49 protein-coding genes, 1 tRNA gene and 3 pseudogenes (2 of these 53 only partly in view) are annotated in these 57,671 nt (G+C 64.2%); 24 read left to right on the top strand and 29 right to left on the bottom strand.

Going from position 1 to position 57,671, the window contains the following annotated elements:
• The 3 genes in view from IPK20_06770 to IPK20_06760 are tightly spaced (at most 29 nt apart) and all read right to left on the bottom strand, a layout consistent with a single transcriptional unit that may run on beyond the window.
• On the bottom strand, positions 1–1,973 hold the 5' portion of the coding sequence (locus tag IPK20_06770; GenBank protein ID MBK8016444.1) for a tetratricopeptide repeat protein. Its footprint begins 739 nt before the window's first position; only the first 1,973 of its 2,712 coding nucleotides appear in the window; its start codon is at positions 1,971–1,973; its stop codon lies off the left edge, out of view.
• A 29-nt stretch (positions 1,974–2,002) separates the two neighbouring features.
• Positions 2,003–4,258, bottom strand: a complete 2,256-nt coding sequence (locus IPK20_06765; GenBank protein ID MBK8016443.1) for a tetratricopeptide repeat protein — start codon at positions 4,256–4,258, stop codon at positions 2,003–2,005.
• Positions 4,252–6,030 (bottom strand): tetratricopeptide repeat protein, encoded by a 1,779-nt coding sequence (locus IPK20_06760; GenBank protein MBK8016442.1) that lies wholly within the window; start codon positions 6,028–6,030, stop codon positions 4,252–4,254. Before IPK20_06760 ends, IPK20_06765 begins: the two co-directional genes overlap by 7 nt.
• A gap of 238 nt (positions 6,031–6,268) precedes the next feature.
• On the opposite strand from IPK20_06760, the gene IPK20_06755 reads away from it, so the two are divergent.
• Complete coding sequence (locus tag IPK20_06755; GenBank protein MBK8016441.1) at positions 6,269–6,580, top strand: hypothetical protein; 312 nt, start codon at positions 6,269–6,271, stop codon at positions 6,578–6,580.
• Between the two features lie 95 nt (positions 6,581–6,675).
• On the opposite strand, the gene IPK20_06750 is transcribed toward IPK20_06755, so the two are convergent.
• The 7 genes from IPK20_06750 to moaC all read right to left on the bottom strand — a co-directional run bounded on the left by IPK20_06750 (position 6,676) and on the right by moaC (position 12,918).
• Entirely contained in the window at positions 6,676–8,196 is a 1,521-nt protein-coding gene (locus tag IPK20_06750) for a tetratricopeptide repeat protein (protein ID MBK8016440.1), read from the bottom strand.
• Positions 8,190–10,121: a tetratricopeptide repeat protein gene (locus IPK20_06745; protein MBK8016439.1), complete on the bottom strand. Its 1,932-nt coding sequence runs from the start codon at positions 10,119–10,121 to the stop codon at positions 8,190–8,192. The genes IPK20_06750 and IPK20_06745 overlap by 7 nt, the downstream gene beginning before the upstream one ends.
• Positions 10,122–10,359: 238 nt before the next feature.
• A complete protein-coding gene (soxA, locus tag IPK20_06740) occupies positions 10,360–11,202 on the bottom strand; it encodes a sulfur oxidation c-type cytochrome SoxA (GenBank protein MBK8016438.1) in 843 nt (280 codons plus the stop codon).
• A complete protein-coding gene (gene soxZ / locus IPK20_06735) occupies positions 11,199–11,513 on the bottom strand; it encodes a thiosulfate oxidation carrier complex protein SoxZ (GenBank protein ID MBK8016437.1) in 315 nt (104 codons plus the stop codon). Before soxZ ends, soxA begins: the two co-directional genes overlap by 4 nt.
• 4 nt (positions 11,514–11,517) lie before the next feature.
• Entirely contained in the window at positions 11,518–12,015 is a 498-nt protein-coding gene (gene soxY / locus IPK20_06730; GenBank protein ID MBK8016436.1) for a thiosulfate oxidation carrier protein SoxY, read from the bottom strand.
• Positions 12,005–12,358, bottom strand: a complete 354-nt coding sequence (soxX, locus tag IPK20_06725; protein ID MBK8016435.1) for a sulfur oxidation c-type cytochrome SoxX — start codon at positions 12,356–12,358, stop codon at positions 12,005–12,007. The genes soxY and soxX overlap by 11 nt, the downstream gene beginning before the upstream one ends.
• 53 nt (positions 12,359–12,411) lie before the next feature.
• Positions 12,412–12,918 carry a cyclic pyranopterin monophosphate synthase MoaC gene (gene moaC / locus IPK20_06720; protein MBK8016434.1) on the bottom strand — a complete coding sequence of 169 codons (507 nt, stop codon included), beginning with the start codon at positions 12,916–12,918 and terminating at the stop codon, positions 12,412–12,414.
• A 56-nt stretch (positions 12,919–12,974) separates the two neighbouring features.
• On the opposite strand from moaC, the gene IPK20_06715 reads away from it, so the two are divergent.
• From IPK20_06715 to coq7, 4 genes are all read left to right on the top strand, one after another.
• The gene (locus IPK20_06715; protein ID MBK8016433.1) at positions 12,975–14,393 is read left to right on the top strand and encodes a M48 family metallopeptidase; all 1,419 of its coding nucleotides are present in this window, start codon (positions 12,975–12,977) and stop codon (positions 14,391–14,393) included.
• A 202-nt stretch (positions 14,394–14,595) separates the two neighbouring features.
• The gene (locus tag IPK20_06710) at positions 14,596–15,891 is read left to right on the top strand and encodes a protein kinase (GenBank protein ID MBK8016432.1); all 1,296 of its coding nucleotides are present in this window, start codon (positions 14,596–14,598) and stop codon (positions 15,889–15,891) included.
• 39 nt (positions 15,892–15,930) lie between these two features.
• Entirely contained in the window at positions 15,931–16,173 is a 243-nt protein-coding gene (locus tag IPK20_06705) for a sulfurtransferase TusA family protein (GenBank protein ID MBK8016431.1), read from the top strand.
• Entirely contained in the window at positions 16,170–16,829 is a 660-nt protein-coding gene (coq7, locus tag IPK20_06700; protein MBK8016430.1) for a 2-polyprenyl-3-methyl-6-methoxy-1,4-benzoquinone monooxygenase, read from the top strand. Before IPK20_06705 ends, coq7 begins: the two co-directional genes overlap by 4 nt.
• Positions 16,830–16,875: 46 nt before the next feature.
• Here the strand turns inward: coq7 and IPK20_06695 are convergent, their stop codons facing one another.
• On the bottom strand, positions 16,876–17,316 hold the full coding sequence (locus IPK20_06695) for an OsmC family protein (GenBank protein ID MBK8016429.1): 441 nt from the start codon (positions 17,314–17,316) through the stop codon (positions 16,876–16,878).
• A 338-nt stretch (positions 17,317–17,654) separates the two neighbouring features.
• Between IPK20_06695 and petA the strand changes: the two genes are divergently transcribed.
• The 8 genes from petA to IPK20_06655 all read left to right on the top strand — a co-directional run bounded on the left by petA (position 17,655) and on the right by IPK20_06655 (position 23,331).
• Positions 17,655–18,254 (top strand): ubiquinol-cytochrome c reductase iron-sulfur subunit, encoded by a 600-nt coding sequence (petA, locus tag IPK20_06690; GenBank protein ID MBK8016428.1) that lies wholly within the window; start codon positions 17,655–17,657, stop codon positions 18,252–18,254.
• A 5-nt stretch (positions 18,255–18,259) separates the two neighbouring features.
• Positions 18,260–19,525, top strand: coding sequence for a cytochrome bc complex cytochrome b subunit (locus tag IPK20_06685; protein MBK8016427.1), 1,266 nt, complete (start codon positions 18,260–18,262; stop codon positions 19,523–19,525).
• A gap of 3 nt (positions 19,526–19,528) precedes the next feature.
• Complete coding sequence (locus tag IPK20_06680) at positions 19,529–20,272, top strand: cytochrome c1 (GenBank protein MBK8016426.1); 744 nt, start codon at positions 19,529–19,531, stop codon at positions 20,270–20,272.
• 25 nt (positions 20,273–20,297) lie between these two features.
• Entirely contained in the window at positions 20,298–20,897 is a 600-nt protein-coding gene (locus tag IPK20_06675; protein ID MBK8016425.1) for a glutathione S-transferase N-terminal domain-containing protein, read from the top strand.
• Entirely contained in the window at positions 20,894–21,307 is a 414-nt protein-coding gene (locus IPK20_06670; protein MBK8016424.1) for a ClpXP protease specificity-enhancing factor, read from the top strand. Before IPK20_06675 ends, IPK20_06670 begins: the two co-directional genes overlap by 4 nt.
• Positions 21,308–21,358: 51 nt before the next feature.
• A tRNA-Thr gene (locus IPK20_06665) sits at positions 21,359–21,434 on the top strand.
• A gap of 195 nt (positions 21,435–21,629) precedes the next feature.
• Positions 21,630–22,058 (top strand): hypothetical protein, encoded by a 429-nt coding sequence (locus tag IPK20_06660; protein ID MBK8016423.1) that lies wholly within the window; start codon positions 21,630–21,632, stop codon positions 22,056–22,058.
• Positions 22,059–22,572: 514 nt separating this feature from the next.
• Positions 22,573–23,331: an HIRAN domain-containing protein gene (locus IPK20_06655; GenBank protein MBK8016422.1), complete on the top strand. Its 759-nt coding sequence runs from the start codon at positions 22,573–22,575 to the stop codon at positions 23,329–23,331.
• On the opposite strand, the gene IPK20_06650 is transcribed toward IPK20_06655, so the two are convergent.
• The 7 genes and pseudogenes from IPK20_06650 to IPK20_06620 form a co-directional block, all read right to left on the bottom strand.
• On the bottom strand, positions 23,328–24,041 hold the full coding sequence (locus IPK20_06650) for a hypothetical protein (protein ID MBK8016421.1): 714 nt from the start codon (positions 24,039–24,041) through the stop codon (positions 23,328–23,330). The two genes, IPK20_06655 and IPK20_06650, sit on opposite strands and share 4 nt — an antisense overlap.
• Positions 24,042–25,658: 1,617 nt before the next feature.
• Positions 25,659–26,545: pseudogene (locus tag IPK20_06645) on the bottom strand (toprim domain-containing protein).
• Between the two features lie 339 nt (positions 26,546–26,884).
• Positions 26,885–27,123 (bottom strand): annotated as a pseudogene (locus tag IPK20_06640) (AlpA family phage regulatory protein).
• Positions 27,124–27,323: 200 nt separating this feature from the next.
• A complete protein-coding gene (locus IPK20_06635; protein MBK8016420.1) occupies positions 27,324–28,220 on the bottom strand; it encodes a hypothetical protein in 897 nt (298 codons plus the stop codon).
• A 61-nt stretch (positions 28,221–28,281) separates the two neighbouring features.
• On the bottom strand, positions 28,282–28,890 hold the full coding sequence (locus tag IPK20_06630; protein MBK8016419.1) for a site-specific integrase: 609 nt from the start codon (positions 28,888–28,890) through the stop codon (positions 28,282–28,284).
• Between the two features lie 78 nt (positions 28,891–28,968).
• Entirely contained in the window at positions 28,969–29,595 is a 627-nt protein-coding gene (locus tag IPK20_06625; GenBank protein ID MBK8016418.1) for a DUF4102 domain-containing protein, read from the bottom strand.
• A gap of 382 nt (positions 29,596–29,977) precedes the next feature.
• Entirely contained in the window at positions 29,978–30,625 is a 648-nt protein-coding gene (locus IPK20_06620) for a diguanylate cyclase (protein ID MBK8016417.1), read from the bottom strand.
• 272 nt (positions 30,626–30,897) lie between these two features.
• Between IPK20_06620 and IPK20_06615 the strand changes: the two are divergent.
• The 6 genes and pseudogenes from IPK20_06615 (at position 30,898) to IPK20_06590 (ending at position 40,203) form a co-directional block, all read left to right on the top strand.
• Positions 30,898–32,303 (top strand): annotated as a pseudogene (locus IPK20_06615) (MBL fold metallo-hydrolase).
• Positions 32,304–32,436: 133 nt separating this feature from the next.
• Complete coding sequence (gene dacB / locus IPK20_06610) at positions 32,437–33,840, top strand: D-alanyl-D-alanine carboxypeptidase/D-alanyl-D-alanine-endopeptidase (GenBank protein MBK8016416.1); 1,404 nt, start codon at positions 32,437–32,439, stop codon at positions 33,838–33,840.
• A 144-nt stretch (positions 33,841–33,984) separates the two neighbouring features.
• Positions 33,985–35,346, top strand: a complete 1,362-nt coding sequence (gene glmU / locus IPK20_06605; GenBank protein MBK8016415.1) for a bifunctional UDP-N-acetylglucosamine diphosphorylase/glucosamine-1-phosphate N-acetyltransferase GlmU — start codon at positions 33,985–33,987, stop codon at positions 35,344–35,346.
• A gap of 64 nt (positions 35,347–35,410) precedes the next feature.
• Positions 35,411–37,225, top strand: coding sequence for a glutamine--fructose-6-phosphate transaminase (isomerizing) (gene glmS / locus IPK20_06600; GenBank protein MBK8016414.1), 1,815 nt, complete (start codon positions 35,411–35,413; stop codon positions 37,223–37,225).
• Positions 37,226–37,871: 646 nt separating this feature from the next.
• The gene (locus IPK20_06595) at positions 37,872–39,692 is read left to right on the top strand and encodes a PQQ-dependent dehydrogenase, methanol/ethanol family (GenBank protein MBK8016413.1); all 1,821 of its coding nucleotides are present in this window, start codon (positions 37,872–37,874) and stop codon (positions 39,690–39,692) included.
• Positions 39,693–39,816: 124 nt separating this feature from the next.
• Positions 39,817–40,203, top strand: coding sequence for a cytochrome c (locus IPK20_06590; GenBank protein MBK8016412.1), 387 nt, complete (start codon positions 39,817–39,819; stop codon positions 40,201–40,203).
• An 81-nt stretch (positions 40,204–40,284) separates the two neighbouring features.
• Here IPK20_06590 and IPK20_06585 read toward each other — a convergent pair whose 3' ends face one another.
• The 3 genes from IPK20_06585 to IPK20_06575 all read right to left on the bottom strand — a co-directional run bounded on the left by IPK20_06585 (position 40,285) and on the right by IPK20_06575 (position 41,850).
• Positions 40,285–40,752 carry a hypothetical protein gene (locus IPK20_06585; protein ID MBK8016411.1) on the bottom strand — a complete coding sequence of 156 codons (468 nt, stop codon included), beginning with the start codon at positions 40,750–40,752 and terminating at the stop codon, positions 40,285–40,287.
• Positions 40,753–40,762: 10 nt separating this feature from the next.
• Entirely contained in the window at positions 40,763–41,248 is a 486-nt protein-coding gene (locus IPK20_06580) for a nuclear transport factor 2 family protein (GenBank protein ID MBK8016410.1), read from the bottom strand.
• Positions 41,249–41,634: 386 nt separating this feature from the next.
• Positions 41,635–41,850: a CsbD family protein gene (locus tag IPK20_06575; GenBank protein MBK8016409.1), complete on the bottom strand. Its 216-nt coding sequence runs from the start codon at positions 41,848–41,850 to the stop codon at positions 41,635–41,637.
• Between the two features lie 225 nt (positions 41,851–42,075).
• On the opposite strand from IPK20_06575, the gene IPK20_06570 reads away from it, so the two are divergent.
• Complete coding sequence (locus IPK20_06570) at positions 42,076–42,468, top strand: ChaB family protein (GenBank protein MBK8016408.1); 393 nt, start codon at positions 42,076–42,078, stop codon at positions 42,466–42,468.
• Between the two features lie 47 nt (positions 42,469–42,515).
• Here IPK20_06570 and IPK20_06565 read toward each other — a convergent pair whose 3' ends face one another.
• Positions 42,516–44,372: a hypothetical protein gene (locus tag IPK20_06565; protein ID MBK8016407.1), complete on the bottom strand. Its 1,857-nt coding sequence runs from the start codon at positions 44,370–44,372 to the stop codon at positions 42,516–42,518.
• 7 nt (positions 44,373–44,379) lie between these two features.
• Positions 44,380–45,021 carry a hypothetical protein gene (locus IPK20_06560; protein MBK8016406.1) on the bottom strand — a complete coding sequence of 214 codons (642 nt, stop codon included), beginning with the start codon at positions 45,019–45,021 and terminating at the stop codon, positions 44,380–44,382.
• Positions 45,022–45,261: 240 nt separating this feature from the next.
• Between IPK20_06560 and IPK20_06555 the strand changes: the two genes are divergently transcribed.
• Positions 45,262–46,323, top strand: coding sequence for a serine hydrolase (locus IPK20_06555; GenBank protein ID MBK8016405.1), 1,062 nt, complete (start codon positions 45,262–45,264; stop codon positions 46,321–46,323).
• On the opposite strand, the gene IPK20_06550 is transcribed toward IPK20_06555, so the two are convergent.
• A complete protein-coding gene (locus tag IPK20_06550; protein MBK8016404.1) occupies positions 46,324–47,259 on the bottom strand; it encodes a cytochrome C-binding protein in 936 nt (311 codons plus the stop codon).
• Positions 47,260–47,357: 98 nt separating this feature from the next.
• Complete coding sequence (locus IPK20_06545; protein MBK8016403.1) at positions 47,358–48,149, bottom strand: hydroxyacylglutathione hydrolase; 792 nt, start codon at positions 48,147–48,149, stop codon at positions 47,358–47,360.
• A 151-nt stretch (positions 48,150–48,300) separates the two neighbouring features.
• Between IPK20_06545 and IPK20_06540 the strand changes: the two genes are divergently transcribed.
• The gene (locus IPK20_06540; protein ID MBK8016402.1) at positions 48,301–49,866 is read left to right on the top strand and encodes a YdiU family protein; all 1,566 of its coding nucleotides are present in this window, start codon (positions 48,301–48,303) and stop codon (positions 49,864–49,866) included.
• A gap of 9 nt (positions 49,867–49,875) precedes the next feature.
• Here the strand turns inward: IPK20_06540 and IPK20_06535 are convergent, their stop codons facing one another.
• Positions 49,876–50,619, bottom strand: coding sequence for a PEP-CTERM sorting domain-containing protein (locus IPK20_06535; GenBank protein ID MBK8016401.1), 744 nt, complete (start codon positions 50,617–50,619; stop codon positions 49,876–49,878).
• 153 nt (positions 50,620–50,772) lie between these two features.
• Here IPK20_06535 and IPK20_06530 point away from each other — a divergent pair, with 153 nt between their 5' ends.
• Both IPK20_06530 and IPK20_06525 read left to right on the top strand, forming a co-directional pair.
• Positions 50,773–52,314, top strand: coding sequence for an amidohydrolase family protein (locus IPK20_06530; protein MBK8016400.1), 1,542 nt, complete (start codon positions 50,773–50,775; stop codon positions 52,312–52,314).
• Positions 52,315–52,422: 108 nt separating this feature from the next.
• Positions 52,423–54,234 (top strand): dihydroxy-acid dehydratase family protein, encoded by a 1,812-nt coding sequence (locus IPK20_06525; protein MBK8016399.1) that lies wholly within the window; start codon positions 52,423–52,425, stop codon positions 54,232–54,234.
• A gap of 78 nt (positions 54,235–54,312) precedes the next feature.
• Here the strand turns inward: IPK20_06525 and IPK20_06520 are convergent, their stop codons facing one another.
• From IPK20_06520 to IPK20_06510, 3 genes are all read right to left on the bottom strand, one after another.
• The gene (locus IPK20_06520) at positions 54,313–55,947 is read right to left on the bottom strand and encodes an alpha-D-glucose phosphate-specific phosphoglucomutase (protein MBK8016398.1); all 1,635 of its coding nucleotides are present in this window, start codon (positions 55,945–55,947) and stop codon (positions 54,313–54,315) included.
• A gap of 82 nt (positions 55,948–56,029) precedes the next feature.
• Positions 56,030–57,268, bottom strand: a complete 1,239-nt coding sequence (locus IPK20_06515; protein ID MBK8016397.1) for a branched-chain amino acid ABC transporter substrate-binding protein — start codon at positions 57,266–57,268, stop codon at positions 56,030–56,032.
• Between the two features lie 102 nt (positions 57,269–57,370).
• Positions 57,371–57,671, bottom strand: partial view of a PEP-CTERM sorting domain-containing protein gene (locus tag IPK20_06510; GenBank protein ID MBK8016396.1) — the 3' portion only. The gene runs 293 nt beyond the window's last position; only the last 301 of its 594 coding nucleotides appear in the window; the start codon falls outside the window, past its right edge — the gene reads right to left on this strand; it ends in the stop codon at positions 57,371–57,373.

Here is a 57,671-nt window from a genome sequence, read left to right as displayed (position 1 = left end):
GCCTCGAGCCCCGTCGTGTTGGGGTAGCCGAGCCAAGTGACCTGGATCGGGGCGACCCGCCGGGATAGCACCCCCAGCCGGTTGCGGGAGGTGTGGCCGGCAAGATCCACGACCACATCCAGTTCGTCCTCCAGAAGACGCTTCTCCGCCTGGTCTTCGTCGAGCGGCGCCAGGTCGCGCCATAGATCGGCCTTGGAACGAATGCGGCGGGTGACGTCGTCCACGCGGTTCTCGTTGTAGTAGCAGAGAATCTCGAACCGGTCGCGATCGTGGGCGTCGAGTACGGCTTCGAAGAAGAACGAAACCACATGGAACCGGAAATCCGGAGACACGTAGCCGATTCGCAACCGCCGCGACCCGTCCACCGGGCGGCGGGGAAGACCGGCTGCGTTCCGGCGCGGCGGAAAGTGCCGGCCGAATCGGCGATGCTCCTCGAACAGATCGCGCGCAGTGGCAGCGGCGCTGTAGTTGGACGTCATCAGCATGTTGCTCCATGCCTGCACGTGATCAGGCTTCAAGGCGATGGCCTGCCGCGTGATCTCGATGGACTCTTCCAGCAGCCCCTGCTGCTGCAACGCCACGCCGAGATTCATGAGTGCGCCGTGATAACCCGGAACCAGCTCCAGCGCCTTGCGGCTGGCGGCTTCCGACTCGGTCAGCTTGCCTCGATACAGATAGAGCGCACCGAGCGCGAGATACGTCTCCGCGGAGTCCGGGTCCAGTTCCAGCGCCTTCTGGAACGCACTCTCCGCGGCCTCGTCGTGACCCAGGTTCATCTTCGCGACGCCCAGATTCATGTGCGCGACGGCAAGATCCGGCGCCACTTTCACCGCCTGCTCCAATGCCCCGGCTCCGGCGTCGACGCGGCCGGTCGCATGCAGCAACTCGGCGTAGTTCACCCACGCCGGTCCGTGCTGAGGATCCAGATCAATGGCGCGGCGAAACTCTGCTTCGGCCTCACCCAGCGCACCCTCGGCCTTCAACACATTCGCGAGCGCGAAGTGGATCTCCGGATCGTTCGAATCACGCGCAAGCGCCTCATGCAGGGATCGCTCGGCACCCGCGAGGTCGCCCGAGTTCTCGAGAGTGAGAGCGCATTGCAGGTGGGCAGCCGGACTGTCCGGCGCCAGTTCCACGGCATGTCGGTGAACCTCCAGCGCCTCTTCGGTCCGCCCCTGCGCGCGAAGTGCGCTCCCGAGGTTGATCCATCCCTCCGCCATCGCGGGAACAGCGGCAACAGCGTCACGCAGCACCCGCTCGGCCTCCAGGGGCTGCTTGCGTTCGGCGAGCAACGCGCCAAGATTGATCAGTGCCTCGCCGTGGCCTGGAGACCGTTCCAGCACTTTGCGGTACCACGATTCCGCGGCATCGAGATCCTTCGCTGCCTGTGCGATGCTTCCCAGGCCCAGCGCAGCCGGCAGGAACCCGGGTTCCAGATCGAGTGCACGGCGGAAAGCTTGCTCGGCCTCCGTTGTCCGCTTGTCCGCGAGCAATGAATTGCCGAGGTTGAACCACGCCGGTACGTGCGCGGGGTCCGCCTCGGTCGCACGAAGATACGCCTGCATGGCGCTCTGCCGTTCTCCCATGGCCTCCAGTGTCCGGCCCAGTTCGTTCGCCCACGAAGCCTCTTGCGGCACCAGTTCCAGCGCACGTCTGAATGCGTCTGTCGCGGCGGGGAGGTCACCCTTCGCCCGAAGGGTTTCGCCGCGGGAAAAGTGGAAGGGCCCATTGCCGGGTTCGCGCCGGATCGCACTGTCGAAGTGGCTGAGAGCGAGGTCGAGACGGCCTTCCGCGGCGTCGATCAATCCAGACAGATAGTGGGCGTCGGCATGACCGGAATCCTCTGCAAGTACGGAGCGGTAGATTTCCCGGGCCTGTACGAGATCCCCGGCGGTCTGCGACTCGAACCCCTGCCGCACCCGCGCGCCGAGTTCTGCGGAGCGGGCACCCTTGTTCTTGAACCACTGGAGCATGATGGATAGGCGTTGTGAATGTGCTGCGATCAGGTGCGCCCGGAGGCGTTCCGCGCCGTGGACGCTGCCGAGACCGACTCCTGGAAGAATCGCTCGAACTCCTGCACGACCTGCCGGTCCTCGAACAACACGTGCGATCGCGATGAAATCTCGGACCGGGCCGCCTTGGCGAAGTCTTCGCGACGACCCAGTTCCATCGCGATCCGCACGTAGTCTTCGGGCGATGCCGCCACGCATCCCGGCCACCCCATGCGGCGATACATGCCGGCGGTGTGCCGGCCCCGCTGGAACTCGCCCGGCAGGGTCACGACCGGAACGCCGGCGGCAAACGCGTCCAGCGAGTTGTTCATGCCGTTGAAGCAGATGGGATCGAGAATCGCATCCGAAACGTGCATGAGATTGAGGAACCGCTCGTGCGGCTGGAGAGGCAACCGCCGTACGCGGGCCATTCCGGCACCCGCGGCCCGCTCCAGACGCGACAGGTAGCGGTCGAGCCAGGACGGTTGCGTTCCCTCCAGCAGCAGGATCTCGCAGGCAGGATCGGCATCGAGAAGCGCCGCCAGGATCGCGTCGAAGTCGGGATGCAGCCGGAACACGCTGTGGGGGCAGAAGTACAAGGCCCGTTCTTCCGGCAGACCCAGTTCCGATCGGCTGCGGAACTCGCCGGCGGACTTTGGCCGGTGGTAGTACGCGAGCGTCCCGACATCGCGCGCCTGCCAGAGCCCCTCGCTGTAGTGATCCGCACAATCCTCCGGCTCGAAATTCTCTGCCGACACCCACCAATCCATGTTGGGTATCCCCGTCGTGTCAGGATGCCCGAACGACACGCACTGCACTGCCGCAAGCCGTGCGAATGCGAGGAAATAGGTGAAGGCGTCCATGCCTATTTCCTGGAAGAAGAGCACATCCAGATCCAGGGCGGCGATCGCAGCACGGGCTCCGGCAAGATCGTGCGGCAGGTCCACGTTGCGATCGGCGGCCGCGCGGATCGCACGTCCCATTGCGTCGTCCCGCGGGGGCGGAACGTGGATGGCGATGACTTCGAACCGGTTGCGATCGAGCTGCTCGATCAGACCGCGAGAAGTCTTGCCGATGGAATGGGAGTACAGGAACCGTGAGACGAATCCGACCTTGATACGATCCGCGGCCGCTCCGCGCGGATGCAGCGACGGGGACGTCCACTCGAGATCCGGGCATGCAGAAAGATAGAGGCCGGACAGCGACTCGAGCAGCGGCCTGTCGTTCTTCCCGTGATAGGCGAGATGGAAACTGCATGACGCGATCTCGCGCTCCGGACGATCGATCCGGATGCCCGCCTGTCTCAGCGTCTCGATCTCGCGGGCGAAACGCTCACGCGCTTCAAGGATCTGCCCACCGGAGTCCGGCACCACGGGCAGAACAGTCGCGGCACGAACGCGCAATGCATCCGAAGGAGTCCGCCGGAGCGCATCCTGGTAGGCGGACAGCGCCTCTTCGTAGCGGCCCAGTTCCTGCAAGGACTGCGCGATGTTGCGGGGCGCGAAAGCATGCTCGGGAGCCAGCTGCAACGCCCGCGCGAAATGAGACAACGCGTCCTCGGGCCGTCCGGCTCCCTGGAGCGCGGAACCGAGGTTGTTCTCCGCATCCACGTCGTCCGGCGCCGCCGCCAGCGCCTTGCGGAAGCAATCTATGGCGCCGCCGAATTCACCCTCCTCGTGCAGGCTGACGCCAAGGTTGTTCCAGGTTCGGCCGTCCTCCGGACGGATCGTCAGTGCGCGGGCGTACGCATCCCGGGCGCTCGCATGTTGCCCGCTCGTGCGATAGGCATTGGCGAGATTGAACTGGAGATCCCAGCGCGAAGGCTCGCGGGCGGCACTGCGCTGGAGCAGCGGGACGGCCTCCTGCGCGCGACCTGCCTCCATGAGCGCCGTGCCGTAATCGTTCAATACGTCCACGTCGTCCGGACGCGCCGTTGCCGCTCTTCCGTAGGACGCCAGCGCCAGGTCGATTCGCCCCATCGCTCTGTGACTCGTCGCGGCGGCAAACGGAGCGTCACCGTTGTCAGGATCCGCCGCAGACGCCTCATCGAAGCGGACCAGCGCTTCTTCGTGCCGGCCGGCCGCCTGCAACGACAGTCCCTGAAGGAACAACGCGTCGAAATGCGCCGGAACTGACGCGAGGACTTGCCCATAACTCGCAATCGCATCGTCCAGGCGGCCTTGGGAGTGGAACTCGAGACCTTGCTGAATCCACCCCGCGATCTGCTGCTTGCCCGGCGCGCGCAGGCCTGTCAGCCACCTCAGCATGACGAAGGCTGCGCCGGGGACGGCGCGTCAACCAACTGCCGATACGCCGATTCCAGTGCCCGGGTGAATCCGTCTGCATCGGTGAGCGCGCTGGTGCGCATGGTGTCGCGAAGGCTCGCGCGCTCCCTGGCAAGCATGGCGAAGTCGCTGGCGAGCGTGACCGCGATATCCACGTACTGCTCGGTCGTCGAGGCAATCCAGCGGGAACGAGACACCTGCTGCAGAAGGCTCGCGCCCACGCGCGCTGCATGAACGGGTCCCGCGAGTGTCACCACCGGCACGCCCATCCAGAGCGCTTCACACGTCGTGGTCGTGCCGCAGTAGGGATAGGAGTCCAGGGCAACATCGACGTCGCCATAGCGCGCCAGATGCTGATCGAAGCCCGCCTGTTGTTCTTCGAGGATCAATCGGGCCGGATCGCCGCCAAGCCGCTTGAACCGTTCACGTACCTGCGCGGCCAGCACATCCTCCCCCAGGCCCTTGGACTTCAGAAGCAGGCGGGAAGCCGGCAACCGTCCGAGAATCGTTCCCCAAAGCGACAGCACCGTGTCCGAAACCTTGGAAAAATTGTTGAAGCAGCCGAACGTGATGTGTCCCACCGTGGTGGCGGGCAGCGGGCTCACCTCCGGCGCCTCGGGCCGGGGCTGGTAGACCAGGAAGCCTCGAGGCAAACGGACGAGGCGCTCGGAATGGAAGATGTCCGTCGCTCCGGCAGGATCGGCGTGCTCATCGGTGAACCGGCAATCCATTCCAGGGAGACCCGTCGTGTTCGGATAGCCCAGCCAGTTGATCTGCACCGGTGCGAGTCTTGCGGCGAAGAGGCTCAGCCGATGCCCCCCGGTATGCCCGGCAAGATCGACACAGATGTCCAGTTCGTCCGAACGGATGGCATCCAGCGACTCTCGGCTGCCCATCGAACCGATGTGACGCCACTGCACGCCGAGCGACTTGAGGCGCTCGCACTGGGCGTCTTCCTTGATGCCGGCATAGTAGCAATAGGGGTGGACCACGCTTCGGTCATGGGCCCGGAGGACCGGTTCGATGAAGAAACTGACGACGTGATAGCCAAGATCGGCCGAAACGTAGCCCACCTTTAGCGGTCGGCCCGCCGACCGTCGACTGCGCGCAGCGCCGAATCCTGGCAAGGCGGCATCCACGAACGTCGCAGACACCCGCTCGTGCTCCTGGCGCACGAATGCCGGTGTCAGATCGTCCGCGTAGTTGAGCGTCAGAAGGTAGGCGCTCGCCACCATGTGTGCGGCCGGATCGATCCCGGACGCACGGGCAAGCGCGTGGAGCGACTCGGGAATCCGCGCCTGCCGGGCGAGCGCAAGACCCAGATTGAAATGCAGGGTGGCATCATCGGGATGCGCTGCAAGGCCGGCGCGGAACTGTTCCTCCGCGGCACAGAAGCGGCCAAGATTGGAGAGCATCTGCCCCGCATTGTTTCGTGCCTCCCGCGAACCAGGATCGAGTGCAACGGCTCGGTCGAAACTCCGGATGGCGTCGTCGAAGCGATGGTCTTCCTCCTGCATCGAGCCGAGATTGACCCACGCGGCCACGAGGCCGGGTGACGCCTCCGTGGCCCGGAGGAAAGCCGTCTCCGCTTCCGACTGGAGACCCTGCAGGCGCAGGCACAGCCCGAGATTGTTCCACGCGCGGCCGAAGTCGGGATGCCGGTCGAGCAGCTGGCGGTAACGATCGATGGCCTCGGGCAGACGGCCGGCATCGAACAGTTCGTCGGCTTCGGCCTTCAGGCGCTCGGCCTCCATCTCAGCTGAGTGTGCGGCTCCTGCCGCGGAATGAGGATGCGCCGGATCGCCCTCAAGAGCGCCTGGCCTGGACCGTAATTGGAATCGATTGAGCCAACGCAGCATGGGCGGGCAGTGAACGCGCTGGGCGCAAGTCTTCGGCGAGTATACTAGGCCACGCTTATGCGCCGGTCATGTTCGCGATCAGCGGATCGGGAGCGCCGGTCCGGTCAACGCAGACACTGGAGTCCACTTCACCATGCTGGGCATGTTCGATACGCGCAAGGTCGACGATTTCGCGAAGTCCCTTGCTCAGGATTTTGCACGCCGCTTTCCGCCGGCGAATGAAGAACGCACGGACAAGGCGGTCACGAGCCAGTTGTCCGTGGTGTCCGAAGGGGTGTACGCCCGCGCGCTGCGCTTCCACCAGGAAAACAAGCTGGGCCTGTTCCGCAAGGCGAAACTCGGCAATACGTTCCGGTGGCAGCTCAAGGAAATGGGCTACACCGACGGGTTCGTCGAGAAGATCACCAAGGGTCTGGTCGTCCGCCTCGCACAGAAGAAGGCCTGATTCCTTTCTGCCGTTCTGCCGTACACGAGCGCTGTTCGTACCACGGGCATCTCGACGGCACAACGCCGGCTCCGCAGGCGAGACATCGAGATGCTTCACGGATGTCCCGGATGGAGCCGGACGATCGTTTCCAGATCTGCAGCCACCCGTTCCAGCACACTGCCCCAGTCGCCTGGCGACTCCTGACGATAGACGCGCGCAGAGGGATACCAGGGCGACGCGCTGCCCGAGAGCAGCCACCTCCAGCAGCCATCGAAGCGGGAAAGCACCCACACGGGGCGCCCCAAGGCCCCCGCCAGATGCACGACCGACGTGTCCACGGCAATGACGAGATCCAGGGCTTCGATCAATGCCGCCGTGTCCGCGAAATCTCCCAGTTCCGAGGCGGCATCGGTCAATGCCAGTACCGCAGGACCTCTGCGAGCCTGCTCCGCCGGCGTACCGAGCTGAAGACTGATCCATCTCACGGACCCCAGGCGGGCAAGCGGCGCGAGCTGTTCGAAGCGGAGGCTGCGGCGGCGGTCGATGCGCGCGGCCGACGGCTGACCGGGACGGGGCTCCCCCGCCCATGCGATCGCCACTCGATAGCGGCCGTCTCCCTCGAGCCGTTCTTTCCAGCGCTTGACCTGCGCACGATCGGCCGACAGATACGCATTCCCCATGGCGATGGAATCGTTGTCCCGGCCCAGATGCCGCGCGAGGTCCATGACGGCAATGTGCGCATGGAATTCCGGCAGCGGGGCGCCGGACGCAACCACCTGCACACCTTGCAGCGTGGAAAGAAGACGCACCAGCGGGCCGGGCGCTTCCAGGATCACGTTCGCGCCGAGCGACGCCAACTGGGTCGCAAATCGCGCGAATTGCAGCATGTCACCGAAGCCCTGCTCCGGATAGACGAGGATGGTGAGCCCCGCGGGATCGGAGCCATCCCATTCGGGCTGGGCGTAGCGTCTTCGATATCGCGACATCTCCGGGGTGGCCCAGCGATACGCAAAGCGGTCCCATCCTGCGCCCCAGTCGCCGCGCACCAGCAGACTGAAGCTGCGGTACAGATTGGCTGCGGCGTGTTGCGGATTCCGCGCAAGCAAGGCGTCGAACTGCTCGTCTGCTTCTTCGAGCCGGCGCTGTTCCTGCAAGGCAAGACCGAGCCCGAGCCGGGCGTCCTCGTGGTCCGGCTGCTGCGCCAGCACGACCCGATAGGCGTCGCACGCCTCGGAGAGGCGGTCGTTCTCGTGCAGGACACAGGCAAGGTTGAAACGCGCTTCCAGGAATTCCGGACGAATGCGCAGCGCTTCCTGGTAGGCAAGCACGGCGGCCTCCGCATGTTGGGAGGCACCTTCCGCCAGGCCGATGTTGTAGGGCATCTCGGCATAGTCGGGGTCGAGGCGCCAGGCCGTGGAGTAACTTTCGATCGCCCCGGCGAGATCGCCCTGCGCGTGCCGCAATGTGCCACGTCGTCCATGGAGCCGCGCATTCCCGGGCGCGCGGATGAGGGCGGCCTCGACCACTTCACAGGCCTTCTCATGCTGACCGCGGATCATCAATGCCGACGCTTCGTCGAGCACCTGTTCGATATCGAACCCCGGGGGTGGCTTCCGAAACCAGCGCGTCAGCATGCCGTCTCCCTCCACAGCGAGAGCAGACAGTCCTCCAGCCGGCGCGTGAAACTCGCTTCATCCATGATCGTCGAGGACAGGAGGCGGTCCCGGAGGGACTGGCGAAGCGTCGCCAGAGACTCCCATGTTCTCGCCTGCTCCGATGCGATGCGCACGTAGCCCTCGACATCCGCAGCGATCCATTCGCGCAGGTTCGTGTTGGCCAGTATGCTCGCGCCCACGCGGGACACGTGGGCCGTTCCCGCCAGCGCGACGAACGGCACGCCCATCCACAGGGAATGCAACGCCGTCGTGGTGCCGTTGTAGGGAAAGCTGTCCAGGGCGATGTCGACTTCCCCGTGCCAGCGCAGGAACTCGTCGTGACCGCCTCTGCCCCGCATCTCGATCCGGTGCGGTGCTATTCCCTCGGACTGGAAGTACTCCTGCAGCCGATGCCTCGTGTCGCCTCCCGGCATCGCAGTCACGAGAAGCCGCGACTCCGGAACTTCGCGAAGTATTCCGGCCATGGCTTGCCGCATGGCGGGGCTCACTTTCGAATAGGAGTTGAAGCAACCGAACGTCACGTAGCCCTTTCGGGACGCCGGCAATGCGGTGACTTCCGGCGCCCCCGCTGCAGGGCGAAAACACATGAAGAACCGCCCGAGGGAGACGGCGCGTTCCGAGGCGTATTGCGCGGACGAACCTGCGAGTATCTCGTCGTCGGACAACCATGCGTCCATGGCACGCAGGCCCGTCGTGTCCGGATAGCCAAGCCAGGTCGCCTGAAGGGGTGCGGGCTTGCGCGCGAAGAGCGGCAGACTGTTGTCGTCGAAGTGACCCTTGAGGTCCACCAGGATATCGATGGCATCGCCGCGGATACGATCCGCAAGGCGGTCCCAGTCCTCTCCGTGCACACAGCGCCATCCGTCGGCCTTCTGCTCCAGCCTGCGGCTCACGGCATCGCGCTGCGGCGTGCGGTCATAGCACACGATCTCGAAACGGCTGCGGTCATGGTGCTCCAGCAGGGGTTCGAAGAAGTAGGAAATGGCGTGGGCGAAGAAGTCACCGGACACGTAGCCGATGCGCAAACGGCGCCTCGTGTCGCGAATCCCGGCCGTGGCGCCTACGGGAAACCGACCCGATCCGTGCCGCCGATCATGTTCCTCGTAAGCCGCCCGTGCCTCGTCCATTGACGGCCAGCCGGTGTACAGACGCGCGGCAAGATGGTCGGAGCTGGCCTGGGCGTTTGACGGATCGAGTTCCATGGCCCTCCGGTAGTGCTGGACGGCGGTCTCCAGTTCTCCGGCCGTGTCCAGCGCGAACGCGAGCCGCCGATGCGCGGAAACATCGTGTTCATCGAGGGTCACGGCTTCGCGGAAGCACGCAATCGCAGTATCCAGATGGGCCTGCGCCTGGCGCGTGGCACCCAGCAGGTTCCACAGTGCCGCGTTCTTCCGGTCCGTTGCGATACGCGCTCGCAAGGCGTCCACGGCATCCCCCAGGCGCCCCTGTGCGTGGAAGACCGCGGCTGGATTGGTGGCCGTGTCGAACGTCCAGTCGAGCATGCGGTGCATCTGATAGGTGTCGATGGCCTCGTCGCTCCGGCCCGAGGCATGCAACGCGAACACGAGACGCTCGTGTGCCGGACGATACCCCGGGTCTTGCGCGAGAAGCGCCCGGAGTGCCTCGACGGCTCCCTGGGCATCGCCGGTTTCGAACCGGACCTCCGCGAGCGTATGCCAGGAATCGATCCTTGTGGGATCCGCGTCAGTGGCGCGTGCCAGCAGCACCTGCGCCTGGTCGAAGCGACCCCGGCGGCACTCGGCGACCGCAGCGAGATGCAGAGCGTCCGGGTGAGGGACGTCGTCCTGCAACAACGGTTGCAGATGGGATGTCACGCTCTCCAGCTCACCGTGCGCAAACGCGTCGTTCGCAGCGAGGAGCATGCGCTCACGCGCCTCGGGGTCGAAGCGGCTTCGGGGCAGAGCGGGTTTTCTCTTCAACCAACCGAACACGGATGGGTGTCCTCGGCGGATAGGAATTCGAAGGGTGCCGGGAAGCGTCTCAGGAAACATCCCATCGATGACAGCGATCGCGACGGAGATTCCGCCTCATTGACAGAGGTCGCCGCGCCGACGCCTCCCTGGGGCTGCCACGCGATCCCTGCACATGGTCAGCCTTTCCTTATCGGCGATAGACGGAGGCTTTTAACGGCAGGCCGTTGCTCAGGTAGGAGTGAAAATACTCGAGATCCTTGAATTCGTCGCCGCCCATGGAAAAGGGCTGAGCCCGCACTTGCTCCATGCACCGGGTGTAACGCGCGTGGGCCGTGTACAGGACATCTCCGCCGCGAAAGATGGGAAAGTGCGTCGCCTGACCCAGCGCGGGGGAGATGATCTCCATGCGCATGATCTTGCCCGCGTTGTCGATGTGGCAGTTGGCGCAGGAGAAGTTCATCTGTCCCATGCGCCGATGGAAAAGCGCCTTGCCGGCTTCGTAGCGTTCCAGCGCGCCGGGCGACTCCACCCGGATATCCATCCGGCTTCCATCGGACAGAGTGCGTGCATAGGCGGTCAGCACTCCCATGGTCTGCATGTCGTCGTAGGCGTACTGGGGATCGCCGGCCGCGGCGCGGCAGCGGTTCAGCATCATCTCGAACGTGATCAGCTGCCGTTCCTTCTCGTCGTATCGGGGATAGGTTCCGGCAACTCCCCTCCCTCCATCGGGCAGGCACTGCGCGTAAGTGCTGCCGTCGCGGAGCGGCGTCTCCCACATGGCCTTGCCCCGATCCACCTCCACTTCGAACGGTGGAAAGGCCATGATGTCCTCGTAGTGACGGCGCCCGTCGGGATTGAGCATGAACCCGCCCAGCACGTAATCGTCGAACGGGATCCCCGGAAAACGCTTCTCGAATCCGCGCCGGACCGTCAGACGATCCGATTCCGGATCTGCCTGCGCACTTGCCGGGAGCAGCGCTGCAAACGCGAGCAGAACACCCGCCGCCAGGCTCGCGTGGGCCCTTGTCATTTGATCACCGCTTCCCCGCTCATCCGGCCGCCCAGATTGTCCTCCCACGTGATCACGACCTTGTCGCCCGGCCGGGCACCACGGACGCGGAACTCGAGAAACGGATTTCTCGAGACCGAACGGCTCCACTGGGCATCCAGAACCGGACGGTCGTTGAGGGCCGCCGTGACGTGGTGGATGAAGTGCATCGGCACCATCGCCTCGGAGTTCGGGTCCTTGCGCAATCCCGTCTCCATGGGATGCGGCATGAGAACCTTGACGGTCGCGACATCGCCGGCCAGAGAAATGCGCATCTTGATCGGATCGGCCATGGCGTCAGCCCGCGCACCCGCCGAGGGTGACCTTGGTCTCCCGGCGGGTGAAGTAGTGCTTTCCGCCGGCCGTCACGACCACCCTGAGATGCGCCGACTCGGCCATCTTGATGCGTATCGCAACGAAGGGGTCCATCCCGGGGAGGACGTCGAACTGCGCGACGAGCGGCTGCGGGTTCTTTTCCGCGAACAGCATGATGCTGGAGGTTTCGGGCAGCCTGGATTCGATTTCGACGTGAACGAGCGCGCTGTTCTCGGCAATGTCCGGCGCACGCAGGACGATGGCGTCGGACTCGATGGCGTCCGCAACACCCGCGGCAGCCACGGCCTCGTCGATCGCCTTCGCGTCGAAGGCCGGCACGTTTCTCCCTGCGGCGAGCGACAGGATCGGATGCAACAGTGAGGATGTCGCCGAAAGAATCCAGGCCGCATTTCCCAGCAGCCGCCGGAGCGCCCTGCGGCGCCCGGCAAGCCGAAATCGTCCTTCCGTTTCAGAGTCCATGGATATATTGGGCGACCAGATCGATTTCTTTCTCGGTGAGGATGCGATGTCTGCCGTAGGGCGGCATGATCGTCGAAGGATTGAAACGTGAGGCATCCCATATCCGCTGACGCAGCACGCCTGGGTCCGGGTAGCGGATACGGACATCCTGCAACTTCGGCCCCATGGTGGCGGCGCTCACCGCGAGCGGGTCTCTGGGCATCTGGTGACACGCCAGACAGTTGCCCTTTTCCTGGTCGTGGGCGATCGCCCGGCCCGCGTCCACACTGTCTGCCCGGCCAGAGTCAGGACAGGCAAGCAGAACGCCCGCCGCGAAAGCGGCGACCCATCGACTCGACGCCATGTGGACTGTGCACCTCATGCAGTCTGGGACAGTGCCGCGTCCCCGCGGTTTCGTCAGTCCGGAGCGGCGCTTTCGCCCGCCGATTCCGGGGCCAGCCAGTGCCCGGACTTGCCGCCTCTCTTCTCGAGGAGGCGGATGTCCCCGATCTGCATGCCCCGATCCACGGCCTTGCACATGTCGTAGATGGTGAGCAGTCCGATGGACACTGCGGTCAGCGCCTCCATTTCCACACCGGTGCGCGCCAGACACTCGGCGGTCGCGATGCAATCCACGGCGGATTCCGCCTCCACGATCTCGAAATCGACGGCGACCCGGGTGAGTCCCACGGGGTGGCACAATGGAATGAGTTCGGATGTGCGCTTGGAGCCCTGGATGGCGGCGATCCGGGCCACGCCCAGGACATCGCCCTTGCGGGACGTGCCGGCCTGGATGCGTTCGAGGGTGGAAGGCAGCATCCGGATGCGGCCGCGGGCTCGCGCGATGCGATGGGTTTCGGCCTTCTCGCCGACGTCCACCATGTGGGCGCGGCCGCCGCTGTCGAAGTGGGTAAGATCGCTCACGAACCGGTGCGGGTGGAACACGAACTAAGAGACATGGAAACTATCATAGATCCTGCATGCGCGTCCTACTGACCACTGTTGCCCTCGCCGTTTCCCTGACCTGCGCCCAGGCCAATGAATTGCCTGAACTGGGCGATGCGTCCGCTGCCACGCTGTCTCCGGCTCAGGAACGTGCGATCGGCTACAACGTCATGCGGCAGATCCGTGCGTCCCCCGCCTACCTGGACGATGCGGAAATCAAGGACTACCTGGACGGGCTTGGCTATCGGCTGGTCGCGGTGAGTCCGGATTCCCGTCAGGACTTCTCGTTCTTCGCTCTGCTCGACAACGCAGTGAACGCCTTCGCACTGCCGGGAGGATTCATCGGTGTGCACTCGGCCCTGCTCCTGACTTCCCAGAGCGAATCGGAACTCGCGGCCGTTCTCTCCCACGAAATCGCGCACGTGACCCAGCGGCACATCGCAAGGCTCATCGCGGCACAGCAACGCCAGGGTCTCGCGTCCATGGCGGCGATCGCCGTGGCAATCCTGGCAGCCCGTTCCAATCCCCAGGCCGCGGCAGGCGCGATCGCGGCAGCCCAGGCACAGGCCCTTTCGAACCAGCTCGCCTTCACGCGCGACAACGAGCGGGAGGCCGACCGGGTCGGCGTGCAGATTCTCGAGCGGTCCGGGTTCGACCCCCATGCCATGCCCGTCTTCCTGGAGCGGCTCCAGAAGGCCACCAGGGTGCTCGAGTCCGGCGCCCCGGTCTATCTCAGAACTCACCCGGTCACCTATGAGCGGATTGCGGACGTCCAGAACCGCACTTACGCCTTGCCCTATCGCCAGGTGCCGGACAGCCTCGAGTTCCAATTGGTCCGTGCGAAGCTGCGCGCGATGCAGAAGGATTCGCAGCAGGCTGTCGCGTTCTTCGACGATCTTCTGGCGGACCGCAAGTATGCAAACGAAGCTGCCGCGCGATATGGACTGGTGGAATCGCTCCTGCGGCGGAAGAACGTCAAGCGAGCCACTGAGGAGCTGCGCACGTTGAAGGCACTCGGCGCCGCGCATCCGATGCTTGTCAGCCTCGACGCGCGGACCCAGCTCGCGGCCAAGAATCGCGACGCTGCCCTTGCCATCTATGCCCAGGGACTTGCCGACTACCCCACACGCCGCAGTCTCGTGTACGAGTACGCGGCGCTGCTCATCGATGCAGGCCGGGCGGCAGATGCCAACGTGATTCTGGAGAACCGGATGCAGAAGGATCCGGACGACGGCCGGCTCTACGAGCTGCAGGCCCGTGCGTATGGCTCGCTGGGCAATGCCATGTTGAAACACCGGTCCCTGGCCGAGGCCTATCTTTCCATCGGTCAGCTTCCCATGGCCATAGAGCAACTCCAGCTGGCCCTCAAGAACAGCGACGGCGACTTCTACAACGTGTCCAGCATCGAGGCGCGGCTGCGGGAGCTCCGCGCGCTCTCCGCCAAACAACCCTGACGACGGCCTCATCGGTAAGCTCGTGTCGCGCTGCCGGCGCGACGCGGGGACTCAGTCCTGCTGGAGTTCTTCTATAGAATGCCGTTACCGGTGCAGGTATCGCCTTCGCATCGGCCATGCTTGCGGACCGCCGGTATCGGAGCATCCGTTGGAGACGGATCGTCGACCCGGGCAGGGAATCCGAGGCTGCACAAGACACGGAATGGATCGCATCGGAAAATATCAGGTGGTCAAGGAGCTGGGCCGCGGTGCCACCAGCGAGGTCTACCTCGCCAAGGACCCGTTCGGTGACCGCCTCGTCGCCATCAAGCTCGTCAAGGCCGAGGTGCTCGGGGACAAGGACTACGGCCGCCGCTTCCAGCGTCTGTTTCTGACCGAGGCATCGCTTGCCGGGAAGCTGCAGCATCCACATATCGTCGGTATCTACGACGCCGTCGCGGACGAGGACGGCAGCTACATCGTGATGGAGTACGTGGACGGGTCCACGCTGGAGGAATTCTGCCGCGTCGACAACCTGCTGCCGATCCCGCGAATTCTCGAACTGGTCTTCAAGTGCAGCAAGGCGCTCGACTACGCGCACCGCCTGGGCATCATCCACCGCGACATCAAGCCTGCCAACATCCTCCTGGCCGCAGAGGGAGAGATCAAGATCTCCGATTTCGGCGCCGCCCTGTCGCTAGGCGCCGAAACCACGCAGGTGACGGGCGTGGGGTCCCCCGCTTACATGTCTCCCGAACAGGTGCGCGATCAGCAGCTCAATCACCAGACCGACATCTTCTCGCTGGGGGTCGTGCTGTACCAGTTGCTGACGGGGCGCCTGCCGTTCAAGGCCACCAACAATTTCAGCATGGTGTATCAGATCATCAACGTCGACCCGCCGCCGCCGTCCCTCCACCGGCCCGAAATCCCCACGGCAGTCGACTCCATCGTCAAGAAGGCACTGCAGAAGAGCGTGGAGAGGCGCTACGAGACCTGGAGCGACTTCTCAGCCGCGCTGGCCAGCGTTTTCAATCATCTTCAGCCGATGCCTGAACTCGTGCCCGAGACCGAGAAGTTCAACACCCTCCGCAATCTCTCGTTCTTCCACGGCTTCTCGGACATCGAACTGTGGCAGGTCGTGAGGATTTCCCATTGGTCGCGGCACGCCGGGGGGACTCCCGTGATTCGCGAGGGGGATGCCGGCCGTTCCTTCTTCATCCTCGCATCGGGCGAGGTGCAGGTGACCAAGCAGGGAAAGCTGCTTACGGTGCTGCAGGCGGGAGAGTGCTTCGGCGAGATGAGCTACCTGGGCACACGCGATTTCCAGCGTTCGGCGACCGTCACGGCGCTGACGGACATCACGCTGATCGAGATCACCGATGATGCGTTGGCCGAGTCGACGGAGTCCTGTCGCAACCGGTTCAATGCCGCCTTTCTGGAACTGCTGGTGAGCCGCCTCGAGGAGGCGAACATCCGGGTCTCCCAACTGCTGATGGAAAGGAACATCGCGGTACACTGAGGCCCGGAGTTCCGAATGCAGCCCCTCGCAAAGACCGTCATGAGCGAACAACCAGTACCGCACGATTTCGACCTGGATGCCCGGGGACTCAACTGTCCACTGCCGATCCTGCGAACCAAGAAGGCACTCAACACCATGACCTCCGGCCAGGTGCTGAAGGTCCTCGCCACGGACCCGGGTTCGGTCCGCGATTTTCAGGCATTCTGCAGGCAGACCGGCAACATGCTGCTGGATGCCAACGAGGCCTCGGGCGAGTTCAGTTTTCTGCTGCGCAAGAAATGAGCAACACCTCGCCGGAAGGTTCCCGCAGGCTTTCTCCGCTCGATCATCTGATCGTGTCCCTGGACCGCGGACTTCGGACGATCGCGGCTGCCGCGACTTCGGCGGGACCGCATCCGGATGATGACGTGGCGGAAGCGGACCTGTCCGACGCCGAAAGGCACCTCTCAGGTGCGCTGATGCGAGTGAATCACACGGGCGAAGTGTGTGCTCAGGCCCTCTATCAGGGCCAGGCCCTGACGGCTCGCGACGGGCACGTCCGCGCCCTGCTCGAGGCCGCCGCCCGGGAAGAGACCGATCACCTTGCGTGGACCGAGCGGCGCATCGACGAGACCGGGTCGCACAGGAGCGTGCTGAATCCGCTGTTCTACGCCGGATCCTTCGCGTTGGGAGCACTTTCCGGACTCGCCGGAGATCGATGGAATCTCGGTTTCCTGGCCGAGACGGAGCGGCAAGTGGAAGGGCACATCGAAGGTCACCTGGGACGGTTGCCGGCGGCCGACGCGAAGAGCCGGGCCATCCTGGAAAGAATGCGCCAGGACGAAGCGAGGCACGCCCGGACGGCACTGGACAACGGCGGAGAGCCGTTTCCGGCCCCGCTCAAGGTCGCGATGAAGCTTGCGTCCAGTGTCATGACGAGCACGGCCTTCAGGATCTAGGAAAGGTCTTCGCGTCGACCCCTCATTCCCGGGGAGCCCTCAGCCCTCAGCCCCCGGTCGCCGGGGCGTCGGACGTCTCCTGAATCTCGAAGTCGTGCGTGATTTCGGCGGTCTTGCCCAGCATGATCGAAGCAGAACAGTACTTGGTGGCCGACAGTTCGATCGCCCTCTCCACGGCTTCCCGGCGAATGTTCCGGCCCTTGACCACGAAATGCAGGTGAATGCGCGTGAACACCTTCGGATCCTCCGCCGCGCGCTGCGCATCCATCTCGACCGCGACATCCTCGATCTGCTGGCGTGACTTGCGCAGCATCGTCACGACGTCGTACGCGGTGCAGCCTCCCGCTCCTGCGAGCAGCGTTTCCATGGGACGCGGACCCAGATTGCGGCCGCCGCCCTCGGGTGATCCATCCATCACGATGGCGTGACTGCTCTCGGTCTCGCCGAGAAACGTGACGTTCTCCACCCACTTCACTCTCACCTTCATGACTGCTCCCAATACGGACCCAGGGACGCGATTGTAGTCAGTCTTCCGGAATCGGAAGTTGGGCCCGCCGCCCAATCAGTGGATGTCGCATCGCAGCATGACGCCCCTCCGCCGGAGTGCTGTCGGCTCGGGAAGGCGAGGTGGCCTTCTGAAAAATAGAGCCCATTATCAACGAATTACCTTACAAATTAGAGACTTTTCCAGGCGCCGCCGGTATACTCCCCGGTTGTCTGGCGCCGCGTCGATCCGGCGCTGCGCCAGACTCGGACAACAACATGATCGGACCGGACCCGCGAGCGGGCGAGGCCTTCGCTGAAACTTCGACAGCTAGGTGAACCATGGCGCAGAATTCAGCACCTGACAGCAGCAAGCGGCGACTACTACTGGGTGCCACCAGTGCAGTCGGTGCCGTCGGGGCGGTTTTCGTGGCAACCCCCTTCCTGACCAGCATGGCTCCGAGTGCGCGAGCCCGCGCAGCCGGTGCTCCCGTGGAAGTCGACATCTCCAAGCTCGAGCCGGGGATGATGATCACGGTGGAGTGGCGCGGACGACCGGTCTGGATCATCCATCGAACCAAGGAAATGATCGACGCCCTGCCCAAGGCCGTCGAGAAGGTGGCCGATCCCGAGTCGAATCAGCCGCAGCAGCCCGAGTACGCCAAGAACGCAACGCGCTCGCTGAAACCGGACATCGCGGTGATCGTGGGCATCTGTACGCACCTGGGCTGTTCTCCGACGGCCAAGATGAAGATCGGGCCCGAGAGCGACATGGGTGACGACTGGCCGGGCGGGTTCTATTGCCCTTGCCACGGGTCCAAGTTCGATCTCGCCGGCCGCGTCTTCAAGGGCATGCCTGCCCCGATCAACCTGGCCGTGCCGCCCCACACCTACCTGACCGACACTCGGCTTGTCGTCGGCCAAGACAAGAAAGGAGCGTGACCCCCATGAGCAAGACGGCCGCCCTGCTGCAGTGGATCGACGACCGCTTTCCTCTCACGTCGACCTACAAGGCGCACCTTTCCGAGTACTACGCCCCGAAGAACTTCAACTTCTGGTACTTCTTCGGTTCGCTCGCTCTGCTGGTGCTGGTGATCCAGATCCTCTCCGGGATCTTCCTCACGATGCACTACAAGCCCGACGCCAGCTCGGCGTTCGGATCGGTCGAATACATCATGCGGGACGTCCCCTGGGGATGGCTTGTCCGATACATCCACTCGACCGGCGCCTCGATGTTCTTCGTCGTGGTGTACCTCCACATGTTCCGCGGACTGCTGTACGGCTCCTATCGCAAGCCGCGCGAACTCATCTGGATCTTCGGGATGCTGATCTACCTCTGTCTCATGGCAGAGGCGTTCTTCGGTTATCTGCTTCCCTGGGGCCAGATGTCGTACTGGGGTGCGCAAGTCATCGTGAACCTCTTCGGCGCCGTTCCGTTCGTGGGTGAGGACCTCGCCGTGTGGATCCGGGGCGACTACGTCGTCTCCGACGCCACGCTGAACCGGTTCTTCGCGTTCCATGTGATTGCCATTCCGCTGGTTCTGCTGGGACTGGTGGCGGCTCACCTGGTGGCGCTGCATGAAGTGGGGTCCAACAACCCCGACGGTGTGGAGATCAAGAAGAAGAAGGACCCCAAGACCGGCATTCCGCTCGACGGCATCCCGTTCCACCCGTACTACACGGTCAAGGACATCGTGGGAGTGGTCGTCTTCCTGATGGTATTCAGTATCATCGTCTTCTTCCTGCCCGAGGTCGGCGGATACTTCCTGGAAGACAACAACTTCATCCCGGCCGACCCGATGAAGACGCCGCCGCACATCGCCCCGGTGTGGTACTTCACGCCGTATTACGCGATGCTTCGCGCCGTCCCGTCCATGTTCGGTGCGCAGTTCCCGGGCGTGGTGGTGATGGGCGCAGCGGTCGTGATCTTATTCCTTCTACCGTGGCTCGACCGCGGCAAGGTGAAATCGATCCGCTACCGCGGGCCGAAATTCAAGGCCGCTCTGGTCGTCTTCTCGGTCAGCTTCGTCGTCCTCGGCTGGCTGGGCGTGAATCCCACGGACTTCCTCGGCAAGGTCGGATCCTCGGACCTCGACACGGCCACGCTGCTGGCGCGCATCTTCACCGTCGTCTACTTCCTCTTCTTCCTTGCGATGCCCTGGTACACCGCCAGCGACAAGGAGAAGCCCGAACCCGATCGCGTGACGGGGTAAGCCATGAAAGCACTAAGAACACTGCTCGTCGGTTTTCTCTCGCTGGTGCCCGTACTGCCTGCAGCCGCTGCGGATCACGCGGTGCTCGACAAGGCACCCATCGACAACAAGGACGTTTCTTCGCTGCAGCGCGGCGCCAAGCTGTTCGTGAACTACTGCCTCAACTGCCACTCGGCCGCCTACATGCGCTACAACCGCCTGGGCGACCTCGGGCTGAGCGAGGAGCAGATCAAGGACAACCTGATGTTCGCGTCGGAAAAGGTGGGCGACCAGATGGTCGTCGGGATGAACGGCAAGGAAGCCGCGAAGTGGTTCGGCGCGCAACCTCCGGATCTTTCCGTGATCGCGCGGTCGCGCGGCGCCGACTGGCTGTACACCTATCTGCGCACGTTCTACCGCGACGAGACCCGCCCCACGGGGTGGAACAACGTGACGTTCCCCAATGTCGGCATGCCCCACGTCCTGTGGGAGTTGCAGGGCCAGCAGGAGTTGCAGCACGAAGGTGGCGATCAGAAGACGGAGCACGGCGCACACGCGGCGCCCAAGCTTGTCCTCGCTCAGCCAGGTTCCCTCGGATCCAAGGAATACGACGCGGCGGTCGCAGACCTCGTGAACTATCTCGTGTTCCAGGGCGAACCTGCACGCGCCAAGCGTGTTCAGATCGGCATCATGACCCTGCTCTTCCTCGGCATCCTGTTCATTCCGGCATATGCGTTGAAGAAGGACTACTGGAAGGACGTTCACTGAACGCAAGCCCTGGGAGAAGCCCCCGATGATGACCCTCTATTCCGGAACCACCTGCCCCTTCAGCCAGCGATGCCGCATCGTGCTGTACGAGAAGGGCATGGATTTCCAGATCCACGACGTGGATCTGTTCAACAAGCCGGAAGACCTGGCGGTGATGAATCCGTACAACCGGACACCCGTACTGGTGGAGCGCGACCTCATCCTGTACGAGTCGAACATCATCAACGAGTACATCGATGACCGCTTCCCGCACCCGCAGCTCATGCCGGCCGATCCCGTCATGCGCGCCCGGGCGCGGCTGTTCCTCTTCCGGTTCGAGAACGAGCTGTTCTGCAACATCGAGCCACTCGAAAAGGGCAACCAGAAGCAGGCCGACAAGGCCCGTCAGGCGGTCCGCGACAGCCTGACGCAGATTGCACCCGTGTTCGCGAAGCAGAAGTTCATGCTGGGCGACGAATACTCGATGCTGGACGTCGCCATCGCTCCGCTGCTGTGGCGGCTGGACTACTACGGTATCCAGGTCCCCAAACAGGCCGCGCCGCTGCTCAAGTACGCAGAGCGCCTGTTCAGCCGGCCGGCGTTCATCGAGGCGCTCACGCCTGCCGAGAAGGTGATGCGCAAGTGAAGACGACGTCGACCACCCCGTATCTCATCCGTGCGATATACGAGTGGTGTGTCGACAGCGGCTTCACGCCCTACCTCGCCGTGCGCGCGTCCGAGCGCACGAAAGTGCCCTTGGAATACGTGCGCAACGGCGAGATCGTCCTGAATGTCAGTGCAGATGCCACACGCGATCTGACCATAGGCAACGAACTCATCCAGTTCTCCGCCCGCTTCAACGGCGTGTCGCAGGAAATCACCGTTCCGGTGGATGCGGTCGCAGGTATCTTCGCGAAAGAGAACGGCCAGGGTCTGGCGTTCCCTGAACCTGCCGCAGAACTTCAACCGCCCGACGAGGCAACTCAAGCAGACGAGCCCCTCCGGACGATCGGCCCACTCCTCCATCGAGCGGGCGTCCGAAACTGCAGGTCGTGAAGTAGACCTGAAGTGGCCGCAAACTCGGCCGCTATAATCCTGCGCCATCGGGCCGCTTTAGCTCAGTCGGTAGAGCAACCGCCTTGTAAGCGGTAGGTCATCCGTTCGATTCGGATAAGCGGCACCATATAGATCAATAATTTACGCAACAACATCGGGCGCATTCTCTTAGCCCATTTATATCCGGATACCATTTCGGATACCTCCATTGGGAATCCGTTCTATCAGTCCGACGGTGGACGGGTGTATTCGTGCGGACCGCGAAGGCGAGCGCGGTGGTCGCGGCATCGGAGGTGCCGGATGCTCGAAGCCTAGACGCGACATGTATCCCATTCTCGATCTTCCTGTGGCCTCCCGGCTCGACACCGAACAGCTGGGCAGCAAACCCAAGTTTTGGGTTCAGTTAGATAACGACAAATGGTTGTTTAAAGAAGCCCGGTTCAAAACGGGTGAAGATTGGGCCGAAAAGGCGGGAGCGGAGATTGCCCGCGCGGTGGGTATTTCGGCAGCAGACGTGGAACTCGCGGCGTTCGAAGAAAAGAGAGGTTCGATCTCGCGTAACTTCATTTCCGTCGCCCGCGGGGAGGCGCTTGTGCACGGGAATGAAATACTGCGCTTCGGGTCACCGGATACGATAAAAATAAGAGGTTTCGCCAACAAGACCATACGCTGGAGAACATTGAACGAGCTATTCGTGAACTCTTCCCTGACACCGCCACCGAAATTCTTACGCAACTCGCGAGTTACTTAGTGCTTGACGGGCTCATAGGAAAATACGGACCGCCATCACGAAAATTGGGGGCTACGAATGTGCGTTGACTCTGCAAACAAATCTTGGAAACTCAGCGTAGCGCCGAGCTTTGACCACGCGTCGTCGTTAGGTCGGGAACTCCTTGACGTGACACGCTTGAAGAAGCTAGAGGACGACTCCGTCGGGATTTACGTTATGCGGGGCCGAGGCGGCATTTTTAGGAACGCTACCGATGCCCACGGGGAGAATCCTCTTCGTCTAGTTCAGTTGGCTGCGCGAGCGTATCCTTCATATTTCATGCCGGCGCTCAAGAGAGTCGCAGATTTGCCAGATGCAGAGGTTTGCCGAATCTTTTCTCGCCTCCCCTCGGAAAGGGCCTCCAATGCATCAAAGGCTTTTGCCCAACAAGCGGTCCTCTTCTCTAAGGCTGCACTTACGGAAATTCTGAGATGAGCCCCTCTTTGTCGCTTGGCAAGCAGCGGATTCCAGCCGCGCCTGGTTTCCGATTGGTCGTTTGGATGCATCCCCCGCAGAACAGGAGTATGTGTTTCGTTATACGCGCGGCGCGCTCCGTGCACGTGATATTGCCGGATTTGTGCCGCTAATCTCCTTTCCTCGTTTCGACCAGCGTTACGAATCAAGCGAGCTTTTTCCACTTTTCAAGAATCGAGTTCTTGATCCAGCTCGTAAGGATTTTGTGGAGTATTTAAATTGGCTTTCCCTCGATCCGTCCAAAGCCGATCCCATCGAGATCCTTAGCCTTACGGGCGGTGAGAGGCAAACTGATAGTCTAGAAGTGTTTCCTAAGGTAAATCGACTACCAGATGGAACATTCTCCTGTCGGTTCTTCTTGCATGGCTTACGCCACGTCACTACGGCTGCTCAGGAGCGGGCGAAGATGCTTGAAGTAGGCGAACGACTCCAAGTCGCCATTGAGGTAAACAACCCGGCGACAAGGCAAGCCGTACAACTTCAATCTAGGGACTGCCATTTGCTCGGGTGGGCGCCACGTTATCTCGTCTCAGACCTATGCAAAGCCATCTCCGAACAATCGGCGGTAGATGCCATCGTGACTAAGATTAATCAGATTAACGCTCCATTAGCCCGACGTATCTTGAGTTGCGCTTGTAATTCTGGGACAACCCTCATGAGGCGCGTCTCGTTAGAAGAAGTGGGTCTAGTCGCGCCAGACAGACTCACTTCTCTTGAGGTTGGTAAAGGCAAGACTGTTGACTTCCCGCTGCTCGGGAATCAATCGTCGGAGCGCCCTTAGTAATTCGTGGTGCGACCCTTTGTATCCCCGACGTGCCGACCGGGGCCTTCCCTTCCGTCCTGGGCCCCGTCGACTTCTCCCACGGCCTCCACTGCCGGATTAGTTCCGCCCGCAATGCTCGGTGCTCGGGTGTCCTGACGTAGCTCATTCGTACATCCTGATAGTTGGTTTTGCGGATTTTTGTTTTTCCGCGCGTGCGCGCCTGCGCGCGTATTGCTCCGGGAATCGACCCCGTTGTTTACCTGCTGCGGTCCGTTCGCGATGTTGGCTTGCTGGACGAACGCCACCGGCTTCGGGTGCTTGAGTTCTCCGAGGGCTTCGACCGTCGCCCGTGCCTGTGACTGCGCCTTGAAGGCGAGTCGCAGATAGGTCTCTGTGGCATCGATGTGCTCGCCCATGTTCAGAATCGCGCGGCGCGTCAGGACACCGAAAAGGGCATCGAGGGTGCTCGCTTGCGTCGCAAGCATTCCCTCCAACCGCCCTAGATCGCCGTCGCAGACCTGCTGTGCCTGTTGCGCTAATGCGTCTGCCAGGGCCTGCAGGTCCAGATCGCCCATTTCCCGCGCGTTGGCCTGTTTCAGCGTGAACGCAGCTTGGAGACTCGGACGGAGCACCGTCAGGGCCTTTGCATCTTCGGGCTTCATCTCGCCCGCGCCGACCACTACCAGCCCGGCAGCGGCTTTCTTTCCCTTCGGTTTGTCGGCCTTCATGCGTCCCCCACTTGCGTTGGACCGGGCGAACGACGCTTCGCCGTTCGGTCCGCAGCGCCGGAACGGCTTTCGGAAGCGGGGAGCGGCACCTCTGCTGCCAAGGCTCGAAAGCACCGGATAGCCTCGACCGGCTTCGCCACAGCGTTCCTGAGCGCTTCGACCGTCTCTTCGGCGGAAAAGCCCCGCGCCGCACCCACACGCTTCACCAAGACCGCGAGATCAAGTCCGCCGGACGCTTCCGGCGTTGGCGGATGCGGCTGGAGCGCCTGCAGGAGCGTCGCCTTGTGGTCACGAATGAGGCCCGTGTCTTGTCGGTGATCCGCTCTTTCGGATGAACGATCAGGGAACCGCCGGAAGCGGATACTTGCAGTCCTTCGGCGCGGAGGATCCGCAGGATTTCGGTCGGATGCATCAGATCACCTCCGCGTCCGCCGGAAGGCAGTCACCGACCGATCCCGAAGGCGACAGCGAAGGGGACGAAGTCGACGAAGGCGACAGGCATTTTGTAGTGTCGTCTTCGTCATCTTCGTGGCGAATTGTCGCCTTCGTGGCACCGTAGAACCCCCAGCGCCACGGACCTTTCATCCCGTCCTTTCGGGTTTCTGCGCCGAGCTTCCGGGCCACTCGCTGGACGGTGCGCCATCCATGTCCGGCCCCCTCTGCATCCTTGCGAAACTCGTTCGACGTAATAGGCCCGTCCGCCAGACAATCGCGAACGAAGCGCTCCGTGTCATTCGATGACAAGCCGCTGTCTTCGTCGTCCGGTTCTGCCAGCAGTTCACGGGCAGAGCCTTGGACGGTCTCCCCCCAAAGAATGCGGGACGCGAACACGCCCGGGGATGCCTGCGTCTGCTCCAGTGAATAGGTGAATCCTCCGGAGTCAGGCCCGATGTTCGACTTCAATTTGACAAAGAGCCGCTCTTCTTGCCCCTCCCCGTCGCGCTTGGTAGCCGCGCCCATGACAACCCGTGCCACGGCACCGAAGGCAAGGGACCCGGACACCCGCTCCAAGGGATCACGGCCCGCCGTGCCCTTCGAGAAATGAGCGATCCCGAGAATCGCCACACCGGTTTCTGCCGCGATATCGGCCAGCGGCTGGAGCGCCAAGCGGGTCTCAGCGTTCCGGTGACTATCGAAGGCGCCGAGGGCCGAAATGATCGGATCGACGATCAGCAGGCGAACGCCGTTGTCCCGAATCTTATCCACCAACAAAGCGCCATCATCCCGTGCGTTGAAGACTTTCCGCGGCGTGCCGTCCCAAACGCCGGACAGAAACCGGATGCGCCCCATGTCTGCACCGGCCGCGAGCAGGCGAGGGGCCAGCGTATCGCCAGGGTCGTCCTCATAGGACGCGATTACCGCCGTTCCAGCCGCAACGCGTGACCCATCCGGCCAGCAGCCTCCAAAGCTCAAGGTGGCCGCAAGCTGCATGGCAATGGTCGTCTTCCCCGTCACCGGTGCGCCCGCCAGGATGTGCAGCTTCCCTGCCGCAAGCCAGTCCTTCCAGAGCCATTGAATCGGCTCCGGCTTCACGTCCTCACCGTTGAGAAGGATCAGCCCGCGCCCGCCCGGTGAAGCGGCGCGTTCGGCCGGTCGAGTGGCAAGAGCCTTGTCCACGCACGCCCGAACGGCATCCGCGCCGCGTTGGCGCATCAGGTCGTTAAAGTCAGTGTCCTTCTCGCCACGATCCGGCCCAAACTCAGGCACGGCAACGACACCTCCGACCGCGAGCGCCGCCGACTTGGCTTTGGTGAGTCCGGGATTGCCCGTGGTCCGGTGGTCATCGTCCGCGCAGATCACGAACCGCAACTCGGGGTACTTGCTCCGCAGGGCAGACGCCACCGCTTCGAGGTTCCCGGCGTTGAAGGCGACCGCTACGGCGTGCCCGGTCGCCTCATGAAGACTCGCGCCAGTTGCGAGCCCTTCGGCCAGCAACAGAACGCCGTCCGGCGTACCGATGCTGTGGTAGCAGCCGGAGACGTACCCATGGCGCATGAATACCTTCTGTGTTCCATCCGCGTTGATGAACTGCAGCGAGTGCATTGCTCCCGTCGCGTCGCGCACCGGCACGACAAGGTTCCCCTTGTGAACTCGCACGCCATAGGGCCGAATTCCCTTTTTCAGGAGGTAAGGGTGATCCGCCGAGTGGGACCGGCAGCGTTCCAGATGTCTGACGCACGGTCCCGTGCTTCCGCGTGGCGCCTACTCTCCTCTTCGGCCCGCGTGCGCTGTAACGCCACTCGGCGCGCTCTATGGGCTGATTGTTCGGCCTTCGTCAGTTGGCGCCCAATGTCTGCGCGCCAGTTCTCCGTCACACCAGTGCGCCAGCAGCCGAACGCGCCCGCTGGGATGCCGTCTCCATGCAGGATGTACCAACCGGCATCGTCTCGCGCGTTTCCGTTCGGGGCGAAGCGATGGAGCTTTCCGTCGTCAAGAATGCGCTCTGGCGGATTGAGTCCTGCCGCCCGAATGGCGTCGGCAAATTCGTCGAGATGGTCCGTCATCATGGCGCCACCTGCCCATGCAAATGCTCTCCGGGGATTGCGTAGCGGCGCGCACGAAGCCGGGTCTCGGACAAATGAGATTCCCTGATCGTGACCCACTGGCAGCGGATCGGGAGTTCGTCCCGAAGCAAGGCAATCGCGCCCATTGCTGCGGCCCTTTGGGATTCGCAAAACTGGATCAAGCAGACAGACTCGCCCGACAAGAGCCGGGCCTTGATGGTCTCCGACAACTCAGCCACACTTACGCCTGTAGTCTGCTTTGTTGAGTTCTCGCTTTGGACGCCGCGCCCCCGCGCGGCGTTTTGTTTCTTGGGTACCGGTTGCATGTTGTTCCTCCGGTCAGGACGCACGGCGCGACGAGGCGACCCGCTCGTCTATCCATGCTGCGACTTCGTCCGAAGGCCACGCAACGGCGCGCTCACCGATAGATACGCCCCGAGGAAACCGACCCTCTGCGATGTGCGCATAAAGTGCGCTGCGGAAAGGCCCGTCTGTTCGAGCACGGCCCTAATACGAAGAAAGCGACGTACTGCCGGTGCGGAATTGGGGAACTGCTTCGGGGAATGACTTACTGCCATGCGGCTTCTCCTGGGTCTTGGGCCAGTGATCCGCACTTGGACTTCTTTGGCCGCGACCGAGCGAACGAGGTAGTCGGATCACGGTTTCGAATTATCTAGATCGAGTTCGGAACGTCCAGCAAGTCACGCCGGGAAAAAGGTAAACGTAGACGTACACTTTTCCCTGCGTCGCTCTTCACTTCTGCTGTACACGAGACCGGCTAGCGCCCCGGTTTCTTTGTCTTGCTTTTCTCGTTCGGGGTACCGCCCTTCTTTCTTGCGTCCTTCTTCTCTTGAACCGCCTGTCTTGCGTAGTTAGCCTTAGCTATTCGAGAGATGGTCTCGTTTCGGTCCTCTCTCTGTGCAGTCTTGGGATCCCGAAGCCACTCCTCCAAGAGGAGAAGATTCCTTGGGTTGTCGGCCATGAGCCGAGCGTCTCGGACTGCGCACCATACAAAGTTGAATTCCGCGTGTTGTTGAGGCGACTTGAGTCGGGCGGCCCCGCGTGATGTCGCCTCACTCATTGGCCCCGCGTAGTAATCCCGAAAGATCCGCCTCAAGCGGGAAATCGTCTCCAGAAGGGCGAGCTTCTTGGGCGCACCCTTCGAAGAGATGTTGGCAAACTTCGCTTCTAGCCTCACTGACGTATCGGCGAGCGTTGCTAGGGTCCGGTCGATTTCATAGACGTCCACTTCGCAGGCCGCAAACTGGTCGCGGTAGTATTGCGATAGCCCTGTCAGCTTATTGAGCAAGGCGAGCGAATCTCTCGCTAGACCCTCGTAGACCGTTTTGTAGTCCGAAGCACGGGGAATCTTGTCCAGGTGCTCGGCTCCGTTGACGCCGAGTCCCAAGGCGGCTTCCACTTCCAGAATCATCTGTCCTGCCTTGGACTTCTCTCGCGCACCTTCGACAATGACACCTCGGACCAGAACCACAGGTTCACCTGGACGCGTGGAAACGACAGCAGCGTCGGGCATCTGATGTGCCAGCGACTCTTCCAAAAGGTCTATGTGCCCATAGCCGACGATTCGGAGAAGCTCTTCTTTCGCCTTCTCCGACAATGGAACCGGACGAGCGATGAAAGTGGGCTGAGCTTGACTAGGCGTTATGCGCGGCACGACAAAGTCTCCCGCAGTAGACAGTCAGCGCAGGTTCACTGACTAACCTGTGACGAATCGGTCAAGCGATCTTTGCCGGGATTTCGGTCGCCGTTGCACGAATCGAGATGACTTGAGCGCCCCCGGATCGCAGCGCTGTGATATGGCTAGAGACCCGCTCCCACGCATCCGCCATTTCCGCCCCGTAGTCATACCCGTCGTAAACGCGGCGCATCGTCTCGGTCTCAAGATGATTGAGGCAAAGTTCGGCAATGTGCGGCTGAACACCGAGCCGGGACAGCATCGTCCGGAACGTCTTGCGCAAATCATGGGGACGAAGAGCCTTGCCCCCTTTTTGGGTAACGCGAGGAGCGAGTCGCCGAAGAGCACGAGCAACGGCCATTTTCTCCAAGGCTGCGCCCTCGTAACCGGGAAAGAGGTAATCGCCGGATTCGCGAGGCAGTTCGAACGCGACTCTTACAATCTCTATGGCGCGCGGCGACAGATGCACTTGGAAAGCCCGGTCGGATTTGACTCGCTCGCTTGGCAGAGTCCAAGTCCGGGCTTCGAGATCAATTTCGGACCGAGTCGCGAGACGAACCTCACCGGGCCGCGCGCCAGTCAGTAGCTGAAACTCGACGGCGTACCGAGTCGACGGCCATAGCCGCGAGGAGTCCAAGGTCCGCAGCAACGCCAGAACCTCCGCATCGTTTGCGGCATTCGGCTCGGCAGCACGGTAGGGCGAGGGTTCTCCATGCCTTGCATGGGATCAACCCCCGGAGATGTAGCCCCGCTTTATGGCGAACCGGATCAGCCCTCGAAGGGTGCGGTAAACCATCGCTGCGGCACCGGGCGCCCGTCGGGTTCGCGCGGCGTCGACGCATCCTCTAAGAGCCGTTCCCGTGACGGTCGCAATCTTCGATTCGCCGATTCGGCTTCCTATGTCGGCATCGTAATTCTGCTGGAGTATCTCGATGGTCCGCTCACGGACAGGCAAGCCGCGCTTCCTCGGACTGCCTAAGCGCTTGTCCGCGATCCATTCTTGGAAGACTTGGGCGACGGTCGGCATCGCGAGCTTGGCTTTGCGAGTCTGCCGCGCAGTGATAACGGGGTGATCGGCTTCGCCTTTCTTGGCCGCCTCGTGAACCGCTTCATGCCGGAGGAGTTCTTCCCGTGCTTTGGCGAGGCCGACCGCTGGAAAGGCACCGAGAGAAAGCCAACGCCGCGCACCGGCAACCTGAACACGGTATTGCCACTGCATGGCGACCGTGCCGTCCTTGCGTTGCCGGAGGAAGAGGTACAGCCCACGCTCCACCAGCTTTCGTTGCTCGGTCTTGCCTTCCTCCGGCTTCCAGCCCCGAAGGCTCGAATCGGTCAGTTTCTTGACGGTTGCCACGGCTGGACAGGTTCCCGGATACCACGATGGATACCACTTTATCCGGATAGCTCAGGACTGTCTAGGACTAGAATGGCTTACCGACGAATATTTATCAATACTTTACGAGAGTTCTCGGACCACCGTGGATACCATGCGGAACGCCTTGTAAGCGGTAGGTCATCCGTTCGATTCGGATAAGCGGCACCATCCCTGCCTTCGGCCGGAGCCCTGTACGTTCGCGTGCAGCGAGGGTCATGACGGTCGTTCGCGATACTGGCCCGCAGCGGAAACCGCCACCGCGAATCGAAGGCTGCCCGGCGCCATTCGCCGTACGCCCTCCTGTCATTCGCCTGTTCTGGCACAAGGCGCTCCCGACGGCATGGGGCCACATCGTCGGGCCCTACATGATCAACCCCGTCGGCGTCTGCCCCTGGGAGATTCCAAAGCGATAGATGGTCTTGCGCGCCTTGCCCCTCACAGCCGGAAGAGGCGCCACCGGGCAGGGCGGCTCCCTCGTACCGTCGGGCCGCAAGGTGACGTCATCCGCCACCTCCTTCCAGATGCCGCCGTGCACGGGGCGGAAAAGCCACATCAGGTAACCGCGCCGGGCGGCGACGGAAACCAGTTCGTCCGCATCCGGCGCGTCGGCGACGACCACGTCGTTGCCGTTGACGCCCCAGGGGAATGATCCGAATGCCTTGAGGCAGTCGACAGCCTCACGCGTGTCTGCACCGGGTCTCATGCAGGAAGGCGCCTCGGCGCGGGAGACATCCCATGCGCCCAGTTCCCATCCCGCTTCCAGCGCGGCGAGGTCGAGCGCGCAAATGTCGTCCCACGGTTCGTTCAACTGCAGGGCAGAACTGGGCAACGGCGTGTAGCCGATCGCCGCGGCCGACGGGTCGTCCGTGAGTTTCTCGTGAACGAAGCCATGCCAGTGAAGAGTGAGAATCACCGGAGTATCCGGGCAGGGCACTGCGGCCACGGTGATGGCGACGAGCGGCAGACGCGTGGCCTGCATCTGGGACTCGATACTGTCCAGCAACTGCATGTCTCTCCCTCCTGAAGCAAGGAAACATGGCAACGAACCGGTCACTGCCCCTTCTCTTGCAAATCGAATGCCCGGCGCTGGGAAACCCTGTATCCGCTCGTGGGGTTGGCCGGCGCGGCCCCTGGTCGACAACGGTTCGACCGATCGCGCATCATTCAGGGGCGTAGAACGGCAGCGCGCACGAATTCTTCGCAGCGGAATCGAAGAAATGGATTTGCCGCCGTTTCGCAGCCGGCACGCGCGAGTGCTGACACCAGGAGGATTCGCAGGACATGCAGATACGCTTTCTCGGCGCCGCCGGAGAAGTCACGGGATCGTGCTTTCACGTCTTCACGTCCTCGTGCCAGTTCCTGGTCGATTGCGGCATGTTTCAGGGCGGCGGCGAGACCGACCGCAAGAATCGCGATGCGCTGGATTTCGACGTCCGCGAACTGGACTTCGTTCTCCTCACGCACGCCCACATCGACCATTCGGGACTGATTCCCCGCCTGACGATGCTGGGCTATCGGGGCCCGATCTACTGCACGGCGGCGACCGCCGATCTCCTGGGCGTGATGCTCCCTGACAGCGGCCACATCCAGGAGAAGGAGCTCGAGTGGGAGACCAAGCACCGCCGGCGCGAAAAGCGCCGCGGCGAAGTCGAGGTCGCTCCCTGTACACGGTGACTCAGGCCTACGCCTCGCTCAAGCGGCTCAAACGCGTCCAGTACGACGAGGAATTCGCGCCGCACGCGAAGGTCCGCGCCCGGATGCGCGATGCCGGTCACATTCTCGGCTCGGCGTTCATCGAAGTATGGGTCGAGGAAGGCAGCAGGACCCGCAAGATGGTGTTCTCCGGCGACATCGGCCAGCCGGGTCATCCCCTGATGCGCGATCCGCAAAGCGTCGAGGACGCGGACGTGCTGGTGATGGAGTCCACCTACGGCAACCGCCTGCACAAGGGCATGCCGCAGACGCTGGACGAGCTGTCTGCGGCCGTCACCGAGACGCTGTCGCAGCGCGGTGGAAACGTCGTCATTCCCGCGTTCGCCGTCGGCCGCACGCAGGACATCGTGTATCTCCTGCTGCAGCTCTACCGGGAGAAGCGCGTGCCGGAAATGCAGATCTACGTGGACTCGCCGATGGCGCTGGCGGCCACCGAGATCACGCTCAAGCACATGGGTGTGCTGGAACCGGAGGCCACCGAGACGATGGCTTGGCTGCGTGGCAGCGGCGGAACGCCCGGCGTGCACTTCGTGCAGGAAGTGGAGGAGTCCATCGCCCTCAACAGGGTCCGTTCAGGCGCGGTGATCATCTCCGCGAGCGGCATGTGCGAGGCAGGGCGGATCAAGTACCACCTGCGCCAGAACCTTCCCCGTCCGGAATGCGGAATCGTCATCGTGGGCTTTCAAGCGGGCGGCACCTTGGGAAGGCGGCTGGTCGACGGCGCGCAGACCGTGCGCCTCTTCGGTGAGGAAGTGGCGGTCAGGGCGAAGATCCACACCATCGGCGGCCTTTCCGCGCACGCCGATCAGGCCGCTCTGATCGGCTGGCTGCGCGGCATCCGCCGCGAACCGGAGCACACGTTCCTCGTCCATGGTGAACGGTCGACGCGCGAGATCTTCGCGGACACTCTTCGATCGCAGCTGGGCTGGTTGTGCCTCACGTTACCCGAGATCGGCGATACGTTCGATGCGTAGTGCCGAGCGCCGCCCCTGCGACCGGGGGGTCGGGCGAATCGCAGCCTCGTTGTCTCGATTTCGTCAGCTCGCGTGCGCAGTCGCGATGGCGGCGGTGGCTCTGGTGCCCACGGTCAGTCAGGGGCAGGACACGCTGCCTGCGCCGGTGCGCGCTGCGCTCAAGAGCGCAGGGGTTCCGGACACGGCGCTGGGTGTCGCAGTCATCGAACCTGGCGGACGTCCGGTCCTCATGCACAACGCGCAGCAGCCGATGAACCCCGCCTCGGTCATGAAGGTTGTCACCACCTACGCTGCGCTGGACATCCTGGGACCGGCCTACACCTGGCGCACCGACGCGTATGCGGACGGGCCGGTGCAGGCGGGCAGACTCAACGGAAACCTCGTCTTGAAGGGAGGCGGCGATCCGCGGCTCACGATGGAGAACCTGTGGATGCTGCTGCGCGATCTCCGGGCCCGGGGCCTGCGCGACATCTCCGGCGATCTCGTCATCGATCGCTCGTACTTCCAGATCGACGACATCGACCCCGGGCAGTTCGATGGCGAACCGACGCGTCCCTACAACGCGGGCGCGGACGCGTTCCTGCTCAACTTCCGGGCCGTGCGACTCACCTTCGTTCCCGATCCGCAGCGGCGCACCATACGCATCCTTCCGGAGCCGCCGCTGCCGGAATTCGGCATCGTCAATCGCCTGGACGTCAACGACGGCCCGTGCGACTCGTGGCCCGAAAAGCCGGTCGCGGATCTCGTCCGCCACACCCTCACCTTCGAGGGGAACTATCCACTTTCGTGTGGGGAGAAGACACGGCACTTCATGCTGCTTCCCCCGCTGGACTATGCGCGCGGCCTGTTCGATCACCTGTGGCGCGGACTGGGCGGCAGCTTCTCGGGGCGGGCACGCTACGACGTACTGCCGTCGGGAGCACAGTGGCTGGGTGCCATCGATTCCGCCCCACTCGCGGAGATCGTCCGTGACATCAACAAGAACAGCAACAACGTGATGGCGCGGCAGGTGTTCCTGACCCTGGGTTCATCGGTGTCGGTACCGGCGATGGCCGACAAGGCGCGGGAAGCGGTAGTCCGCTGGCTGGACGTCAAAGGCATACCCGCGCCGGAGCTCAACCTGGAGAACGGCTCCGGACTGTCGCGCACGGAGCAGATCGCTCCCGTCACGCTTGCGCGGTTGCTCGAGAATGCGTGGCTGAGCCCCCTCGCTGCAGAGTTCGTTTCGTCCCTGCCGCTCGCAGGCGTGGACGGTACGCTCAAGCGGCGTCTGGCGGGAACCTCCGTGGCGGGCCGCGCGCACCTGAAGACAGGCTATCTGGACACGGTCCGTGGCATTGCCGGATATGTCCATGGCGCCGACGGACGTGTGCTGGTCGTGGTGAGCCTCATCAATCACCCCAGAGCACGGGATGCCGTTGGCGTACAGGAAGCCGTCGTCGCCTGGGCACTGGACGCCGTCAACCAGCGGCGCTGCTGCATTGGCATGCAACGTGCAACCCCGAAGTCCCAGTCCGAAAGCCGCACCCCGCCCTGACGCGGGCTTTCCTGGCGTGCCATACAGCCTCAGCGAACCGCTTCGCGCCGCACGGCGGCGCACCCCTGTCGAACCACCGCGACATGCCGCAGTAGCCCGGCGTGTCGGCCAACCGTTGGTGTGGAGGAATTCCTGATGTCCCAGTTGCAAGTCGTCATCCTGGCGGCCGGAAAAGGCACGCGCATGAAGAGCGCGCTGCCGAAGGTCCTGCATCGGTTGGCAGGCAAGCCCCTGCTGGGTCACGTCGTCGATGCGGCGAAAGCGCTGGCTGCGGAGAGGATTGTGGTCGTATATGGCCACGGCGGAGAAGCGGTGCCCGCCGCGTTCCACGAGTCAGGCGCGAGTTTCGTGCTGCAGGAACCCCAGCTCGGGACAGGTGACGCTGTACGTAAGGCCCTGCCCGCCCTCGCCGATCACGGCGTGACGCTCGTGCTCTACGGCGACGTGCCGCTGACGCGGGTATCCACGATCCAACGCGTCTGCGATGCCGCCAAGGATGCCTTGTGCGTCCTCACCGTCGAGCTGGAAGACCCCACGGGCTACGGGCGCATCGTGCGTGACGGAACTGGCGCCGTGCAGGCGATCGTCGAAGAGAAGGATGCCGGCGAGGCGATCCGCAGCATCCGCGAGATCAACACGGGCATCATCGCCCTGCCCAGCGCCTGGCTCAGGGAATGGGTCAGCGCGCTGCGCAACGACAACGCGCAGGGCGAGTATTACCTCACCGACGTCATCGGCATGGCCGCGCGCGAAGGCAAACCCATTCGCACCGCGCGACCGGATACCGAATGGGAAGTGGCGGGCGTGAACAGCCGCGAACAGCTCGCCCAGCTCGAGCGCGTGCGCCAGCAGGAGATTGCCGTCACCCTCATGACGAACGGCGTCACGCTGGCTGACCCCGCACGCATCGACGTGCGCGGCGAGCTCCAGTGCGCTCGCGATGTGATCATCGACGTGGGCTGCGTCTTCGAGGGCAAGGTGAGCATCGGCGAAGGCGCGGAGATCGGCCCCTATTGCGTCATCAAGGACACCGCGATCGCGGCTGGCAGCAAGGTCCAGGCGTATTCGCACTTCGAAGGCGCACAGGTCGGCGAAGCCGCGCGCATCGGCCCGTTCGCGCGGCTGCGTCCCGGGGCAGCTCTCGCGCGCGACGTGCACATCGGCAACTTCGTGGAAGTGAAGGCCAGCTCGCTCGGCGATGGGTCGAAGGCCAATCACCTCGCCTACATCGGAGACAGCGAAATCGGGCGGAACGTGAACGTGGGCGCAGGCACGATCACCTGCAACTACGACGGTGCCAACAAGTACAAGACCATCATCGAAGACGATGTCTTCATCGGCAGCGACACGCAGCTCGTAGCGCCGGTGCGCGTGGGCAAGGGCGCGACGCTCGGCGCCGGGACGACGCTCACGAAGGACGCCCCTCCCGGCGAGCTCACGATCTCGCGTGCCAAGCAGACGACGATCGCCGGATGGAAGCGCCCGGTGAAGGGCGCGAAGAAGTAGTCACCCTTTCCGGACGACCGGCGCCCGGTGCGCCTCGATCAACACTTTTTCGGTAGTCGACATCATGTGTGGAATCGTCGGAGCAGTAGCCAGTCGCAACATCGTGCCGGTCCTGGTGGAAGGCCTCAGGCGCCTGGAGTACCGGGGCTATGACTCGTGTGGCGTCGCTGTGCATCGCAACGGCCTGGAGCGCGCGCGCAGCACCTCTCGCGTGGCCGAACTGGCCAGCCAGATCGACCAGGACAGGATCGAGGGCACCACCGGCATCTCCCACACCCGCTGGGCCACCCACGGCGCGCCCGCGACCGCCAATGCCCACCCGCACTTCTCGCGCAACGAGATCGCCGTCGTCCACAACGGCATCATCGAGAACTACGAGGAGCTGCGCTCGGAGCTCAGGAAGGCCGGCTACGAATTCGTGAGCGAGACCGACACCGAGGTCATCGCCCACCTGGTGCACTCGTACTACCGCGGCGACCTGCTCGCGGCCGTGAAGCAGGCCATAGCCCGCTTCCACGGTGCCTACGCCATCGCCGTGTTCGCCAAGGACGAGCCGCACCGCGTGGTCGGGGCGCGCTTCGGTTCGCCGCTCGTGGCGGGGCTGGGCCAGGGCGAGAATTTTCTCGCCTCGGATGCCATGGCGCTGGCCGGCACCACCGACCGCATCATCTACCTCGAGGAAGGCGACGTGGCCGACCTCACACGCGAAGGCGTGACGATCTACGACCGGACCGGAGCCAAGGTGATCCGTGAAGCCCGGGTCGTCCAGGCGTATTCCGGGGCCGTCGAGCTGGGGCCCTACCGGCACTACATGCAGAAGGAAATCTTCGAGCAGCCGCGCGCCATCAGCGACACCATCGAGCAGGTGGGCGGGGTCGACCCCGACCTGTTCGGCGAGGCTGCCAAGACCGCCTTCCGCGACATCGACAGCGTGCTCATCCTGGCCTGCGGCACGAGCTACTACTCCGGCTGCGTCGCCCGCTACTGGCTGGAAGCCATCGCCGGGGTGCCGGTGACCGTGGAGATCGCCAGCGAGTACCGTTACCGTACCTCCGTCGCCAACCCCAAGGCCCTGGTCGTGGTCATCTCCCAGTCCGGCGAGACGGCCGACACCCTGGCTGCCCTCAAGCACGCCAAGTCGCTGGGCATGAATCACACCCTGGCCGTGTGCAACGTCGGCACCAGTGCCATGGTGCGCGAGACGGCCATGCACTTCCTCACCCGCGCCGGCGCCGAGATCGGCGTGGCCTCGACCAAGGCCTTCACCACCCAGCTGGTCGGCCTGTACCTGCTGACGCTGGCCCTGGCCAAGGCCAAGGGCCGCCTGACGGCGGAACAGGAACACGATGCCATCCGTGCCCTGCGTCACCTGCCTGCGGCCGTGAGCAGCGTGCTGGCGCTGGAGACCCACATCATCGCCTGGAGCGAGACCTTCGCCCGCAAGGAGAACGCGCTGTTCCTGGGAAGAGGCCTGCACTACCCGATCGCGCTGGAAGGCGCGCTCAAGCTCAAGGAAATCTCCTACATCCACGCCGAGGCCTATCCGGCGGGAGAACTCAAGCATGGTCCGCTGGCGCTGGTGACCGGCGCGATGCCCGTGGTGACCGTGGCACCGAACGACACGCTGGTGGAAAAGCTCAAGAGCAACATGATGGAAGTGCGCGCACGCGGCGGAGAGCTGTTCGTCTTCGCCGATGCCGACACGCACATCCAGGCGAGCGAAGGCGTGCACGTCATCCGCCTGCCCGAACACTACGGGGAGCTATCCCCGATCCTGCACGTCATCCCGCTGCAGATGCTCGCCTACCACACCGCCCTGGCCCGCGGTACGGATGTGGACAAGCCGCGGAATCTGGCGAAGAGCGTGACGGTGGAGTGACCGTTACCCGGTGGGACGGCGCGGCTTGCGGCGAAGGCTGACTTCCGGCCGCAGGGCGGAAGTCAAGCGTAGCGGCCGGAGCCACAAGCCATTCTCTGCTTTCGAAGAGCGTGACGGTGGAGTGACCGTTGCCCGGTGGGACGGCGCGGCTTGCGGCGAAGGCTGACTTCCGGCCGCAGGGCGGAAGTCAAGCGTAGCGGCCGGAGCCACAAGCTCTTCATGTCTTGCGAAGAGCGTGACGGTGGAGTGACCGTCGCGCGTCGGGACGGCGCGGCTTGCGGCGAAGGCTGACTTCCGGCCGCAGGGCGGGAGTCGAGCGCAGCGACCCGAGCCTCCTCGCGTCGTTCTCGGTGACACAGCCTCCTCCGCCATTTGATCCACCCTTGCGTTGCCCGTGTCGGCACTTTCGCCTGTCTTACGCTGCAACGCAAAACAGAAAGCCGTCGCCTCGACCCTCTGTCTCTCTGCAGGCGGTACGTACCGCAGTGCACAACCCGCCATTGCGGCCACTCGCACTCCGCAACCCCTCATTCATTAACACCCTGTCACAGTTGTGGCCGCGAGAAATCCTTGGTTAGACTCTGTCCGCTACGCGCCTGCGGGCGTGTGGATTCGGGAGGTCAATTCAAACCAAGGAGCAGTCGTCATGAGAACGAAACGCATCAAGACGATGACGCAACGGGTTGCGATTCTCGCCGGAGCACTGGCCACAGCCAGCGCTTTCGCAGGCGACGTCACCTGGGACCGTCTGGTCAATAGCGAAAAAGAACCGGGTAACTGGCTCAATCACCACGGCAACCTGGAGGCGCACCGCTTCTCGGGGCTGAACCAGATCAACAAGGGCAACGTCAAGAAGCTCAAGGTGGCGTTCACCTGGGCGATGGGCGGCACGCAAGGCGGCGGCAAGGAAATCATCAAGTGGCCCTTCGCCGGCCTGGAAGGTACGCCGGTCGCGGAAGACGGCTTCCTCTACATCACCACCGGCTGGGGGGTGGTCACCAAGCTCGACACGCGCGGAGGCGTGCCGAAGATGGTGTGGCAGTACAACCCGGCGCCGGATCCCGACTACGCGACCACCGTGGCCTGCTGCGGCATCGACAACCGTGGCGCCGTGCTGTCGGGCAACATGGTGATCTCTGCCGTCATCGACGGCCGGGTCCTGGCGCTGAACAAGACCGACGGCTCGAAGATCTGGGAAGCGCAGGTGGCCGACCCCGGCAAGAGCGAAGTCATCACGGGCGCACCGCTCATCGTCAAGGACATGGTCGTGACCGGCATGGCGGGCGCCGAATACGGCGTGCGTGGCTGGCTCGAAGCGCTCGACATGAAGACCGGCAAGCGCCGCTGGAGAACCTACACGATTCCCGGCCCGGGCGAGCCTGGTCACGAGACGTGGAAGGACAAGCACGGTGCGTGGAAGACGGGTGGCGGTACGACCTGGGTCACGGGCTCCTACGACCCCGAGCTGAACCTCATCATCTGGGGCACGGCCAACCCCGGTCCGGACTGGGACAACGCCTATCGTCCCGGCGACAACCTGTGGACCGACTCGACCATCGCGCTCGACGCCGACTCGGGCAAGATCAAGTGGGGCTTCCAGCACACGCCGAACGATCCGTACGACTATGACTCGATCGCCGAGAACACCTTCGTCGATACGCAGATCAACGGCGCCTTCCGTCGTGCGACCCTGCACGCCAACCGCAACGGTTACGCCTACGCCCTCGATCGCAAGACCGGCGAGCCGCTGTGGTGCACGCAGTTCGTGGATGCGCTGAACTGGTCGGGTGGCCTGGACGCCAAGTGCAAGCCGAAGACCTACGACCCGAAGAAGGACGTGCAGACCTACGTGCCGGGTACGGCAGCGGGCCGCGGCACGGCGACCAAGGGTCGCGGTACCGTGGAAGGCGTGCTGCGTCCGGGGCACATGGGGGGCAAGAACTGGCCGCCCACCACGTACAACCCGCAGACCAACCGGTACTACATTCCGACCATCGACGGCTGCAACAAGGCGTTCAACGAAGTGGCCATTCCGGGTGAGTTCAAGCACCGCCAGCTGTTCCTGGGCGGCGCACCGTTCTCGACCTTCGAGGATCCGGACTGCGGCCGTATCAGCGGCTCGGTCACCGCGATCGACGTGGGCACCGGCAAGGTGGTCGCCAAGAAGCCGACCAAGCACCCGCAGCTGGGCGGTCTGATGTCCACCGCCGGCGGACTGGTGTTTGCGGGCTACGCGGAAGGTCAGGTCGTCGCGCTCGATGCCGACACGCTCGAAGAGCTGTGGAAGTTCGAGACGGGTTCGGCGATCAATGCGCCGCCTGTCAGCTTCATGGCCGATGGAAAGCAGTACATCGCCATCGAAGTCGGTCTGGGCGGTGCCTGGCCGCAGTGGTTCGTGAGCGCCACGCCTGAGCTGAAGTCGCAGGTTCCGAGCAACATGCTGTACGTGTTCGAGCTGGCCGAGTAAGCCGGCGCGCAGGACGCACAGGGCCGGCCGGAAGCCGGCCCTGTGACGGAGGCAGTTCCAATCGACAGAGAACATCGCCGGCTCGATGCGTCGGGCGGCGACTCAGAAACCAAGGTAGACGTGAATGAACGGCTTTCGCAAATCAAGAACGATCCTGCTGGGCGCCACCGTGTGTGCGATCAGCGCCTTGACCGCCCAGCCGGAATTGGCATCGGCAGAGACTGAAACCGGGGATCGCCCGGAGATCGTCGTGCCGCGTGCGGGCGGCCGTGCGGCTTTCGAGAAATTCGGCTGCATCACGTGCCACATGGGCGACGGCCGCGGAGGCCAGAACGAAGGCGGCTACGGTGCCGACCTCCGGGTGACGAAGCTCACCGAACAGGAAGTCGTGCAGACGATCACCAATGGCCGTGCCGGCAAGGGCATGCCGTCGTTCAAGGGGCTGATCGATGAGGAAACGATCGAGACGCTCGCCAAGTACGTGAAGGTGGAACTGCGGCTGAAACAATAGCCGCGCATCCCTTCTCGGCGACGATTTCCCGGGGCGTCGTGCGAAAGCACGACGCCTTTTGCGTTCTTTACTGCCTGACGTTCACTTCTTCGCTTCGCTGAGTTGCTCGGGCGTCATCCGCGCCGATAGCTTGTCCAGTACCCACTGCAGATCCAGACGCTTGTACTTCGCATCTGCGGCAATATCCGCGGCAACCCAGCGGTAAGCCTCGACCAGGTTCTTGTGAACCCCCTGGCTCACCTGCATGTAGACGAACTTCATCAGCGCCTTGCCGTGCTTGAGGTCCTCGCGAGCCATCAGTTCGGCCGCGTATCGGCGCGCTTCGCTCAGGTCACCGCTTTCGCGGCCGTTTTCCAAGGCATCCCGCCCCTTGATGAAGAGACCCATGTTCTCGTTCTCGCGATCGCACTTTTCCTGCGACTCTTCCATGCAGACGAATGCGTCTTCCTCGGCCGCCGCAAGTACCGGGACGGCGAGGACGCCTCCCACGACGGCTGCGGCCATTGCGGTGCAGATGCTCGCGCGAAGGGTCGGGTTTCGCTTGCTCATTTGCGTTCCCTCACTTGACCAGTTTCGCCAGCGCCTGAGCTTTCGCGGAATCGAAATAGAAGGTCGCCGAACTGAATTGCCCGCTGGAGCCCACTTCGAACAGGCCGACCATGTCGATCTTGTATTCGTCGCCCGACTTGCGATCGACGGCCTCCCAGGTCAGCACGATGGCCGCCGATGTTTCCTGGATGAACATCTTGTTCACCTGGTAGCGCGCCTTGTAGGTCTTGAACTCGCTGTCGAGATGGCGGGCCAGGTCGGCGCGGGTCGAGTACTTGAATAGCGGCGATTCGTACTTGGCGTTGGAAGCGAAGTACTTGCCGAAGGCGGCACTGTCGCTGTCTTCCATCGCCGTGTTGTACTCGGCCATGGCCTGCTTGACGAGATGTTCGACCTGCATGGCCACCGAACCGGCGGCGAACGAAGACGTGGAGAAAAGCGAAGACACTGCAAGGGCGGCGAGCAAGCCGCGTCTCTTTCCGTTGGCAGACGCCATTGTTTTGATCCTGTGCTCGTTGCGAAAAGCCGAATCGGGCGAGGGCGGTGATCTCACCGGCCGCGACAGGCCGCGTTACAGGGCGTCTCCTCGATCGCCCCCGCCAAGATTACCCCCGGCGCAGCCGGATTCAAAGACGGAGCGGAAGCTCGCGGCAGGATCATGACCGGCGTTCAGGAAAACGACGGATCAGTTGCGCTGGCGAATTCTCTGACAGCCCGGGCCAAAGAGGAAAAAGTGCAAAGACGGCCAGGAAGTCCGACTGTCGAGGACCTGGATGTTCAGTCAGCCAGATGGCGATACGCAGGCGATGCCGCGACCGCGATCGAGTGGATCGAGTGACGGGTGCAGACCGCGCCCGGAGGCGCAGTCTGCGAGCGAGCGCCTTACTGGAACCAGGTGTCGTCGGCGCGACGTTCCCAGTCGGTGAGCTGCTTCTCGGCTTCGTCCTTGGTGATGCCGTAGCGTTCCTGGATCTTGCCGGAGAGCTGATCCCGCTTTCCCGCCACCACGTCAAGATCGTCGTCCGTGAGCTTGCCCCACTTCTCCTTGGCCTTTCCGGTGATCTGTTTCCAGTTCCCTTCGATGCGATCCCAGTTCATTTGTCTCTCCTTGCTGTCGATCGTGAAAACGCGGCAGGTTCGGCACGGTCGATGTCGCACTCTCGCGCGACGATGCGTCCCCGTGAACGAGTCCGCGCCGCTTGACGTTCCCGGGAATGTCCCCGGACGGCCGTGGCGGGCAATCGGTGTGCCCTTCATGCTTCGGAGGAGACACGGAATGCGACTTGCCCGTCCACTGAGTCATCACCTTCAGTGGAGGGAGCAATGGCCAGGAAATACGGAGTGAAGATGCCCGGCACGCTCGAGCGCTCACCGGACAAGGCACAGCGCACCTACGCGAAGACACTCGCGAACGCGGAGAAGGAGTACGGGTCAGGAGAGCGTGTCGGCCGCACGGCCATAGCGGCGCTCAAGCACAGCTTCGAGAAAGTCGGAGACCACTGGGTGCCGAAAAAGGAGAAGGGGCCGTCGGATCCGCGCGCCGCGAAAGCCGGCCGCGCCGCTCGAGGCAAGGGCGGGGAGAGTTTCGGGGGTGTGGACGCGAAGGGACATTCCCGTGACGAACTCTACGAACGAGCGAAGGCGATGGAAATCCCTGGACGTTCGTCGATGAACAAGGCGGAGCTAGCGAGAGCGATCGCACGCAAGCAGGGTTGATGTCGAGCCAGGGAAGAGCGGCGATGAGCGCCGGACGGCGGGCCGCTTCAGCGAGCCGCCGTCCGCCGCGCAGCGATCTCCCTCAGGTACTGCTCCGCCGCGCGAGCCCGCATGTCCGTGGGGTCCAGCGACTGGCGCATCCGTTGGACCACCTCGCTCGCCGAAGCAAGAGCCGTCGTGGGGTCGCCCTCGGGTTGGAAGGCCACCATCTTCCAAAGAAACACGATGCTCGCGCCTCCTTCACCGAAGCGCTGTTTCGCGGCGTCGTCCTCCGGATGTGGCAGTGCGAACCACACGTCCTGAAGCTGCGCGATGGTTGTGCGCATGGCGTCGAATTCGCCCGCTCGCCATTGGATGTGTGCGAGTTCTTTCAATGGACGAAGGAGCCCTGGGCCGCGAGCACCACCCGCCTTCGCTTCCGTGGCAATCCATTCCTCCCAGAGAGCGCGCAGCTCGGAGACGGACTGCGCCGACTCCAGAGGGTGGGCAAGCTGCATGTACGCGGCCTCTCGCCGCTGTTCGTCCAGAGTGTGCGCAAATCGGCCAAGCAGAGCGCGTGTGTTGGCGACCAGCGCGGGGGCACCGTCGGGTGTCCGGGAGTATTCGCGCAGCCAGAGCAACGACGCCTGCAGCGCCTTGGGGGTCTGGTCCTGCCGGGTCAGCTGCAGGGTCGTGATCCACGCTTCGAGCCACGGCCTCATCTCGGAGCGCACCGCCCCTGCGTTCGACAACGCGGTGAAGGCGCGTGCGAGCAGGGATTCCGCCACGGCAGCCGAGGGGGCGCCCAGCCGAGCGGCGATGTGAGCCGCCTGGCGGCAGCTCAGCAGCTGCTTGTCGATCCGGCTCGATGCCGCCTGGGTGAACCCCTTGCGTTCCACGGACGGCACGTCGGCCAGGACCGCAGCCACGGCTTCGCACGCCGCGATCTGCGTGCGAGCCTGCACGACCTCGCCCTCGTCGGGGGGCAGTTGCGATGCCTGCGCGTTCATGCGGTTCAGCATGGCCAGCGCCGAGTACCAGAGCTGGACCCGTGTTCTCTCCTTGTCCTCGGCGGGAAGCAGTTCCGTCTGGAGATTCACGAGCCGGCGGCGGAAGTGGAATGCGATCTCGCAATGGTCGTTCAGATCGCAGTCGAAGAGGACCGCCTGCTTGCGGAATCCGAACGCCTCGGGCCAGCGACGCGACCACCAGTCGCCGGGTTCGAAACAGCGGTAAAGCGATTCGGGACGAGCCCCGGTCTCCGGCGGAAGAGGAAGAACCTGCGGGCCCTTGTCGCAGGCCCATCCCAGGAACCGCTCCTGCCCGGTTTCCTTGTCTTCTCCGGTCCAGTAGGACAGCAGGGGAGGCAGGCTTCGGCCGTCCGCCGTGACGCGGCGATCCGACCGCGGCGCCCGTTTCCCCAGAAGGATGTCCTGACGATCCCAGTCCGTGTCGTCCCGATAGACGATGAGGCGGGCGCGGCCCAGCCGGCATGCCTCGACCGGCTTGTTCTCGAGGCAGATGGGCGCGACGTTCTCCGGCGGCATGCCGTCGTGTCCGGGCACGCTCACTTCCAGCAGAAGCTGCTCGGGACCGCGAGCCGTCACGGGGATCTTTCTTCGGGCCCCCTGGAACGACCACCACGCGTACCACTCGGTCGGTGCGATTCGAAGAGAGAGAGGCGGCGCGGGGCGCTCCGTATTCCGGTCGGACCATGTCACGACGAAGCTCTGCGTGGTGACATCCACTTCCTCGCCGGTCGGCTTGTCCGCCACGGGGGGTTGGGACCGTCCCGGCCCGAACGGAATCGCGCCTTCGAGCCACTTGGCGTGAATGAGAGGCCACACGAACAGCAGCCCGGGAACGAGCCCGACCAGCAAGGCGATCAGGGCGCGCTTCGGTGAAGTGGAGAGGAGCCGGCCCATGGCGGTCTCAGCGCGCGGCGGCGCCGTACTTGAAGGAAGGATCGGTCCCCAGATAGCTGCCCCAGGGGGTCAGCATGACGGTGGTGGTGACCGGCGGAAACACCTTCGGCACCTCCCGGCCCGGGGTGGGCATCTTGAGCGGCTGTGCCTTGGGATCGAAGAGGAAGGGATGCGGATCGATGGCTTCCATCTCGTACGTGAGCCCGATGGCCTTCTGGCCGCCCATGGTGAACGGCGGTTGCGACGAGACCAGGCGCCTCACCTTGGCGCGGCCGAAGCAGAAGCGCGGACTGCGATCGCCCGACACGGAATCTTCCTCGGTGGTGTAAACGCTCTTGCCAAGCTCGGTGAGCTCGTAGATCCACTGCGGCTTGTCGGGCGTGGCATCCGGACCGGCGGTGCGTTCGACGAGGCCTGCGGCGTTGAGGTCCTCGCACCGGTCGCACTGCAGCCTCCAGCGGTCCCTCGTGTCCACCGGGAACGGTCCGGCCCGGAGACACAGGTAACCGGCGGCGATTTCACGGTCCAGGCCTTGCACGATGGCGGTTTCGAACTTGCGCGTTTCCGCGCTGACGGGATCGCCGCCTCTGCCGAAATACCAGACGCCCGCGGCCACGAGACCCGCCGTGACGATCAACCCCCAGCGCATGACCCGCTCCCGGGCACAACATTCATGGCGATCGCAGGGACGGCCGTGGCACCTGAGGAGCCGGCCAGTGGTTCCAGGGAAATCGTGTGTGGCATGACGACGTTTCTCGTTGATCTTGCGGGTCGGCGGCGCACCGGGCGTCCACCCCCGCCTCGACGGCCAATTCTGGAACAGTTATCGGCGCGCGCCACGCCGCCTCAACGCCGCTACGATAGGGGTTATTCCCTGCGAGACAAGGTCATGAATCCGACTTCCTTTGCCGGCGCGATCCAGTTTGCCGAGGCGCACGAAACCTCCTGGACCCGCAAGGTCGACGACCGCTGGGGCATCCACGTGCAGGATCCGCCTCCATGGAACCGGCTGCGCGGACCGATACACGACCGCGGCCCCGTATCCGGCGTGATCCGGATCGAGGGGCGCGAGGTCGCGGCGTGGGGCGAACCCGATCGCCCGGATCTCACCTTCAGCGTCGCCAAGACCTACCTCGCGCTGCTCGCCGGCGTCGCGTTCGACCGGGGGCTGATTGCCGATGTGCGGGAACCCATCGGGCGCCGGATTCCAGGCATCGGATTCGACGACGGCCGCAATGCACGCGTCACATGGGAGCACATCCTGCAGCAGACCAGCGAGTGGGAGGGCGAATGCTTCGGATTGTCGGACCGCGCCGATCGCTACCGCACCGTCCAGTTCCAGGAAGTGAAAGTCACGGGTACCAAAGGCGACGCCCGGCCGCTGCAGGAACCGGGAACGTTCTGGGAGTACAACGACGTGCGCGTGAACCAGCTGTCGCTGGCGCTGCTGCACCTGTTGCGCGAGCCGCTGCCCGAGGTCTTCCGGGAAGCGATCATGGATCCGGTGGGCGCGAGCCGGGACTGGCGGTGGGTCGGCTACGACGACGCGTGGGTGGAGATCGACGGCCAGCGCATGCAGTCGGTCCCCGGAGGAACCCATTGGGGCGCTGGCGTATCCATCGGCAGCCGCGATCAGGCACGGGTGGGCCAGATGCTGCTCGATGGGGGCATGGCCAACGGGCAACGCGTCCTGTCACAGGACTGGATCGGGCGCATGCGCACTCCCTGCCCCATCGCGCCGTTCTACGGTTACCTGCTGTGGCTCAACCAGGGACGGCGCGTGTTTCCGAGCGTGCCGGAATCGAGCTTCTTCGCGTTTGGCGCAGGCAGTTCGTTCACGTGGGTCGAACCGGAACGCCGCATGGTGGTCGTCGTGCGCTGGATTGACGCGGACCACGCAGACGGCTTCTTCCGCGAAGTTCTCGATGCCGCGAATCAGGGGAAGGTCTGATCAAGGTGCGAGCGAGGCCGTATAGGCCGCGAGATCGAGGATGTCGTCCGGCGTGAGCACGCTCACGACAGGCTTCATGAGCGCCGCCCAGAGGCCGTCCCGTGTGCCGTTGCGCATGTCGTGGAGCTGCCGCACCACATAGCTCGGTGACCGGCCGGCGAGCCCCGGGACGGGTCCGAGCCCGCGAAGGCCGGCGCCGTGGCACACGCTGCAGGCGGTCAGGCCCTTCGATTGACCTGCGGCGAGCGCGCGCCCGCGCTCGATGCTGCCGGGCGGAACGTAGGCGACGAACCCCGAGCGTGCGTCGCGAAGCTCCGTGCGTTCCAGATCCTCGGGCATCTCGACGATGCGTTGGCCGATCGGTTCCATCGCCGGAGGGTCCGCCGGCGCGAGCATCCAGCCCGTGATCGTGGGAACGGGCACCGTGCCGGATTCCACGACACGGATCCAGGGAGTGAGCGGCAATGCGGAGAAGTATTCCGCGGCCGCCCGCACCTCGTCATCGAGCGCGCCTTTTGCCGTGCTCACCATGAAGTTCACGGGAAGCGACCGCGGTTCCGAACTCCTGCGTGCACCGCTCTTGAACTCCGCCACCTGGCGGACGATGTAGTCGACCGGCAGACCTGCGAGGCTCGAGTTTTCCGGCCGGCCGAGGCCGTTGGGAAGGTGACAGTAGCCGCACGCCAGAACGCCCGGCCTGGGACCGTGCGCAACGGGCGACGGCATGGCCGCATGATCGCCCGGATGCCAGTCGGGTGCGTGGGCGACGTCGCGGATCTGGGTCAGCGTGAAACGGCGGTCGCTTCCCGGAACGCTGCGCGGGATTCCGTCGTCCGGAGCCGGCTTCAAGGAGGGCGGATTGACCACATAGGCCCACTCGGGAATGCGCTCGTCGGCGAACGACACCGTGATACCCAGCGCGCAGCCCAGCGCCACCGCAACGAATCCCTGAAGCCGCCTCTTCATGTGCGCTCCTGTTCGATCGAAAGAAGCCCGGCCGAGAACGGATCCCTCACCGGCCGAGAACGGATCCCTCACCACTTGTTGCGCAGCTCGCGCAGCTTGACGAAGACGGTGCGCGCATCCGGATTCTCCGGCAGGTCGTCGAACGCGTCGCGCAGGCGGGCGATCACCGTGGGACTGTGCAGCCGGAAGAAGGTGTTGATCTCCTTTTCCAGCGCCAGCGTGGTCACCATGGCGTGGGCCGGGTCCTGATCCAGCACTTCGTCCAGCAGCCGCTTCGCGCGAGCGTTGTCGGGCTCGCGATCCAGGGTGAAGCCGAGGTTGTTGGAGATGTAGTCGTGACCGGGATAGACGCGGGTGCCGTCCGGCAACCCGGCCAGCTGATCTGCGAACGTGCGGTAGAGCTCATCGGGATGGCCCCCGTTGTGGCAATTCCCCGCCCCGGCGTTGAAAAGCGTGTCGCCGCAGAACAGGGCCGGGTTGTCCGTGTGCGACCGCAAGCAGACGTGACACATGGTGTGGCCGGGCGTATCCATCACTTCCAGTTCCACCGTCTTGCCGACCCGGACGACATCGCCCGCGGCAAGCCCGCGGTCCACGCCGGGAATGCGCCCGCCCGCGTTGTGATGAGCCAGCAGCTTGGCCCCCGTCGCCGCGATGACCGCCTGGTTGCCCCCCGTGTGATCGCCATGCTCGTGCGTGTTGAGCACCTGGGTGATGTGCCATCCCCTGGCGCCGGCCGTGGCCAGGCACTTCGCGTGGTCGAGCGGGTCGATCGCGAGCGCCTCGCCGGTCTCGGGGCAGACGATCAGGTAGTTGAAGTTCCGGTAGGCGTTACCGGTCCAGATCTGTTCGACGATCACCGTGGTTCTCCGGGAAGACGGCCAGCCGCGTTCACGAGGGTGAACGCCCGGGCCAGTATAGGGCAGACTTGCGCCAAGACGACCTGCGCCGTGGCGGAACATGTGCCGGCCAAAGACGTCGAACATCGACTCGTCCCCAGGAACGGCCTTGATACACGCGTCCAGATTCGACAACACGTTCGTGCGCCAGCTGCCCGGAGATCCCGAATCGGGGTCCCGGCGGCGGCAGGTCCACGGCGCCCTGTTCTCCCGCGTGCAGCCCACACCGGTTGCCGCGCCCACGCTGATTGCCCACTCGCCCGAAGTCGCGGCGCTCGTCGGCATCGCACCGGAAGACGTCGCAACGCGCGAGTTCGCAGAGGTGTTCGGCGGCAATTCGCTCATCGAGGGCATGGAGCCCTATTCCGCCAACTACGGCGGACACCAGTTCGGCAACTGGGCGGGGCAGCTGGGCGATGGCCGTGCGATCACGCTGGGCGAGGTCGTCACCCCCGCCGGCGAGCGCTGGGAATTGCAGCTGAAGGGAGCCGGCCTCACGCCCTACTCACGGACCGCGGACGGCCGCGCCGTCCTGCGCTCGTCGGTGCGCGAATTCCTTTGCAGTGAAGCGATGCATCACCTCGGCGTGCCGACGACACGGGCGCTCAGCCTCGTGGCGACGGGCGAGCCGGTGATCCGGGACATGTTCTACGACGGCAATCCGGAACCCGAGCCCGGCGCCGTGGTATGCCGCGTGGCGCCGTCCTTCATCCGGTTCGGCAACTTCGAACTGCCTTCGTCGCGCGGTGACGCAGCCCTGCTGGAACGGCTCATCGAGTTCACGATCCGCCGCGACTATGCGGAACTGGGCGGCATCGTCGACACCGTCGAACGCCGCGCCCGTTGGTTCACCGAGGTCTGCGAGCGGACAGCGCGCATGGTGGCGCACTGGATGCGCGTGGGGTTCGTCCATGGCGTGATGAACACGGACAACATGTCCATCCTCGGACTCACCATCGACTACGGGCCCTACGGGTGGGTCGACAATTTCGACCGCGGCTGGACACCCAACACAACGGATGCCCAGGGCCGCCGGTACCGCTTCGGCCAGCAGTCGCAGATCGCGTACTGGAATCTGTGGCAGTTGGGCAACGCCCTGGTCCCGGCCTTTCCAGAAGTGGAACCGCTGCAGGATGCGCTTCAGCGCTACATCGAGACCTACGTGACGTGCGAGCGCGGCAATACGGCCGGCAAGCTGGGACTCGCCGAATGCCGCGAAGAGGATGCCGACCTGATCGGCGACCTGTATGACCTGCTGGAAGCGGCCGAAGTGGACATGACGATCTTCTTTCGCCGTCTCGCCCACGTCGATCCGGCGTCGCCTTCGCTCGAACCGCTCGACCAGGCCTTCTACGACGAGGTCAAGCGGGAGCGGCACGGCCCGGCGCTGCTGCAGTGGCTCGAGCGCCATGGCCGCCGCGTTCGGGAAGACGGCGAGCCTGCTGCCGCCCGGCGCGAGCGGATGAACCGGGTCAATCCGCTCTACGTGCTGCGCAACTACCTGGCCCAGGAGGCCATCGATCGCGCCACCGAGGGCGACAACGCCGGCATCACCGAACTGCTGGACGTGATGCGCCGGCCTTACACCGAACAGCCGGGCCGCGAACGCTTCGCCGGGCGGCGCCCGGACTGGGCGCGCAACCGGGCGGGGTGTTCGATGTTGTCCTGCAGTTCGTGAGAAGTTCCGTCAGCGGCGGCGGCGTGTCCGCGACACCGCCAGCGACAGGAATGCAAGGCCGCCACCCAACAGCATCCACTCCGACGGTTCCGGCACTTCGGGGGTGACCGTCACGTCCTCGGTGTCGATGGAGAAGTACAGGGAGGCGCCCGTCGCATACCGGTCGGCATAGAAGAGGGCCAAAGTATGCGTTCCCTCGGCGAGCACTTCCGTCGTGACGGGTGCGGCATCGAGCGCATGCACGCCGCCGTTCTGGACGACGAGGTCGCCATCGACGTAGAAGAAGGCGTCGTCGTCGGATCCCAGGGTGAATGTCACGGCAGCCGGTGCCGTCAGTTCGAAATTCCCCCGGAAGACGGCGGTGAGGAATGCCGCACCGTCGTCGCTTCCCGTGGCGTTTGGCGCGTACATCGCGTAGTTCTCGAACGGCATGGTGACTGTCGCGGTCCCCGTGGCGGCGACATTGGCGTTGCGGGTCGGCGACCACCACGTGATCTCGCGATCTGCCGAGAGATCGCTGATGGGGAATGCCGCGGAATCGTTGTAACCCTCGCCGAGCATAGGCAGCCCGTTCGGGCCGAGCGACCCGGCCACCATGTCCGCAGGCGAGCTGCAACACTGGGAATCGAAGTCCGGGTCGTCGTAGGACACCGAGAAGTACTCCACCGACAATGACGAGGCGGCGGATGCCGTTGCAGCGGCGACCAGCAGCAGCGCCGCTGCGGACGACTGAAGACGGGGGCGGAATGACATGGCGGATCTCCTTGGACTGGTGCGTTCCCGCCGCCACCTGGCAGCGGAACGGGACGGCTTCGCGCGCGCATCGATGCAGCCGCACGCATGCTGTCTCTACTGCCAGGGACCCTACCCCTTTGGCGGATCCGGTGCAACCGGACGGGTCGACGCATGCCGATTCGGCCTGACATTCGCCGTCCTCCGGATCACAATGCCCTTTCCCAGTCACCCAGCAACGAGGAGACGGCATTGAAATTCCTGAACGACCCCGAAGGCACGCGCCTGCCCATCAAGCTCGACACCACCACCAACGGTGAATTCTCTCCGGTACCGCTCGAACCGGTGCATCACGAAGCGAAGAAGGCCGGTCTGGACGACGCCACTCGCAATGCCCGGCGGCTTGCGCTACCGCGGCGCAACTTTCTCGTGTCGGCTTGCGGCGCCGCCACGGCGCTGCTCGCCATGAACGAGGCCTATGCGCGGCACGGCAGAACCGGCGGCTTCTACGATGTCCCGGCCGAAGCCGCTCTGGACCGTCAGCTCGCCGCCGCCACCGTGGAGGGCGAGGAGTTCATCTTCGACGTGCAGGGCCACTTCGTGAATCCCACCGGCGCCTGGACGAAACTGCTGCCGCCCGGCGCCACGCCGCTCAAGCAGATGCCCAAGACCACCGCCTGTCAGGGACCGGGGCAGCTCGACTACCTCCAGTGCATCGGTTCCGACGAATTCGTGAAGGACGTGTTCATGGATTCGGACACCGACCTCATGGTCCTCTCGTTCGTGCCGTCGACACGGCAGGGCGAACCGCTCACCATCGAGGAAGCCCACGCCACCGCGCGGATCGTCGAACGCCTGGACGGCATGCACCGCCTGTACATCCACGGCCGGGTCAATCCCAATCAGCCCGGCGACCTGGACGGCATGGACGAGCTGGCCTCGCGCTATCGCATCGCCGCGTGGAAGACGTACACCCAGTGGGGGCCGGACGGCACTCCCGGCTTCTACCTCGACGACGCGCCGGGCATCGCCATGATCGAGAAGGCGCGCAGGCTGGGCATCCGCAACATCGCCGTGCACAAGGGTCTGCCTTTCGGCAAGCGCTCCTACGAACACTCCACCTGCGTGGACATCGGCCGCATCGCCAAGCGCTATCCCGACGTGAATTTCCTCATCTATCACTCCGGCTTCGTCACCGGTTCGCCGGAAGGTCCGCACGATCCGAAACGCACCGACGGCGTCGATGCGCTCGTGACCAGCCTCATGGAGAACGGCGTAGGCCCGGGGTCCAATGTCTACGCGGAACTGGGATCCACCTGGCGATTCGCCATGCGCGACCCCGACACGGCGGCGCACACGCTGGGCAAGCTGCTGAAGGCGTGCGGCGAGAACAACGTGCTGTGGGGGACGGATTCCATCTGGTACGGCTCGCCCCAGGACCAGATCCAGGCGTTTCGCACCTTCCAGATCTCGCCCGCGCTGCGGGAAAAGCACGGCTATCCCGAGATCACCAGGGACATGCGCGCCAAGATCTTCGGGCTCAATGCGCTCAAGCTCTATCCCGTGCCGGACCACGTGCTCCGCAAGCATCTGACGAGCGACAAGGTCGCGGAGGAGCGCCGCGAGTACCGTGCCGAACGTGCGGACCCGACCTATCTCACCCACGGCCCCAGGACCCGCCGCGAGTTCCTCAATCTCAAGGCATGGGGCGGGTAGAATTCCCTTGGAGAATGTCTGACCGGTGGCGGCCAGTCACGGCGCACCGGTCGGAACATCTTTGGGCTCAGTACGACACACACACGCACCGGGAGGAGTGGTTCGACCATGGCAAGGAACACGATCAACAAGGATCCCAACAAGCTGAGATCGCGCAAGTGGTTCGCGAATCCGGAGAATCCGGACATGACGGCGCTGTACCTCGAGCGCTACATGAACTTCGGTCTGACGCGCCAGGAACTCCAGGCCGGCAAGCCGATCATCGCGATCGCCCAGTCCGGCTCGGATCTGTCGCCCTGCAACCGGCATCACCTGGAACTCGCGCACCGAGTGCGCGAGGGCATCCGCGAAGCCGGTGGCATCGCGTTCGAGGTTCCGCTGCATCCCATCCAGGAAACCGGCAAGCGGCCCACCGCGGCGCTGGACCGCAATCTCTGCTACCTGGGCCTGGTCGAACTTCTCTACGGTTACTTCATCGACGGCGTGGTGCTGACCACCGGCTGTGACAAGACGACACCCGCCCAGCTCATGGCGGCCGCGACCGTGGACATCCCGGCCATCGTGCTGTCCGGCGGACCCATGCTGAACGGCTGGTTCCGCGGCGAACGCACCGGGTCCGGCACCATCGTCTGGAAGGCCCGGCAGCTGCTGGCAGCAGGCGAGATCAACCACGAGCAGTTCATCGAGGTCATCGCGTCCTCCGCTCCGTCCGCCGGCCACTGCAACACCATGGGAACGGCCTCGACGATGAACTCGCTGGCCGAAGCGCTGGGCATGTCTCTGCCCGGCAGCGCCGCCATCCCGGCACCTCACCGCGATCGCGAGGCGAACGCCTACGAGACCGGCAAGCGCATCGTGGAGATGGTGTGGGAGGACCTGCGTCCCTCCAAGATCATGACCCGCGAGGCCTTCGAGAACGTGATCGTGGTGAACTCGGCCATCGGCGGTTCGACCAACGCGCCGATCCACTTCAACGCTATTGCCAAGCACATCGGCGTCAAGCTCACGACCGACGACTGGGAGAAGGTGGGCTACGACATCCCGCTGCTGGTGAACATGCAGCCGGCAGGCGAGTACCTGGGCGAGGAGTACTACCGCGCGGGCGGCGTTCCGGGCGTCGTGAACGAACTGCTGAAGGCCGGCAAGATCCGCAAGAACACCGTCACAGTGAACGGCAAGTCGCTGGCCGACAACTGCAAGAACACGCCCGTGCAGGACCCGCTGGTGATCTGGCCCTACAAGAAGCCGATGAAGTCCCAGGCCGGATTCCTGAACCTCAAGGGCAATCTGTTCGACAGCGCGATCATGAAGACGAGCGTGATCTCGCAGGCGTTCCGCTACCGCTATCTGTCCAATCCGAAGGACCCCAACGCCTGGGAAGGCCGGGCGATCGTGTTCGACGGCCCCGAGGACTACCACCACCGCATCGACGATCCCAAGCTCAAGATCGACGAGAACTGCATGCTGTTCGTCCGCGGCACCGGCCCCAAGGGTTACCCCGGCGCGGCCGAGGTCGTGAACATGCAGCCGCCCGCCGAGATGATCAAGCGCGGTGCGACGGAGTTGCCCTGCATCGGAGATGGCCGCCAGTCGGGCACGTCCGGTTCGCCCTCCATCCTCAATGCCTCGCCGGAAGCGGCGAGCGAAGGCAGCGGCCTGGCGATCCTCAAGACGGGCGACAAGGTTCGCATCGATCTCAACAAGCGCACCGCAAACATCCTCATCAGCACCGAGGAGTACAAGAAGCGCATGGACGCGCTCAAGAAGAAGGGCGGGTATGCGGTGCCGGAGAGCCAGACGCCGTGGCAGGAAATCCAGCGCAGCATGGTGGACGAACTGTCCAACGGCATGGTGCTGAAGCCTGCCGTGAAGTATCAGAGGATCTCCACCACCAAGGGCGTGCCGCGCGACAACCACTGAGCGCGCAGCGAGGCCGGCGAGTGCCGGCTGGAAAGTGCTCGACGGCCATTCTCCGGAATGGCCGTTTTGCTTTTCCGCCTAGGCGGAAAGCGCGTCGGTGACGATCGCGCGGGCCTCGTTCACCAGGCGGTCCAGGTGCCCGGCGCTGCGGAAGCTCTCCGCATACAGCTTGTAGATGTCCTCCGTACCGGACGGGCGCGCTGCGAACCAGCCCTGCTCCGTCACCACCTTGAGCCCGCCGATGGAGGCGCCGTTGCCCGGTGCCGCCGTGAGTCTCGCGACGATCGGATCTCCGGCGAGCACACCGGCCTTGACCGCCTCCGCCGTGAGCTTCTTGAACGCCGCCTTCTGTGCGGGGCTGGCCGGAGCGTCGATCCGCACGTAGAAGGGCGTGCCATGGCGGGCAGCAAGCTCGGCGTAGTGCATGCCGGGATCCTTCCCCGTCACCGCCGTGATCTCCGCCGCCAGGAGCGCCAGGATGATGCCGTCCTTGTCGGTGGTCCAGACGGTGCCGTCGCGGCGCAGGAAGCTCGCTCCCGCGCTCTCCTCTCCGCCGAAGCAGATGCTCCCGTCGAGAAGCCCGGGCGAGAACCACTTGAAGCCGACGGGGACCTCCAGCAGCCGGCGTCCCGCCGCCGCCACGACCCGGTCGATCAGTCCGCTCGACACGAGCGTCTTGCCGATGGCCGCCGCAGCAGGCCACTGGGGACGGTGACCGAGCAGGTAATGGATCGCGACCGCGAGGTAGTGGTTGGGGTTCATGAGACCGGCGGACGGCGTGACGATGCCGTGACGGTCTACGTCCGCGTCGTTGCCCCAGGCCACGTCGAAGCGGTCCTTGAGGCCCACCAGGCTCGCCATCGCGTACTGACTGGAACAGTCCATGCGGATCTTGCCGTCGTGATCGAGGGTCATGAATCCGAATGCCGGATCCACGCGGTCGTTCACCACCTGCAGATCCAGTCCGTAGCGTTGTGCGATGGGCTCCCAGTACGCGACTGCCGCCCCGCCCATCGGATCGACGCCGATCCGGACCCTGGCATCCCGAATCGCCGCCATGTCGATCACGCTGTCGAGGTCCGCGATGTACTCCGCCGCGAAATCGATCGCCGTGACGGCAGGCGATGCGAGCGCTTGTGCGCGGGGCGTGCGCCGCACGCCGGCGTTCGATTCCGCCAGCAGCTCGTTGGCCCTGCGCTCGATCCACCCGGTGACATCCGTATCTGCCGGTCCGCCATGTGGCGGGTTGTACTTGATCCCGCCATCCTGAGGCGGGTTGTGCGAGGGTGTGATCACGATGCCGTCGGCGCGCTCGCCGGGATTCCGGTTGTGCTCAAGGATCGCGCGAGAAATGACGGGAGTGGGAGTGAAGCCGCCCTCCGCCTGGAGGAAAGTCGATACGCCATTGGCGGCGAGAACCTCGACCGCCGAGTCCTGAGCCGGACCCGACAGCGCGTGTGTGTCCTTGCCCAGATACAGGGGCCCGCCGATGTTCCGGGATCGGCGGTAGTCGCACACCGCCTGGGTGACAGCAAGGATGTGCGCTTCGTTGAAGCTGCGGTCGAAGGCGTTGCCCCGGTGACCGCTCGTCCCGAAGGCCACGCGCTGGCGCGGATCGGTCACGTCCGGAGTCGCCCGATAGGCCTCGAGCAGCGCGGGAATATCGGTCAGGGATTCGGCCGGTGCCGGACGGCCGGCGAGAGGATGCGCCATCGGAACTCCTGGTGGGGGATCTGTGTCAGGTCCGATGGTAGCGCGGCCCGCCGCGCGGGCGTTCGCACGGCGGGCCGCACCGTTACTTCGGAACCTCCATCTTGCAGGTCGTGGGCAGCGCGCCGTCCTTGCCTTCGAGCCTGAGATCCGTCTTCCAGCCGTAGCCCGTGCCTTCGGCGTCGTACTTCACCGGACCGCCCACCCTGCTGAACGTCGCGATGTACTGCGGAACGATCAGCTGATGGTCTTCGGCGCGCATCCACGCCTCGCCGGTTTCGCCGGCATACCGCATGCCGTGCAGCGCCTTGGCGACCTTCACCGGGTCCGCGGACTGCGCCGTGTCGATGGCCTTGGCCAGCATGTCCATCTGCAGCTTCGGCAGGAACAGCCACATGTCCTCGTTGAAGCGCTTCTTGTAGTCGTTGGCGAACTTTTCGACCTTGTTGTCCGCGATGTTGGCGTGCCAGGTGATGATCTGCCGGATGTGCCCGTCACCGGCCTTGCCGATCGATGAAGGCACGCCCGCGTTGTGCGCATTGAGCGTGTAGTAGACGACGCCCAGCCCGGCCTCCTTGCTGGCCTTGATGAGCAGCGACAGATCGGGACCCCAGTTGCCCGTCAGCACCGTGTCCGCCCCGGAGGCCTTGATCTTGGAAACGTACGGTGCGAAGTCCTTCACCTTGCCGAGCGGGTGGAGGTCGTCGCCCACCACCTTGATGTCGGGACGCTTCGCGGCCAGCATTTCCTTGGCGGCGCGGCTGATGGCCTGCCCGAACGCGTAATCCTGATTGATGAGGTAGACCTTCGGCGTGCCCTTCAGCTTGACGATGTGGTCGGTGAGCGCGTTCACGCGCATGTCGGTGTGCGCTTCCCAGCGGAAATGCCAGAAGCTGCACTTCTCGTTCGTGAGGGGAGGATCCTGCGCCGCGATGTTGAGGAGAACGACGGCCTGATCCGGATTGCGGCTGTTGTGCTTGTTGAGCGTCTCGACGATGGCATGGGCGATGTGGGAGCCGGAACCGAGGGAGACGAAGCGGATTCCCGAGTCGATGATCTGCTTCATGATGAGCACCGTCTCCTGCGGGCTGCTCTTGCTGTCGAAGTGCAGCAGCTCGAGCTTGGTGCCGTTCAGCACGCCGCCGCGGGCGTTGATGTCGTCGATCGCCGCCTGCAGCATCCGCCCGTCGCTCTCTCCGACCAGCGCGAACGGCCCGCTCAGTGGATCGACGTGCGCCACCTTGATGGTGTCGGCGGCGTTCGCTGCCGCGGCCGTGCCCAGTATCGCCGCCAGCAGCAGCGACTTGAATCGAGTCCCGCTCATCGTGAATCCTCCCGTCGTTGGTCTGAATTGCTGAGGGAGAACTATAGCCCGGCACGGGACGGCGCGGACGCCATGGGGGCCGCGCGCGGAATGATCGACGGCTCAGCCGGCCTGCCGCCTTCTGCGGGCCGACATGGCAAGAATGCCGAGGCCAGCCGCCAGCAGCGCCCAGGTTTCGGGCTCCGGGACTGCGGCGGTCACCGAAAGGGAAATCCGCTCGCCGGCAGTCATTCCGTCGAAACGGATCAACCAGTTTTCGCCAGCACCATCGAAGAAGGGGTCGCCGACATACGCCTGCGTCACCAGAGCGGGCGTAAAGGTGAACGAGACCAGGCGGTCCTGCTGGATCGTCGCGGTCGCGGTGCCGTCGTTGGATATGAAACCGCCAGGCACGAACTTGCCT

The organism is Betaproteobacteria bacterium (assembly GCA_016713305.1).
In the GTDB taxonomy this organism is placed as follows: Bacteria; Pseudomonadota; Gammaproteobacteria; order Burkholderiales.
The sequence above is the reverse complement of the archived record's forward strand: the minus strand, read 5'-3'. Positions and strand labels throughout refer to the sequence as shown.

Bases quoted from the DNA above. Each gene is read 5' to 3' on its own strand.
- IPK20_06560 (MBK8016406.1), bottom strand. From the start codon at position 45,021: ATGCGCTGGGGGTTGATCGTCACGGCGGGTCTCGTGGCCGCGGGCGTC.
- IPK20_06530 (MBK8016400.1), top strand. From the start codon at position 50,773: ATGCCGATTCGGCCTGACATTCGCCGTCCTCCGGATCACAATGCCCTT.
- IPK20_06750 (MBK8016440.1), bottom strand. From the start codon at position 8,196: ATGCTGACGCGCTGGTTTCGGAAGCCACCCCCGGGGTTCGATATCGAA.
- IPK20_06515 (MBK8016397.1), bottom strand. From the start codon at position 57,268: ATGAGCGGGACTCGATTCAAGTCGCTGCTGCTGGCGGCGATACTGGGC.
- IPK20_06675 (MBK8016425.1), top strand. From the start codon at position 20,298: ATGATGACCCTCTATTCCGGAACCACCTGCCCCTTCAGCCAGCGATGC.
- IPK20_06680 (MBK8016426.1), top strand. From the start codon at position 19,529: ATGAAAGCACTAAGAACACTGCTCGTCGGTTTTCTCTCGCTGGTGCCC.
- IPK20_06580 (MBK8016410.1), bottom strand. From the start codon at position 41,248: ATGGCGTCTGCCAACGGAAAGAGACGCGGCTTGCTCGCCGCCCTTGCA.
- soxZ (MBK8016437.1), bottom strand. From the start codon at position 11,513: ATGGCCGATCCGATCAAGATGCGCATTTCTCTGGCCGGCGATGTCGCG.
- IPK20_06755 (MBK8016441.1), top strand. From the start codon at position 6,269: ATGCTGGGCATGTTCGATACGCGCAAGGTCGACGATTTCGCGAAGTCC.
- IPK20_06695 (MBK8016429.1), bottom strand. From the start codon at position 17,316: ATGAAGGTGAGAGTGAAGTGGGTGGAGAACGTCACGTTTCTCGGCGAG.
- IPK20_06520 (MBK8016398.1), bottom strand. From the start codon at position 55,947: ATGGCGCATCCTCTCGCCGGCCGTCCGGCACCGGCCGAATCCCTGACC.
- IPK20_06620 (MBK8016417.1), bottom strand. From the start codon at position 30,625: ATGCAGTTGCTGGACAGTATCGAGTCCCAGATGCAGGCCACGCGTCTG.
- soxY (MBK8016436.1), bottom strand. From the start codon at position 12,015: ATGGACTCTGAAACGGAAGGACGATTTCGGCTTGCCGGGCGCCGCAGG.
- IPK20_06765 (MBK8016443.1), bottom strand. From the start codon at position 4,258: ATGCTGAGGTGGCTGACAGGCCTGCGCGCGCCGGGCAAGCAGCAGATC.
- coq7 (MBK8016430.1), top strand. From the start codon at position 16,170: ATGAGCAACACCTCGCCGGAAGGTTCCCGCAGGCTTTCTCCGCTCGAT.
- IPK20_06705 (MBK8016431.1), top strand. From the start codon at position 15,931: ATGAGCGAACAACCAGTACCGCACGATTTCGACCTGGATGCCCGGGGA.
- IPK20_06760 (MBK8016442.1), bottom strand. From the start codon at position 6,030: ATGGAGGCCGAGCGCCTGAAGGCCGAAGCCGACGAACTGTTCGATGCC.
- IPK20_06660 (MBK8016423.1), top strand. From the start codon at position 21,630: ATGTATCCCATTCTCGATCTTCCTGTGGCCTCCCGGCTCGACACCGAA.
- IPK20_06710 (MBK8016432.1), top strand. From the start codon at position 14,596: ATGGATCGCATCGGAAAATATCAGGTGGTCAAGGAGCTGGGCCGCGGT.
- petA (MBK8016428.1), top strand. From the start codon at position 17,655: ATGGCGCAGAATTCAGCACCTGACAGCAGCAAGCGGCGACTACTACTG.
- IPK20_06525 (MBK8016399.1), top strand. From the start codon at position 52,423: ATGGCAAGGAACACGATCAACAAGGATCCCAACAAGCTGAGATCGCGC.
- IPK20_06595 (MBK8016413.1), top strand. From the start codon at position 37,872: ATGAGAACGAAACGCATCAAGACGATGACGCAACGGGTTGCGATTCTC.
- IPK20_06590 (MBK8016412.1), top strand. From the start codon at position 39,817: ATGAACGGCTTTCGCAAATCAAGAACGATCCTGCTGGGCGCCACCGTG.
- IPK20_06575 (MBK8016409.1), bottom strand. From the start codon at position 41,850: ATGAACTGGGATCGCATCGAAGGGAACTGGAAACAGATCACCGGAAAG.
- IPK20_06585 (MBK8016411.1), bottom strand. From the start codon at position 40,752: ATGAGCAAGCGAAACCCGACCCTTCGCGCGAGCATCTGCACCGCAATG.
- IPK20_06565 (MBK8016407.1), bottom strand. From the start codon at position 44,372: ATGGGCCGGCTCCTCTCCACTTCACCGAAGCGCGCCCTGATCGCCTTG.
- IPK20_06570 (MBK8016408.1), top strand. From the start codon at position 42,076: ATGGCCAGGAAATACGGAGTGAAGATGCCCGGCACGCTCGAGCGCTCA.
- soxX (MBK8016435.1), bottom strand. From the start codon at position 12,358: ATGGCGTCGAGTCGATGGGTCGCCGCTTTCGCGGCGGGCGTTCTGCTT.
- IPK20_06685 (MBK8016427.1), top strand. From the start codon at position 18,260: ATGAGCAAGACGGCCGCCCTGCTGCAGTGGATCGACGACCGCTTTCCT.
- IPK20_06715 (MBK8016433.1), top strand. From the start codon at position 12,975: ATGCGCGTCCTACTGACCACTGTTGCCCTCGCCGTTTCCCTGACCTGC.
- IPK20_06535 (MBK8016401.1), bottom strand. From the start codon at position 50,619: ATGTCATTCCGCCCCCGTCTTCAGTCGTCCGCAGCGGCGCTGCTGCTG.
- soxA (MBK8016438.1), bottom strand. From the start codon at position 11,202: ATGACAAGGGCCCACGCGAGCCTGGCGGCGGGTGTTCTGCTCGCGTTT.
- IPK20_06650 (MBK8016421.1), bottom strand. From the start codon at position 24,041: ATGAAGGCCGACAAACCGAAGGGAAAGAAAGCCGCTGCCGGGCTGGTA.
- glmS (MBK8016414.1), top strand. From the start codon at position 35,411: ATGTGTGGAATCGTCGGAGCAGTAGCCAGTCGCAACATCGTGCCGGTC.
- IPK20_06745 (MBK8016439.1), bottom strand. From the start codon at position 10,121: ATGCTCCTCGCTGCGAACGACGCGTTTGCGCACGGTGAGCTGGAGAGC.
- IPK20_06555 (MBK8016405.1), top strand. From the start codon at position 45,262: ATGAATCCGACTTCCTTTGCCGGCGCGATCCAGTTTGCCGAGGCGCAC.